This is a genomic window from Prochlorococcus sp. G4PB16 (assembly GCF_059772465.1).
In genome coordinates this window covers 1,286,948-1,344,618 of the sequence record NZ_CM186289.1, presented here as the reverse complement: position 1 = coordinate 1,344,618, position 57,671 = coordinate 1,286,948, and the positions used below count along the sequence as shown (strand labels likewise).

Below are 57,671 nucleotides of genomic sequence, written 5' to 3'. Positions count from 1 at the left end.
TGAAAGGCAATCAGGAAAATCGATTAAGCAGCCATGGGAATAAATTTTGGTTTTTCTGTAGTAATTTGATTTTAAAAATATTTGAATCAGCATTGATTATCTAAATAAGAAACTTCTCCAATAATTCTCTATATTTACTATGGATTATTGAATTTCCTTAAAGGAGACAACCATATGGGAAGAGCTAAAAAAGTTGTTTTGGCTTATTCGGGAGGAGTGGATACCAGTGTTTGTATTCCTTATTTGAAAAAGGAGTATGGAGTTGAGGATGTAATTGCTTTTGCAGCAGATCTAGGGCAGGGGGATGAACTTGATGAAATTAAAAAAAAGGCTATTTCTTTTGGTGCTTCTGAATCACTTGTTGGCAATTTAGTAAAACCTTTTATTGAAGATTTTGCTTTTCCAGCAATTAGATCTAATGCTTTGTATCAAGGTAAATATCCGCTTTCAACTGCATTAGCTCGGCCATTAATTGCAAAAAAACTTGTTCAAATTGCAAGGGAATTAAATGCTGATGGAGTAGCGCATGGGTGTACGGGTAAAGGCAATGATCAAGTTCGTTTTGACGTAACTATTGGAGCTTTAGCTCCTGATTTGAAATTGCTTACACCCGCTCGTGAATGGGGAATGAGTCGTGAAGAAACAATTGCTTATGGAGAAAAATATGGAATAGTCGCTCCTGTGAGTAAAAAAAATCCTTACTCTATTGATTTAAATCTTTTGGGTAGAAGTATAGAAGCTGGTCCTCTTGAAGATCCATTTGAAATGCCATCAGATGAAGTTTTTGGAATTACTTCTTCTATATCTGATGCACCTAATGAGCCCGAGATAGTGGAAATACTCTTTGAAAATGGTAATCCAGTGGCCATTGATGGTGAATTGATGGAGCCAGTATCTCTTATTAAGAAGGCCAATAGCCTTGCAGGAAAACATGGCTTTGGACGTTTGGATATTATTGAAGACAGAATAGTAGGAATTAAAAGTCGAGAAATTTATGAAACACCAGGATTGCTTTTACTAATTAGAGCTCATCAAGAAATAGAGAGTTTAACTTTACCTGCTGATTTATTAAATACTAAATTTAGACTTGAAAGACAATGGGCCGATTTGGTTTATCAAGGTTTCTGGTTTAGTCCCTTAAAAGAAGCTTTGGATGGATTTATAAATCATTCTCAAAAGCAAGTTAATGGAATTGTCAGAATAAGGCTCTTCAAGGGCAATGCGGATGTCATTGGCCGTAAGTCAAAAGACAATAGTTTATATATTTCAGATATGTCTACTTATGGAAGCGAGGATAAGTTCAATCATAAATCCGCAGAAGGATTTATTTATGTATGGGGTTTGCCAAGCCGAATTTGGTCATGGATTAACAAATAAAATAGTTAATTTTTAAATTTTCTATTTCTATTTCATAGAACTTATTCCTTAACCTCGTCTTTTTTTTCTTCTTCAGTGGCAGATTCAACTTTCTCTTCAGTGGCAGATTCAACTTTCTCTTCAGTGGCAGATTCAACTTTCTCTTCAGTGGGTTTTATGCTTTCCTTATCTGATTCAGATTTTTCAGGCTCACCATCACCATCTTTAGAAGTTGATTTTGGAGTTGGTAAAGGTCCATATTGTTTAACTGTTAGATAACGAATAACGTCTTCACTCAATCTCATGGCTTTCTCTAGCATTCCAATTTGTTGCCCATCCCCTTTATGGCTTAGTTGGACATAAATTCCCTCTTTATGTTTAGCAATGGGATAAGCAAGTCTTCTTTTCCCTCTCATTTGACTATCTAAAACCTCTGTACCTGACTTCTCAAGCATTTCACTATATTTTTTTAGATGGCTATTAACTTCCTCTTCCGGTATGTCCGGACGAAGAATGTACATAGTTTCGTAATAGGGTTTTTCAGACATAGAAATTTCCGACTAGGACTTTATGGCTCAAAAAGAGCGACGGACTTTTAATCTTATACTGAAGTGGTAACTTTTCACAATTGCATTTTTGTTGCTTGGCTGATTATGGGCAAATTCGGTTCATTTCCTTGTGTGCATGACCAAATACAATAAGTAATCATGGAAAAAAGACTTATTAATAAAGTACTTGATAATGTTCTTATAATTAAAGAGTTTCCAAAAGGACTAAGAAAAATTTCGAATATAAAACCAATTATGATTATCCCAATATTGATTAATAATGATTGAAGTGCATTGAATCGTAAAAAATAAGATACTTTATTATTTCTTACAAGTCCAATGAAAATAGCTAAAAACAATAATAAATTTCCAAAAGGTATTGATCGTTCTATTATTAGAATAGGAATAGAAGGTATTTTAATAATTTGAGTAACCGGATATTTAATATATATATGATTACCAAACATAAGAGAATCAGTCCATGGAATCATATATAGAAAAAATCCTAATATTTTTTCTCCTATTGAAGGCATAAGTAATTTTATTTTTTTCAGATTAAACCATTAAATGTTTTTTTGCAGATAATTTCATTGTCTCAACAGGCACGTTATTAAAACCACTCCAAAGCTTTATTGATAAAGCACCTTGCTCAACGAGCATATCAAGTCCATCAATTGTGAAACAATTTTTTTCTTGTCCGAGTTTTAACCAGTTTGTCGGTCTTGGGGTATAAATCAAGTCATACAAAATAGTTTTCTTAGATAAACTCTCCCAAATTTTATGACCAAGTGGAATATTTTCTACTTCATTTTTTTTGCTATTCATCCCTATTGGAGTGGTATTAACAATTAAATCAGCTTCTCCAATATGTTGCGTAATATTGAATTTAATATTATTAACACCTTCAATAAATATATTGCTATTTAAGAATAATTTTTTCATGCTATTCACAAAAAAATTTAATGAATTTTCATTGCGACCTATTATTGTTATTTTTTTAATATTTAAAGTGCTTAAACCCATAACTACTGCTCTTGCGCTTCCCCCGTAACCAATTACAACAACATGCTTATTTTTTAAATCTTGATTTTTTAATGGCATTAGGAACCCCTCTACATCAGTATTTGCTCCAATCCATTGATTATTTTTTTCGGGTATTAGTGTATTAACAGCTTGTATATCACTTGCAATTTTACTTAGTTTGCCACAAGCTTTTAAAGCTTCTTGTTTATGAGGGATAGTTATATTTAATCCTTTGCAGTTTGTGAGTCTTAAAGCTGATATAACTTTATTTAAATTTGTTCTATCGCAGGGCATTGCTACATAGCACCAGTCAAGTCCCATTTCTTCATATGCGGCGTTATGAATAATTGGTGAAAGAGAATGATTTACTGGTTGTCCAAGAAGTCCTACAAGATTAGTTTTTCCAGTGATAGTGATCATTTTATGCTTATGTTTGCTCAAGAGAGTTACGTGACTGTTCGGGAACCACGCCTCGCCTCAAATAGGTTTAACTAACGAGGATGTTACCTAAAGAAAGAATTTTTTTAGGAGCTACTAACTCATGGGGAAGGTTGTTGGAATCGATCTAGGTACTACCAATAGCTGTGTTGCTGTTATGGAAGGTGGTAAGCCTACTGTAATAGCAAATGCTGAAGGATTTAGAACAACTCCATCAGTGGTTGCTTATACAAAGAATCAGGACCAATTAGTTGGGCAAATTGCTAAACGTCAAGCGGTGATGAATCCAGAAAATACTTTTTACTCCTCAAAGAGATTTGTTGGTCGTCGAGTCGATGAGGTAAATGACGAATCCAAAGAAGTAAGCTATGGAGTGGAAAAAGCAGGTTCTAATGTTAAATTAAAATGCCCAATACTTGATAAGCAGTTTTCTCCTGAAGAAGTTAGTGCTCAAGTACTGAGAAAACTTTCTGAAGATGCTGGGAAATATTTGGGCGAATCAGTCACTCAAGCAGTCATTACTGTACCTGCATACTTTAATGATTCTCAACGCCAAGCTACTAAAGATGCAGGGAAGATTGCAGGCTTAGAAGTTCTCAGAATCATTAATGAGCCAACTGCTGCGGCCCTAGCATACGGATTAGATAAAAAAAGCAACGAAAGAATATTAGTCTTTGATTTGGGTGGCGGCACATTTGATGTATCTGTTTTAGAAGTTGGTGATGGAGTATTCGAAGTTCTTTCTACATCTGGTGACACTCATTTAGGTGGAGATGATTTTGATAGAGTTATTGTTGATCATTTGGCTTCTACTTTTAAAAGCAATGAAGGTATTGATCTACGCCAGGATAAACAAGCACTACAACGCTTAACTGAAGCGGCAGAAAAAGCGAAAATAGAACTCTCAAATGCCACTCAAAGTGAAATAAACCTCCCATTTATCACAGCTACGCCCGAAGGACCAAAGCACCTTGATTTAACTCTCACAAGGGGAAAGTTTGAGGAATTAGCTTCAAAGCTTATTGATCGTTGTAGGGTTCCTGTAGAACAAGCTTTAAAAGATGCAAAACTATCTACCGGTGAAATAGATGAGATTGTCATGGTTGGAGGTTCTACACGAATGCCAGCAGTCAAAGAGTTAGTTAAAAGAGTTACTACTAAAGATCCAAATCAAACTGTTAATCCTGATGAAGTAGTTGCTGTTGGAGCGGCTATTCAAGGCGGAGTTCTTGCTGGTGAAGTTAAAGATATTTTGCTACTTGATGTAACTCCTTTATCCCTCGGAGTTGAGACATTGGGTGGGGTTATGACAAAAATGATTTCAAGAAACACTACTGTTCCCACGAAAAAGGCAGAAACTTATTCAACTGCAGTTGATGGTCAAACAAATGTAGAGATTCATGTGTTACAAGGTGAACGCGAGATGGCTTCTGATAATAAAAGTTTGGGAACCTTTCGGTTAGATGGAATACCTCCAGCTCCTCGAGGTGTTCCTCAAATTGAAGTGACTTTTGATATAGATGCTAATGGAATACTTAGTGTCAACGCAAAAGATAAAGGTAGTGGTAAAGAGCAAAGTATTTCAATAACTGGTGCGTCTACTTTGTCTGACAACGAAGTTGATAAAATGGTCAAAGATGCAGAAATGAATGCTTCTGCTGATAAAGAAAAGCGTGAAAAAATTGATATAAAAAACCAAGCTGAAACACTTGTCTATCAAGCTGAAAAACAAATAGCTGAGCTTGGCGATAAAGTTGATGATGCAGCAAAAAGCAAAGTTGAAGAAAAACGCGTCAAGTTGAAAGAGGCCACTGAAAAAGATGATTATGAAAGTATGAAGCCTCTAGTTGAGGAACTGCAACAAGAATTGTATTCCTTAGGAGCTTCTGTATATCAACAAGCAAATGCTGCTTCACAAGCTGCTGATGATTCGAGCACTGAGAGTAAAACTGATGGAGATGATGTGATCGACGCTGATTTTACTGAATCAAAATAAATAAATATTTATTTAAAATTTAATATTTATTAGTTTCTATTTTAAGTCCAATCCATTCAGCACATGAAGGAGCTAATAAAATCCCATTTCTGTAGTGGCCTGTATTGATTAATAATCCAGGTTCTAATTCTTTTAATAATGGAGAAGCTTCATTCTTCGGTCTCGCTCTAATACCATGCCATTCATGGCATACTTTTGCTTGTTTCATCCATTTCGGGGCAGAGTTATTCATATTTAACATTTCGTTTTTATGAGATAAACTTGGCTTACTTCCATTTTCCACTGTTGCTCCAATAATGATATGATTTGGAAATTTATGTATAAAGTTTATAGATTGATAATTTACTATTGCAGGCCATTCATGCCAATTTGCAGTTTTATTTGCTAATTCTAATTCAATAACTTGTCCTAATATTGGTTCTAAAAGTATTTCATGACCTAATGGTTTTAATAGTTTTTCAGTATTCAATGCAGAACAAATGACGACATAATCTTGATTAATAGATTGATTATTTTCTAAATATACTTTCCATCTTTTATCATATGAATTGCTATTTTTTCTTATTTTAATAACATTATTTTCAATTTTATTTATCTTAATTTGGTCAAGACTTTCCATTAATGACTTTATTAAGTCTGTAGGGTTTAATCGACCGTCTTCATGAGATATTAATCCGCCTATTAATTTTGTCTCAAAGATAGAATTCCAGAAGTTTAAAGAATTTTTATCTAAAAGTTCAATTCCGTATATTTTTTTGTTTTTACTTAATTCAATCATTGATTGATATTCATTTTCAGAACTTGCTATTTTTATTAATGGTTTTTCAAATATCTTGTTTGACTTAGAATAGTTAATTTGAGTAAGCCATTCTTTCCATAAGCTCATACTTTTATTGCGTAGTAAAAAAGCTCTTCCTTTTGATCTTTTGTAGATATTTCCCATAAGAACACCTAAACTAGCTTGTGTTCCATTTTTTGGAGTTAAATTATTTATTTTTGAATTTACTGTTGGGTCGATTAAATTTACTTTATAATTCTTTTTTCCTAGATAGAAGGCAGTTGTAATTCCTGCTATACCACTACCAACAACTGAGATTTCTATTTGCTTTTTTTTTGCTTTTTGGCTATTCATTTGCATAGATACTATGAAATTTGCTTGTTAATTTTCAACGAGTGCTCTAAAAAAGAGATTAGTTTAGGGATATGGATGAAGTGAGCATTAAAACAGTCATCTTGCAGTTCATTTGCCCTGATAAACCTGGACTTGTAAGTGATTTGGCAAGTTGGATAGCTAGTAAAAACGGCAATATTAGACATGCTGATCACCATACAGATGAAGATGCAAAATTGTTTCTCAGTCGCATTGAGTGGGATTTAGATGGATTTCTGCTTGATAAAAATGAAATAAACTCCGAAGTAATTTTACTTGAGAAGAGATTGAATGGAAAAGCTGTATTGAGCTTCTCTGATGATTTTCCTAATGTTGCAATATTTGTTAGTAAGCAGAGTCATTGCTTAGTTGATCTTTTATGGAGAGTTAAGGCTGGAGAATTATGTATGAATGTTCCTTTAGTTATATCAAATCATTCAGATTTAGAGGAAATTTGCACAAGTTTTTCTATTCCTTTTAAGCTTATAGAAGTAGATAAAAATAATAAAGCAGAATCAGAAAGTAAGATTTTAGATTTACTAGTTGAGTATAAAATTGATCTAGGGGTTTTAGCTAAATATATGCAGATATTAAGTTGTTCATTTTTAGAGAAGTTTCCTTCTTTGATTAATATTCATCATTCTTTTCTTCCTGCCTTTAAAGGTGCTCAACCATATCATCAAGCTTGGGAAAGAGGAGTAAAGTTAATTGGTGCAACAGCGCATTATGTTACTAAGGATCTTGATGCGGGACCCATCATTGAACAGACTATATCTAATGTAAGTCATCGTGATGAAGTATCAGATTTAATAAGAAAGGGTAGAGATTTGGAGCGAGTAGCTTTAGCAAGAGCCTTAAGATTGCATTTAAAAAGACAAGTTATTGTTTATAGAGGTAGAACGGCTGTCTTTACATGATTAATAATGCTTATTTCTTTAATTTAAAAAATAATTTTTCAGAAAAAATTGGCTGGAGTTGTTTTCAGTTAGGTTTATTTTGTTTGCCTTCTAGTGCCTTAATTTCTTATCTATTTTTGCTTGTAGCTCTTTTTGACGGAAGTCTTAAAAGAAGGAATCTTTATTGGAGGGAGTATTGGAATTATCCGCTAGTGCTCATAACTTTTTTGATGATAATTGGTTGTATTCGTGCTCATACTGGTTGGTTAGCTTGGCTTGGTCTTTTTAATTGGTTGCCATTCTTTTGGTGCTTTTGGGGCTTGCAACCATATTTGTTAACTCCTGAAAGAAGAATAAAATGCGCTTTTTGTCTTGTATTAGGAAGCCTCCCTGTTTTGATCACGGGTTTTGGTCAGTTATGGTTTGGATGGGAGGGACCTTGGGAGATTTTTGATGGTTTAATAATTTGGTTTATTTCTCCAGGAGGAGAGCCTTTAGGCAGATTGTCTGGGTTGTTTGATTACGCGAATATTACTGCTGCATGGTTATCAGGCGTATGGCCATTTTGTTTGGCTTCCGTTTTGCATCCTTTTATCTTTGGTAGAAATCGAGTTATTCCTTTTGTTCTTTTAGTGGCCTTTGTTTCAGCAATGATTTTGACTGAATCTCGCAATGCATGGGGCGCAATTTTTTTAGGATTACCGCTAGTTCTTGGTTCAGCATCATGGAGTTGGTTAATACCTTTAATGCTTATTTTCTTTTTCCCAGTACTTATTGCTGTTTTACCAGTTTTTGATTTTGGAATTCAGCAATTTGCAAGAAGTATTGTGCCTGAATTTATTTGGATGAGATTAAGTGATATGCAGTTCATGGATACCAGACCTTTTGAAGCGACACGAATTGGTCAATGGAAAATAGCAGTTAATCTAATTTTTGAAAAACCATGGTTGGGATGGGGTGCAGCAGCTTTTTCAATTATTTATCCTTTAAGGACAGGGTTATCTCATGGCCACTCTCATAATTTGCCTTTAGAATTAGCCGTTAGCCATGGGGTAGTAGTGTCTTTATTGATTAACATATTTGTGTTTAGTTTATTATTAATTTCCTCCTGTCATAGAATATTTAATAATTCAAATGATCAAAAATATATTATAGTTGATCGAGCTTGGTTCACTTCTACTTTAATTCTTATTTGTTTTCATGCGACAGATATTCCAATATTTGATAGCAGAATAAATATTTTAGGTTGGATATTATTGATAGGTCTAAGATGTATGTTCTATAATTCTAGAAGCTATAATGATTCATTAAAAAAAATTTAAAAAATTTTATATTAATTCTTCTTCTTCAATTTTAATTTGTCTTTCATAAATTGAATGCTCATTAAATATTCTGGCAGTTAAAAAGCTAGCTATACATGTAATCAAGAGTGGTTTTAGTATTAAAAGATTTTTAGTTAATGCGAAGGCTAAAAACATTGCTGTTAATGGGGTTCTTGAGCATCCAGCTACGAATCCGCCCATTCCTGCAAAAATATATGTTGTTGGCACATGGCCTGTAAATGCTTCTACCCCAATACCGCTCGCTAACCCTATTGCTCCTCCTAGGGTGAGCATTGGATAAAATAAACCACCTGGAGCTCCAGAAGCGGCTGCTAAACCAGAAGCAAAAAATAAAACTAAAAATATACTTATTGCAAGCGTATAACTACTGCCTTCATTAACAATAATCTTTTGTAATCCTTCGATATTGTGAAAAGTTTCTGGAATTATTGAATACATTGAGCCAAGTAATAATCCGGACAAACTCATTCTTTGAATAATTTTATTTTTAAACCATTTGTTTCCTACCACTTGCATCTTTAAAACATATTTGCAATAGATTTCTGCTAACAATCCAAGTAAGATTCCTAAAACTATTAAATATAAAAAATCTATAGGAAAGAATTCGATTACTGGTGTATATGCTCTCTCTAATTGAAAACCTAAATTATTAACAAATCCACCAGCTTTTTGATCTAGTCCAATCGCTTGCAAAATATCAGCGCAACTATCAGCCCAGAATGTTGTCACTACTACTAGTAAGAGGACTACTGGTCTGGCTGAATTTAGAAGTTCTTCAATTGCATAGATAAAGCCTCCAATAGGTGCACTGAAAATTGCCGCAATTCCCGCTCCTCCTCCTGCTGCAACTATGACTCTGCGAAATGAAATAGGGGCTTTTAACCATTTTGCCATTTTCCAGGCAACAGATCCTCCCATTTGTACTGCTGGCCCTTCTGGGCCCAGTGGAAATCCACTGCCAATAGCAATGATTCCAGCAAATAGTTTTACGATCCCAACTCTTAATCCCATAGGGACTGGCTTGTGGCGAAGAAAAGCAATGATGTGACTTACTCCTGCTCCTTTTGCTGCAGGCGCAAAATTTTGAATGAGCGATCCTGAAATCAAGCCTCCTAATGCTCCTAATATTGGTAAAACTATCCATCTAGGCATGTGTGCAAGAAGATTTGATCGATAATCTTCTAATGCATGAATTCCAGTTTTAAACAATATTCCCGTTAATGCTGCTCCTAAGCCTGTAAGTATGAGAGCAAGAATTACATTAAGCCATTTCCTTTGAAGAAGTTTGTTTATGCTTTGACTTGATTTCTTTTGAACGGGATTTTGATTTTGACTTTTGATCATTTAACTGAATTTAGCTTTGTAAAATAGAGGCCTCTTCTTCTTTTGTGATTACACGGCCATCTTCGATAAAGTTTGGGATTTCATCAAAGTTTAAATATCTATATATTTCTTCAGTTAAAGGGGAAACTTTTTTGGAAGCTATTGCAAGATATTCATCAATTGTAGGTATATGACCCAACAACGCGCAAACAGCAGCCAGTTCTGCACTTCCTAAGAACACCTGGGCTCCTTTCCCTAATCTATTGTTGAAATTTCTTGTACTGGTTGAGAAAACAGTAGAATTATCTTCCACACGAGCTTGATTGCCCATGCATAGAGAACAACCAGGCATTTCCATTCGGCTACCAGCTTTTTCAAAGATTTCGTAGTATCCTTCTTTTTTCAAAATTTCCTCGTCCATTCGTGTTGGCGGACATACCCACAATCGTGCCGCTATATTTCCTTCTCCTTCGAGAATTTTTGCAGCGGCCCGATAATGACCAATATTAGTCATACATGAACCAATAAAAACTTCTTGAATGGGAGTGCCTGCGACTTCGCTTAAAAGTTTGACGTTATCAGGATCATTAGGACAAGCTAAAACAGGCTCTTTGAGTTCATTCAGGTTTATTTCGATGATTTCTGAATATTGAGCATTTGAGTCCGCTGATAGTAAATCTGGTTTTTTTAACCAATCTTCCATTTCTTTGATTCTTCTACTTATTGTTCTTGCGTCTTTATATCCCCTAGCAATCATATTTTTAAGTAAAACAATATTGCTTTTTAAATATTCACTGATTGTTGATTCAGAGAGTTGAATAGTACATCCAGCACAAGATCTTTCTGCACTTGCATCAGTCAACTCAAAGGCTTGTTCTAATTTTAGGTTTGGTAGACCTTCAATTTCTAATATTTTTCCATTAAACACGTTAACTTTGTTTGCTTTTGCGACCGTTAGAAGACCTTTTTGTATGGCCATCCAAGGAATGGCATTAACTACATCTCTTAAAGTGACGCCAGTTTGTAAAGACCCTTTAAAACGTACAAGAACTGACTCCGGCATATCTAAAGGCATGGAACCAATGGCCGCAGCAAATGCCACAACTCCCGAACCTCCTGGAAATGAGATGCCCAATGGGAATCTTGTATGACTATCGCCACCTGTTCCGACTGTGTCCGGCAAAAGCATCCTATTTAGCCAACTGTGAATAATTCCATCACCGGGTTTTAATGCTATGCCTCCCCTTTCAGCAAAAAAATCAGGGAGTTCTTTTTGAGTTTTGATATCAACAGGCTTGGGATATGCTGCCGTATGACAAAAACTCTGCATAACTAAATCAGCAGAAAATCCTAAACAGGCTAATTCTTTCATTTCATCTCTAGTCATTGGACCAGTAGTATCTTGACTACCAACTGTTGTCATTATTGGCTCACAACTTGCACCAGGGAGAACGCCTTCTAAACCGCAAGCTTTTCCAACTATTTTTTGAGCTTGTGTAAACCCATGATTTGATGCAGGTGGCTCACCAGGACGAATAAAAAGAGTAGAGGGAGGCAGTTTTAATTTTGTTCTAACTTTGTCTGTCAAAGCTCTTCCAATCATTAATGGAATTCGCCCACCTGCTCTTATTTCATCAGTAATAGTTTGTGGTTTTAAGTCAAATTTTGATAGAAGTTCTCCACTATTTGTCTCATTTTCACTTCTTCTAACTTCTCCTTTGTAAGGGAAAATAGTAATTATATCTCCTGTTTTGAGATTGCTTACATCGCATTCAATTGGAAGTGCACCTGAATCTTCTGCAGTATTGAAGAAAATAGGAGCAATTTTGCCTCCTATTACAACCCCACTTCCTCTTTTGTTTGGCACGTATGGTATGTCTTGTCCTGTATGCCAAAGGACAGAGTTTATTGCTGACTTTCTTGAGCTTCCTGTTCCAACGACATCGCCAACATATGCGATTGAATATCCTTTCTTTTTTAATTCTTTGATAGTGCTTAAACCATTTGGATCTCGAGTTTCTAGCATCGCTAGAGCATGTAAAGGAATATCTGGTCTAGTTGTGGCATGAGTTGCAGGAGAGAGGTCGTCAGTATTTGTTTCTCCTTCAACTTTAAACACTGTGACTGTTATTTCTTGAGCTAAAGGTTGTTTATTAGTGAACCATTCTCCATTCGCCCAGCTATTTATAACTTTTTTTGCATAAATATTATTTTTGGCTAATTCTAAAATGTCGTTTAAAGCATCATAAATTAAAAGAGTATTACTTAATGCATTACATGCTGAAGCTGCTAATTCTTTATTATTAGATTTTAGTATTTCAATTAATGCTGCTACATTATATCCCCCAATCATTGTACCCAAAAGTTCAGTTGCTTTTAAAGGACTTACTAACGGACTTTTTGACTCTTCTTGAGCAATTGAGCTCAGCCAAGTCGCTTTGACATAAGAAGCTTGATCAACTCCAGGAGGAATTCGATTAACAAGAAGATCAAGTAAGAAGTTTTGATCGAATTCTTTATCTGGTTTTTCTAATAACTCTGTTAAATCTTTAGTCTGTTTTGCATCTAAAGGCAGCGGAGGGATCCCTAACGCTTCTCTTTCTGCAACATGTGATAAGTAAGTTTTTAGCATTTTTAAATCTCAACAGAGAATGTATTTGAGTGAGGGCCTTTTGTTTTCATTGTTTACAACTGCATGTTTCTTGAACAAACATTCAGATAATGCACTTATTACCCCCCTATGACTGATACTTCTCTAATCTTATATCTATGATCACGCTTTAAATGTCCACCTCATCATATTTTTCAATGGTGGATAGCACCTCTGACCTTCATGTGGTCGAGACTCGTCCATTAATGTCACCAGCATTAATTCATAGAGATTTGCCTTTGGATAAGGCAGCATCTGGAGTTGTTTCTACCACTCGAACCAAGATTCAATCAATTCTTCATGGTAATGATCCAAGAATTTTGGTGATTGTTGGACCATGTTCGGTTCATGATGTTGATGCTGCTATTGAATATGCAAATCGTTTAGCCCCATTGAGAGAGAAATATAGTCAAAAGTTAGAGATTGTTATGCGTGTTTATTTTGAGAAACCACGTACAACTGTTGGTTGGAAAGGACTTATTAATGATCCTCATCTTGATAATTCTTACGATATCAATACTGGTTTAAGAAAGGCAAGAGGTCTATTACTTGATTTAGCCAAAAAAGGGATGCCCGCAGCAACTGAATTACTTGATCCAGTTGTTCCTCAATATATTGCTGATTTAATTAGTTGGACTGCGATTGGAGCAAGGACTACAGAGAGTCAGACTCATCGCGAAATGGCGTCTGGATTATCAATGCCGGTTGGTTATAAGAATGGTACTGATGGGACAGCAACGATAGCGATTAATGCAATGCAAGCGGCTTCCAAACCTCATCATTTTTTAGGAATTAATAATGATGGTCATGCTTCGATAGTTAGTACTACAGGTAATCCAGATGGTCATCTTGTTCTGAGAGGTGGTAAGAATGGAACTAATTATCATCTTGATGCAATTAATTTAATTGCAGATGAATTGGCACAATTTAAGATGCCTGAAAAAGTAATGGTTGATTGTAGTCATGGCAACTCAAATAAAGATTTTCGTAGACAATCAGAAGTTTTACGGGATGTTGCCTTACAGTTAAAAGGTGGATCCAAGAACGTAATGGGCGTAATGATTGAAAGTCATCTTGTTGAGGGTAATCAGAAATTAAATTCAGATTTGTCAAAACTCACCTATGGGCAAAGTGTTACAGATGCATGCATAAGCTTTTCTACAACTGAAGTTTTATTAGAGGAACTAGCTGAATCAGTTAAATAAATTAAGCTGCTTTCTTATATTCCTACTAACCATATCCCTATACAAGTTACTCCAATAGGAACAGTTAAATTGTCAATACCCCAAGGACTTATTTGTTCTAAAAAAGTTGCTATTAGCGAGATGACTATAATTTCTAGAGGCTGTAAGCCTAAATTATTGGTAGCAGAGATAGTTGAAGTCGTTATAGCTACTACTGATCCCATTGTTAATGTTCCAACAATTGATTTCGTTTGATCTAGTATTAACCATTTTGGGGAGTTAATAGACCTTCCGATTAAACCTGCTAATCCATCACCAAAAGCCATTGATAGTACTCCTATGGAAATAGAGGATGCATAGCGAGGCCAAAAAAGTAAAAGTAAAAGTGTGATACTGATACCATATGCAATTGTTCCAAAACTTTTTCTCTCGATATCCTCAATGGCAGGTAATAAACGATACTGATAATTAATACCTAAGGCTAGGGTTATGAATAATGCAGTTAAGAAAGCTATATTTTTTGGAATATCAAATAACCAGGCTAAAAGAATTACAGGTCCTGTTCCAATATGAATAATTTTTCTACTTAACTCTTCTTTTTTTGGAAAATATCTTTTACATAAAAATGCAATTAACAAAATTATAATTATCCATAACGCAATAACAAAAATAGCTATTTGAATAGGCAATGGTTAAGCAGCGTTTTGATGAGTAGTCATTACCCTCAATTTCAAAATGGCTTTTGCCTCAAGCTGTCTTACACGTTCTCTCGAAACATTTATTTGTCTTCCAATTTCAGCAAGAGTAAGTGGTTCTTCTCCATCGAGGCCAAAGCGAAGTCTCATAATTTTTTGCTCTCTCTCATTTAATTGAGATAACCATCCTCCAAGGTGTTCTTTTTGAATACTTCTATCCATTCCTTCCATGGGCTCATCAGAATTTGGATCTGGAATTAGTTCTCCAAGAGTACTTCGATCTTCTTCGCCTCTTGCATGAGCATCAAGAGACGCACATGGCGCGCTTTGCGACACTAAATCTTCAAGATCTTGAGGTTCAATTCCCATGGCGTTTGCCAATTCTAGTCGATTTGGTTGCCTACCAAATCGATGAGATAATTCACGCGATATGCGACGCATTTTTGAAAGTTTTTCGCTGATATGTATTGGCAGTCGAATAGTTCTAGCACTGTTATCAATGGCACGAGTCATACCTTGTCTTATCCACCAGTAGGCATAGGTTGAGAATTTATAACCCATTGCAGGATCAAATTTATCAACAGCTCTTTCTAATCCAATTGCACCTTCTTGAACTAAATCGAGTAATTCGAGACCTTGGTTTTGATATTTTTTTGCAACACTTACAACAAGTCTCAGATTTGCAGCCATCATTCGATCTCTTGCCCGCTTACCCATTTTTATTTTGTGTTTCTGGCGGCTGGAGCGTTCTTCAAGAGGAAGGCTCAACAAATCTTTCATTTGTTGCACATGATGAGCAAGCTCAATTTCTTCCGCAGGAGTAAGCAGTGGGACTCTTCCAATACTTGAGAGATAGAAACCTATTGCATCAGTAGCTAGACGATTACTTTGTCTTCTAGAACCTCGAGATTTTTGACTACTTACAATTGATGCAGATAGTTTTTGGCTTTTGCTTGCCGAAATAGATTTCCCTGATGAAACATCAGAAATTTCCTTGGCAGATTCCAGCGGGATCCCCATCACCCTGGCCTCTTGAAATTAGATTTATTAAGAAGTTAGCACTTATAAGGAGAAGTTGACTAATTGAAACGAAAAATTTATGACTTTTTGCCTAATTAGGTATAAAGCGCATCAAAAAAATAGATTAAATGTTTTGACAAAAGCTTTGAAATTTTTCAATTTTCTTCTTTTTTGTATAGCTTAATAATTTTTTCTTGAATATATTTATTCTTATCATTCACAATTTGATTTTTGGTGTAGCTACCATCACTTTGCATGTTCCAAGAGTCTTTACTTGTTTCTAAATAAGAATCTAATAAATGTTTAATTTCTTTTTTAATTTTATTGTCTTCAATAGGTGTAACTGCTTCAACTCTTCTATCTAAATTACGCCTCATCCAATCTGCACTACCAATAAATACTTCTGCATCTCCATCGTTATTAAACCAAAAGATTCTTGAATGCTCTAAGAATCTACCAATAATGCTTGTTACTTTTATATTTTCGCTAAAGCCTTTTTTCTGAGGATATAGGCAACACATTCCTCTAATTATAAGTTCAATTTTTACTCCTTCTTGTGATGCTATATAAAGTAGTTTTATAATTTCTGGATCCACTAGGGAATTCATCTTGGCTATTATCCTTGCCGATAAGCCATTTTTTGCGTAATTGATTTCTCTTTTTATTAGCTTTTCTATTCCATTTCTAAGAGTTACAGGTGCAACTAATAATTTTCTGTAGGATTGTTGTTTAGCAAATCCAGTAAGATAATTAAATAGTTCAATAAGATCTTGACCGAGCTCAGGTTGACAAGATAATAACCCAAAATCTGTATATGTTTTAGATGTTTTTGAATTATAATTGCCTGTCCCAATATGAAAGTATGTTCTTAATCTGTTTTTTTCTTTTCTTATGATTAAGGCGATTTTTGTATGAGTTTTCAGTCCAATGACTCCATATACAACATGAACTCCAGCCTGCTCTAATTGTTTTGCCCATTGGATATTATTATCTTCATCAAATCTTGCTTTTAGTTCAACGAGAGCCATTACTTGCTTGCCTTTCTCAGCAGCTCTTATAAGTGCATCAATAATTAAAGAGTCTTTGGCAATTCTATACAAGGTCATTTTAATTCCCATGACTTGCTTGTCTTCCGCAGCTTGATTAATAAGCTCCTCGACTGACGTCGAGAAAAGATTGTATGGGTGATGTACTAGTAAATCATTACGGCGAATAATGGAGAATATACTTTTAAAATTGCTTTTATTTCTAGGATCTACTTCTTCTTGTTCTCGCAATTGACTATTTTTGAGTGAATTATGAGTGATACCTTGATGCTCTTTAAATTTTAATTTTGGAAGATTAAAAGTTGTTAATTCTATTAATTCATCTAATGCTAGTAACCCTTCAATTTGGTATAAATTTTCTTTGTCAATATTCATTCCTTCTTGTAAAAGATCAAGAATTACTTTTGGCGTATTTGTAGAGACTTCTAGCCTAACTACTTCACCTCCTTTGCGACGTTTGCGTAACCCTTCTTCTAGCGCGCTCATTAAATCATCAGCTTCAATGTCTCGAAGCTCTAAATCAGCATCTCTTGTAACGCGAAAGAAAGAATATTCTTTAACACCCATTCCAGGGAAAAGCATGGATAGATTATTTGCAATGATTTGCTCAATGGCAATTCCTGTGTATTTTGTTGATTCATTATCATGTAGTTCAACTGGAATACTTATAAATCTAGAAATACTCTCCCCAGGAATTTTTATACGGGTAAATTGTTCTTTATCTGATTCACTATCTACGATAATTGCAGCTAAATTTAAACTAAGATTACTTATAAAAGGAAATGGATGAGATGGATCAACTGCCAAGGGGGTTAGTATAGGAAAAATTGCAGTTGTAAAATAATTATCTATCCAAACCTTTTGTCTTTCATTCAAATCTTTATATTCAAGTATGAATAAATTATTTTTCTTGAAGTCCTTTTCTATATATTGTCTTGTTTTATATTGCTGCGTTTTTAAAATAGGATCTAAATAATTTCGAATATCGACAAGTTGCTCTTCTGGAGATTTACCATCTTGGCTTCTTTTTGAGATTCCACCTTCTACTTGTGATATTAATGAAGCAACTCTAACCATAAAAAATTCGTCTAAATTATTGCTAAAGATTGAACTGAATTTAATTTTTTCTAGTAATGGCGTTTCCTCTTCTACAGCAAGTTCTAACACACGTTTATTAAAATCTATCCAACTTAGTTCACGATTTATATAAGTTTCATTATTGATTTTTGGACTAGTCATTTCTATAACCAATTTATTCAATTTCTAATTATTATTTTAATATCTTGATCAACTATCAGTCTAGGAGATTACTTTTTGCTTGTTATTACTACTGTTGCCTGAAATTAGAAACATAACAAATAGTAGAAGGAATATAGTCCCAAAGAATGGACTTCTCGGTCCAAAAAGATCATATGAGCGTCCTGCTGCTATTGCTCCAAGAAAAGTCCCTAGACTTTGTAATCCTTGCAGATTGCCTAATACTGCGCCTTGACCTATTGAGCTGAGTCTTCTCGAAATTAATGCTCTTAGGCTAGGAGTTACTAGTCCAGTTCCCATTGCAAGTATTGCGACGCCACTAAATACGAGAGGAATTGATGTCTCTATATTTGCGAGAGTTAAAAGAATACATCCTGCCATTACAAAGCCAATACCAGTAAACGTTAATTTCGATTCCCCAAATCTTTTCACAAGAGGACCGATGAGTCCTCCTTGGACAATCATCGCAATAACCCCAACTACAATAAAAGCAGCACTGCATAATTCAGGACTCCATCCAAATTTCTCCTTTAAATAAAGGACTAAAACAGCAGTGAAACCATTAAATGCCATAAAGAAGACAAAAAATGATAAGCAAAGTCTTCTAGCTAAGGGGTTTTTAAATACAATTAGTAGTTGACTAATTGGATTTAAATCTCTTTTTCTTGGTAATAGATTTCTTTTGTTTTTAGGAAGTGTTTCAGGTAAAAATAAAATTACAAAAATCAGATTAAATATTGCGAATCCGCTTGCGACCCATACAGGTAAAGTTACGCTAAATTTGGCTAGAGCTGTTCCTAATCCTGGTCCTAAAATAAAACCTAAACCAAAAGCTACTCCAATCAAACCAAAAGTTTTTGCGCGATTTTCGGGAGTTGAAATATCTGCAAGTATTGTAGTAGCGGTGGCGGCAGTACCTCCACTTATTCCATCAATTATTCTTGCTAGGAATAGCAAAGATAATGGTAAAATTGATGCCCATAAAGGTAAATAATTACCCCAATTCAAGCTTACAGTAATTGCAAATAAACATATTCCTATTACTGAACCTGATACACATGTGATCATTATTGGCTTACGACCAAAACGATCACTCATAGCACCAATCAATGGTGCTGCAGCAAACTGAGATATTGCATAAGTACCAGTTAGAAAACCAAGAGTCGTTGCGCTTGTAGTGAATTGTTCTAATAAAAAAGGTAATAAAGGTAAAACAATGGTTTCACCTAATCGATCATCTAGAAGTGTTATGAAAGCTCCTAAAAGGGTGGGAATCTTTAGCCTTCTCAAAGCAAATAGCTCATAATTTATTCACCCTCTCATACTGTCAGTGAATTTGACATCTTTAGGTAGACACAGTCTAAATCGATATTTGCGACCTTGTGAGAGTTCAGATGAAATGGCTTTGAGAGAAGTTTATGAAGATGCTATTCGAACTTGTGATAAAACCTTATATAACCAAAAACAGATTGATGCTTGGTCTTCCTTGGCTTATCTCCCTGGGATTTTAGATAAACCTCTTAAGGAAGGAGTTGGTTGGGTGAGTTGTGTTAATAAGACGATTGAAGCATTTGCTTTGAGATATCCAACTAATCGTTTGGCATTACTTTATTGTCGAGGGCGTTCGTCACGACAGGGTCACGCTACAGCTTTATTACATCAAATTGAGGAAGATACTCTTAAAGATAGACCTATAAATTTAAAAACAGAGGCAAGTTTATGTAGCTATCAATTGTTTTTACGTCATGGATGGACAATTATTGCTCCTGAGGAAATTCAAATAGGAGGTGTTCATTTTTTACGATATTTAATGGCAAAAACTTTGCATTGAATATCTTTTTAAAAGGTTTTCTTAGGAATCAATATTTGCTTGTCTCCAATTGATTAATTTTTCTAGGTGCTTTAAAGCAAATCCTGAATTGATTACTTCTTTTGCTTTATTAATTCCAACTTTAATATCAGAACATAAGCCTGCATAAAAAAAGTAAATACCCGCATTCCATTCTAGTGCTTTAATTAACGGGCCTTCGCCATTAAGAGCTTGGAAAGCAAATCTCTGCCAGTCTTCGATGTTGGTCCATTCAAGATCTTGTCCTGAATATTCAAAGTCTTTGGGATGAAAAACCGCTCTAGTTCCATTTTGATTTTTATACTGACCAATTGTTGATGAGCGACTTATTGAAAGATCGATCCCACCTTCAAGTCCTTTAACAGTAATTACGTTTTCTTCATCCATAAGCTCAAGTGTTTTCCAGTGCCTTTCTTCAGTTGGAGAATGAACATAGCCACTTATATGTAGATGCTTTCCTTGATGACATGTCCAGATTAATTCCATACTGGATAGCGGTGGTCGTTTACCTATTTGATCTCTATAAGGTATTAAATTTTCAGCTAGTGGGAAATGATCTGGCTGATGAATTAAAGCCAGTTCGTTATGGTTGAAAAAACTTTGTAGTTGAGAAATTGAAAGACCAGTTAAATTTAATCCTAGGGCTTGAAAGAGTTCGTTATGTGTAACGCCGTATTTCACAGGCATACGAGAACCACCATGCAAAATAACAGGCTGTTTTTGCGTTAGTAATAGTAAGGTTGTTAGAGGATATAGAGGTGCAGTTTTTTTTCGACCATCAAAAGGCATCCCAAAAAATATAGGTTGACGTTGATTACTGGGTGATTGAATTTTTGGTCCTAGTTCTATATAGGCATCAATCATCCCGGCTAATTCTTCCGGGATAGGACGTCTAATTCTATGTGCAATCATGAAACCACCAATTTGTGCTGCACTTGCTTCTTCTTTCAGCATCAATTTGATAGCTGCTTTAGTTTCTTCACGAGTTAGACTTTTTCCTGTAAATTGCCCACTTCCTATTTTTCTTAAATAAGTTTTAAATTCTTCGTATTTATATGACATTCGTGTGTTTGTTTTGAAAGGTTAGTTTTCTATGCAAGTTCGTTGCGTTGAGTATTTTTTTTAATTTTATCTAAATCTAAAACAAGATTATCGCTTTGATTGATCGGTCTCAATTGGTCTCAATTTTTTTTAGTATTATCTTCCATTTTCTTCAATGCTCCTAATTGTTTGATTTTTGAGCATTTTCCATACTTCTTGCACTGCAAATAGGTCTCGATGAAAAGTACTTTTAAATCTTTTTCTTCTTTGGGTCTTGATAGCATTCCAACGAAGACTCCCTCCTCAAATGAAACTATTAGTTCTGAAGCGTCTAAGGTTTGTCATGATTTGGCTTTTGGTGAGTTAACTGGAATTAGTAATACATTTACAGGTATTAGTGAAGGGTTGTCTTTGTTACCGAACAGAACTGATCTGAAGACTGATCATCATTTACATTTACTTGTGCATGGCTCTAAAGGTGGGGAAATTCATTCATCTCTCATTTCCACAATAGAACAATTAAAAAGATACAAGAATAGATCTGTTTCTATAGAGGCTTTGACTCAAGAAGTTCCACCTCAAGTTGAGATTGGTAAAAAATCAATGTTATTGGTTCCCCTGTTTTTGTTACCTGGCACTCATGTCTGTAATGATGTTCCAAAAATATTCAAACGTTTTCAGGACGATGGTAAAAATATTAAATTGTTTCCTTTTTTAGGTTCTTTTCACCCATGGCTATCATTAATAGGTGATTGGATAAGTAATCATAGTTCTTTTGATAAACCTGCATTGATTCATCATCCTGTTTTTTCAGAGACCTCTAGTGTTTTCGTGAAATCATTGGAAAATGTCTTAGACATTCCATTATATTCATGGTCCAGATGGAACCAAGAAATTTTGTATGGTGAAAAGAACTATTTTCCTGTTCCTTATTTTTTAACCCCAAATAAAAATGTCGAAATTGATAGTAAAGGAAAACAGCTCAAATCTTTGCTTGAAATTGAAATGATTCATCGAGGTCTTATAAATATCTTAGGAAACTTGCCATGACCACAGAACAGCTTGGTACTGTTTATCTGGTCGGAGCAGGGCCTGGCGACCCTGATTTGTTAACAGTTAAAGCACAAAGATTAATTAGGCAATGTGATGCTCTTGTATACGACTCTTTAGTTCCAGTTGAGTTGCTAAACTTAGTATCTGCAAAGTGCCAACTTCACTCAGTTGGTAAGAGACGTGGTCACCATTCAGTTCCTCAAAGAAAAACGAATCATATTCTTTTTGATTTAGCTAAGAGTTGTTCTTGCATAGTCCGATTAAAAGGAGGTGATCCATTCTTATTTGGTAGAGGTGCGGAAGAAGCTGCCTATCTTGCTAAAAAAGGTGTGCCAGTTCAAGTTGTACCCGGAGTTACATCTGGCATCGCTGCTCCAGCTTATTTAGGTATACCTATTACTCATAGGCTTGCTGGATCTTCAGTAACTTTTGTGACTGGACATGAAGGAATTGATAAAAAGCGTCCAGCAGTTGATTGGCGCTCTCTAGCTCAATCCAGTGATGGATTAGTCATATATATGGGTGTTTATAATTTAAAATTTATCTCCACAGAGTTAATTGCTGGGGGAATGAATCCAACCACACCTGCAGCAGTGATTCAGCAGGGAACTGTTGTTGGACAACGCTTTATAAAGTCATCATTAGAGACTCTTTTTGATCGAGTAGAAGCCGAAAATTTCATCTCTCCCTCTATCGTTGTAATAGGGTCTGTTGTTGATTTCCAAGTAGAGGCTTGTTCTCCTCCACCTGCTGATGTTACGTTCCCAATTCCAATCTAGTTAAAAGCGACAATCACTCTGCAGATTTCAATAGGTTTAGCCAAAAGTCTTTAGGGTTTGTTTTGACCCTCAACTTTTTTTTATTTATCTGTTTAATTGGCCGACAACTCAAACTATTAATTAAGAACCATTCATCATTATCTTGAGGTGTGGCCTCAATGATGTTCTCTTTTATTATATTTAAATCAATTCCTCGTTGACGCATTATGCCAGGTAGACAACCACTATTAGATGGTGGAGTCAACCAATTATTTTCTCTTTTTACTAATATATTTGCTGTAGTGGCGCAACATATTTCACCTTGAATATTTAATAATATTGCATCATTAAAGCCTGCATTTTTTGCCTCTATGCGCGCTTGAATCCCTTGGTTATAGGAAAATGTTTTACAATAACTCAATCGACTAAAAGAATTTCTTCTTTCAGCTTGGCTAATTACTGTAGATATAGATTTAAAATTTGGTTGACAAGAATCCATCTCCAACCAAAAATTATTATGGCTTGTCTGACTGATATCAATTCCACGTTGTTCAGATTCTCCTCTAGTCCAATTAATACGAATGACTCCATTGTTATTATTTAATTGTGCTCGATTAATGCCATCTTCAATGAGTGAAATCAACCATGCTTTTGATGGTGGTGAATTCATTTCTAAGATACTTGCACTTTTTTCCAATCTATTCAAATGCTCATCTAGAAGCTGTGGAATTCCATTTAAAATGAAAATCGTTTCAAAGATGCCATCCGCGAAGTTCAGCCCTCGATCATTAAGTGGGACTTTTAAATCTTTGAAGACTCCCCAGTGACCATTAATCCAGCCTAATTTTTTGCTTTTATTTTCAATCATGTTAATGCTTTTAAAAGTGGCATTAATTTCCAATTCATTTCTTCAGCTTCTTTTTTGCTATCTGAATCTGCAACAATTCCACATCCAGCATGAGCAGTGATTGAGGATTCTTTAATAATTAAAGATCGAATCAGAATATTGCTATCAAGTACGCCATCCCAATTAATATTTAGTATTGATCCACAATATGGACCTCTAGCTGATGGTTCAAGTTCATACAATCTTTTACAAGCTCTAAGCTTGGGTGCTCCTGTTATTGAACCACCTGGCCAGCAGGCTTCAAGCAAGTCAACCCAAGTTTTACTTGGATTGAGTTTACCTTTAACTACTGAAGTGAGATGATGAACTTGAGAATAGCTCTCTAAAACTAGTAGATGAGGAACATTGATTGAACCAGGCTTGCATACTCTTCCAAGATCATTTCTTAATAGATCTACAATCATTATGTTCTCGGCATGATCTTTTTGACTACATATAAGCTCTGCTGCCCAATCAGCATCCTTTTCTGGATCTCTATCTCTGGGTCTAGTTCCTTTGATTGGTCTTGTTTCTACCTCGCCACTTGGTAAGGCTTTTAGAAATCTTTCAGGTGAGGTTGATATAATAGCTTCTCCTTTTGCCATTTGATCTCCGATAATTACTCCAGCAAATGGAGCGGGAGAGCATTTTTTGAGTTTTGAATATATGTCTATTGGCCTCATGGACTCGGGTAGCAATGCTTGGCATGAAGTAGTTAAATTAGCCTGAAAAATATCACCGTTAGCAATCCATTTTTTGATCTCATCAACTCTTTCAGAATATTCTTGATTTGTTAACTTCCAGTCCCAGGAGTCTAGGGGGATACTATGCCTGCGTTCTGTTTGTTTTGTTGCTTCAGTACAAGTCTTGGAAAGCTTGTGATTAAAAGTACTCTTTAGAAAATTTTCCATAATCGACAGGCGCTTTTGATCTTGGCCTTCTAGCCATAGCTCTTTCTTTTGAAGATCAAATTTTAATATAGGGTCATGAGAGGCTATCCATAAAGTTGCCATAGAACTTGTTTGCCATGGATTTTGTGGCTCTGTCCAAGATGCTGCTTCATAACTCAGCCATCCAGTCCAATGTCCCGGTGGTAATTCGCGTAAAATTTTAAAAGGATTTGAATTCTTTTTTGAAATTCCTAATTCTCTAGAACAAAACTGCTTTAAAGGATTAATTCCCAAGGTAACCCATCGACCTAAATCACTCCCATCACCATCAAGCCATATAAATCCAGCCTCTCCCCATTCTTGAATCAATTTGTGAGCTACTAGCTCAGGTGATTCCCACTGACATAGTTGTCGTTTAATGTTATTCACTAGATATCTTGACTACATAGATCTTCGCGACCTATTTCTTTTAATGCTCTATCTCTAATACGACAACTATCACACTTACCACACGGTTGCTTTTCACCTTTATAGCAACTCCATGTTTTTTCTATAGGAATTTGTAAGCGTAATGCCTCTTTAAAAATTAAAGTTTTTTCCCAATTCAGTAGTGGAGCCCACAGTTTTATACCTTTCCCTTCACGCCCTACTCTGCTGGATAAGTTGGCTAATTCTTGATATGCCTCTAAATAATCCGGCCTACAGTCTGGATATCCAGAATAATCCATTGCATTAATGCCTAATGCTATTCGATTTGCACCACGAGCCTCTGCAAGACTTAAACCAATAGCAACAAAGATTGTATTTCTACCTGGAACGTAAGTGTTAGGAATGGTATTTTTTTGTATGCCTTTAGTGGGTATTTTTTGTGACGTATCGGTTAAGGAGGATCCACCCCAAGAAGATAAATCAATCTTGACTGTTATATGATCTTCAAGATTTAAATCTTTTGCTAAATCTGCTGCTGCTTGTAATTCTTTCAAATGTCGTTGGCCATAATCAAATGATAAACCAATTACTTTTTGCCCAGCTTCCATAGCGATACAAGCAGCTGTAGCTGAATCAATTCCTCCGGACAGTAATGCAATTGTTGTCTGTTTAATCATTATTTTTTTTTAATCCAATGAAGCAAAATCTCATTAATCTAGATGGTTAGAGTACACCTAGCCATTTGTGAGTTTGCATACTTAATCTCCAATCCGGATTATTTTTTACAAACTTGATTGCGAGTGTTTGCCCCTCTTCATTGTCCCATCCTGCTTGCAAAAATAATTGAGGTTTAATGTTTCCATTGTTTTTTATTAAAGTATTCATTTTTTTAGCAAAAAGTAAATCTTCAGCATTCTGTATAACAACTTTTAATTCTTGGCAAGCGAAGAGATTATCAAGGCGTGGAGGAGAATGCCGTTTAGGAGATAATGTTATCCAATCTGGGTTGCCACTTAATCTATCTACGCCACTGGTTTCGAGATGAATTGGAATAGATTTTTTCTCTGGGTTGAGTGTAGACTTTCTAATTTCTCTGCATAGATGATCTAAATTATGATGTAATGGCTCACCTCCAGTGATTACAACAAAAGCTGCACCTTCTTTTTGAGCTTTAGCTGTGTTAATTGATAAATCTATTAAACTTTTTTGTGGGTGAAGTTCGGAATTCCATGAATGTTTTGTATCACACCAAGGACATCCAACTTTACAACTAGCTAATCTAATGAAGTATGCGCTTCTACCAGCATGTTCTCCTTCTCCTTGTAGAGAATGAAAACATTCCACTACTGGTAGAGATGGTTCCATTTATTGCTGTTCTAGAGATTTTTTTTCAATAATTTTTGATTTTGGATTGAATGCCTCATTTGGTGAGGATGGTACGCGTAATTGTGCCGCTTGAATTAAGCCACTAAATAAAGGGTGTGGTTTCCCTGGCCTAGAGAGAAACTCTGGATGATATTGACATGCAATAAAAAAAGGATGATTTTTTAATTCTATTAGTTCTACCAAGCGACCATCAGGTGAAGTACCACTAATTACATAACCAGATTCCATTAGGAGAGTCCTATATGAATTATTGAATTCATAACGATGTCTATGCCTTTCGTAAACAACTTCTTCGTTATATAAACTTTGCCCTGTTGTGTTTGTTTGAAGTCTACAAGGATATACTCCTAATCTCATTGTTCCTCCTAGATCAACTATGTCTTGTTGTTCTGGCAGTAAATGAATTACAGGGTGTTTTGAATTTGGATTTAGTTCGGCACTAGATGCATCCTCTAAACCAGCTAAATTGCGAGCCCACTCAATGACAGCACATTGCATACCTAAGCAAAGTCCTAGAAAAGGGACTCTTTGCTCCCTTGCCCATCTGATAGCAGCTATTTTCCCATTTACGCCTCGGTTACCAAAACCTCCAGGAACGACAATTGCGTCCATTCCCTGAAGTAGTTTTTCTGCTCCCTCTGATTCGATGTTCTCCGCATTGATCCAGTGAAGATCTAAAGATGCATCTTGCGAGATACATGCATGACGTAATGCTTCAACTACTGATAAGTAGGCATCATTTAATTGTACATATTTACCAACTAATGCGACTTTGACAGAAGGACCTGGATTGCGCAATTTATGAACTAATTGTTCCCAGTCTTTTAAATCACTTTCATGATCATTCAGATCCAAGCAATCTAATACTTCTTTACAAAGTCCTTCATCTTTGAGAGCTAATGGTACTGAGTAAATACTGTCAGCATCAAGAGATGCTATAACCGCATCAGAGTTAACTCCACAGAAACCCCCTATTTTATTTTTTAAATCATCATTAATAGGCCTATCACTGCGACAAACTAAAATATCTGGCTGAATACCTATAGAACGTAATTCTTTGACAGAGTGCTGTGTTGGCTTGGTTTTAATTTCTCCAGAGGTACCAATGTAAGGCAATAATGTGACGTGAACATAAACAACATCGTTTCTTTTTACATCCCCTTTAAATTCTCTTATTGCCTCAAGAAAAGGTAGAGATTCGATATCTCCAACTGTTCCTCCAATTTCTGAAATTACTACATCTGCACCACTATTGTCTGCTACACGTTTAATTCTTTCGCGAATTTCACGAGTGATGTGGGGGATAACTTGAACTGTTCTTCCCTCATAGTCACCTCGTCTCTCTTTATTAATAACAGCTTGATAAATGGAGCCTGTCGTTACACTGTTTAGTCTTGACATCGCAGTATCGGTAAAGCGCTCATAATGCCCAAGGTCTAAATCAGTTTCAGCACCGTCTTCAGTTACAAAAACTTCTCCATGTTGAAAGGGGCTCATCGTCCCAGGATCAACATTTAGATATGGGTCAAGCTTCAAAATCGAAACACTGTACCCTTTCGACTTCAGTAGTCTGCCAAGACTTGCGGCAACAATTCCTTTGCCAATGCTTGAAACTACACCACCAGTGACGAAAACAAATTTTGCCATTTACTTTCCAATCATTCTTTAAGCTACCTTGATCCAGCTAAACGCCAAGGAATTTACATATTTTCTCTTTAGGATAATGTTTTTGCTGCTAATTTCTATCAATTTAATCAGGTTCGATCCAAGTCGAGGTTATATTGAGGTCTTCTAATTGTTTGTTTTCAACCGTTGCAGGGGCTTTAGCCATGGAACAACGAGCTTGTTGTGTTTTTGGGAAAGCAATAGTATCTCTAATTGAATCTTCATTGGCTAAAAGCATAACTATTCTGTCAAGTCCAAATGCAATTCCACCATGTGGAGGAGCACCCATTGAAAGTGCATCAATTAAAAAACCAAATTGCTCTTCTGCCTCATCACTAGATAGACCAATTACTTCAAGTACAGTTTTTTGAAGTTCCGAGTTGTGAATTCTTAAAGATCCTCCACCAATCTCTAGTCCATTGAGAACTAGATCATATGCTTGTGCATTTGCTCTGGGTAATTTGTCTTTCCATAAGTTTTTTGATTCACCAATATCCTCAGGCTTCGGAGCGCAGAAAGGATGATGAATGGCTTCCAGACGATTTTCATCAGAATTGAATTCAAACATAGGAAAATCAGTGACCCAAAGAAAATTCCATTGTGTTTTTAATCCGTTCTCGGAAATAATTTTTAGATCTTGAGCTATAAATTGACGAACTCTATCTAAGGTTCTATTAACAATATTTGTGGGTCCTGCACCAAAAAGGATTAAATCACCAGCTTTCGCTTGGGTTTTTGATAGGAGTTCTTTTATCTGTGAGGTAGTTAAATTTTCTTTTATGGCTCCAATAGTATCGACTTCTTCATTATCTCTAACTCTGATAAAGGCTAGCCCTCCAGCGCCAGCCTTTTGGGCTTCGCTAAAAATATCTCCACCTGGTTTTATTCTTACATTACTAATTAAATTATTTCCTTCCTCAATGGTGATGCATTTGACGCATCCACCAGAAGAAATAGCATTTGAAAAAACTTTAAATCCACTTTTAGAAAATAAATCACTTGTGTTAACAAGTTCCATTCCATATCGAGTATCAGGCCTGTCAGTTCCAAACCGATCCATAGCCTCTTGCCAAGTCATCCTTGGAAATGGAGTTGGGAGATCAATTCCTTTGATTTTTTTCCAGATGTTTACAATTAACCTCTCATTTAAATCAATTATTTCTGTTTCCTCCATAAAACTCATTTCAATATCTAATTGCGTAAATTCTGGTTGCCTGTCTGCGCGTAAATCTTCATCACGAAAACAGCGTGCAACTTGGTAGTAACGTTCAATGCCACCAACCATCAATAATTGTTTGAATAATTGTGGTGATTGCGGCAATGCAAAAAATTCGCCACCGCACACACGTGAGGGGACTAAGTAATCTCTTGCTCCTTCGGGAGTTGATCGAGTCAAAATAGGTGTTTCAACATCTATAAATCCTTCGTTTTCAAGAAAACTTCTAGCTGCTTTGACTGTGTTATGTCTCAATCGAAGATTTTTATTCATTCTCTCTCTTCTTAGATCCAAATATCTATGCCTCAGCCTGATTTCTTCTTTAACACTCTCTTCATCATGAATTGAAATTGAAAAGGGGAGTGTACTAGTAACAGCATTCAGAATTTTTATATTTTCAGCTAAGACTTCTACTTCACCAGTTGGGATTTTTGTATTAATAGCTTCTTCAGGTCTTGCTCTTACTAATCCATTGATTTGAAGAACAGTCTCATTTCTTAGACTTTCAGCGATGCTAAAAAGATTCTGACCTTGATCTGGATCAACTGTTATTTGAATTGTTCCAGAGCGGTCTCTTAGATCAATAAAAATTACTCCGCCATGATCCCTCCTGCGATCAACCCAACCACATAGTTGAATATTTGCGCCAATTGCGGAAGCTCGTAGTTCTCCACAAGTCTTATTGCGCATGAAATTCTCAATCATCATGAATAATGAGTTTCCCATAAAAACCGGCTTTTATGCACAAGACAGTTTTTACTTGCTCAAAAATCTTTTCTGTAGAAAGGTCTTTTGACGATGATTGCAGGATGTTTTTTCCCTCTAATTTCTACTTCTAATTGAGTATTTACTTTTGCAATTTCGCTAGGGACATAAGCAAGAGCTATAGGTTCTTTCAATGTTGGAGACCAAGTTCCGCTAGTTACTTGCCCAACAGCTTCGCTGTTGTATAAAACTGGATATCCTTTTCTTGCGATTCCTTTACCCTGCACCTTAATACCAACAAGTTTTTTTCGCGTTCCATCTTCGGCCTGTTTTTCTAGAGCTTTCCTACCTATAAAATCATTAGGCATTTCTAAATGAACTAACCAACCCAAACCAGCTTCAAATGGAGTTGTATCTAAGTTGATATCGTTGCCATATAAATGCATAGAAGCTTCTAATCGCAGTGTATCTCTTGCTCCTAGCCCGCAAGGAGTAACTCCTGATGCTACAAGGCTTTTCCAGATGGACTTTGCTGTTTCTGCCGAAGACAAAAACTCGAAACCTTCCTCTCCTGTATAACCAGTTCGTGCAATAAAAATTGATTCTTGTGAGTTGATTATATTGGGATTAGAAGTAATAGTTCTGTGACCAAAACGTGGCAAATCCGATAAAGGCTCTTGTAGAATTTTCTCAAATGTATGGATTGATTCTGGACCTTGGATGGCAATTAATGCGCCCTCTGGCATGAATTCGGATATTGTGATTTCCTTGTTAGAAAGATTTGAACTCAACCATTCGATGTCAGATTCTTTTCTCGCGGCATTAATTACTAGAACTATACTTTCTTCTTTTGTTTCTAAAATACCTTGATCATAAATGATTAGATCGTCTTGAATTCCTCCATTTTCTTTTAAAAAGACTGTATAACACGCTTCACCAGGTCCTATTCGAAAAACGTCTGAGGGAACTAAATTTTGTAATGCGCTCTTGATATTTTTACCTTTTAATTGGACAACACCCATGTGAGATATGTCGAACATTCCAACATTTTTTCTGACTGCATTGTGTTCGTCGATTAACCCCGAAAAACTAACAGGCATTTCCCAATTTGCAAAAGGGACCATTTTACCGCCTAAATTTTTGCATTCTTGATAAAGAGGGGTTTGCAGTAATTTCATTTTTTGTTGAACGCTAAAAGAAATTCACAATTAATAACGTGAACCTATCAGAATTTCTAAAACTAAATTTAATGCTTTGTGGCTCGATCCGGAAAGTTTTACTACTCTATGAGTCTTGGGTTAAGACTTGATGACTGCAAAAAGATCTTGTAGGAGCTGCAATCAGTGCGTTTCAAGTCATTTTGATTCATTCTCATGGTGCAAACTTAGAAAGATAAAAATACATTCTGAGATATCTTCATTTGTTTCTTGTGGTCATTGGATAAAAAAAGAACCTAGCTTCCAAAAGATTTCTGAAAAATTTGTTCATCAACAACTCGATTTTGGAAAGATATTAGTTGAGTGAGAATTTCAATTCAAATTTTCTAGGGTCATTTGTCTAACAACATAATTAATGAACGTATAACTTTTGCAGCAAGGATGCTACTAATACCATTGTTATCTAATTTGGGAGATAATTCGACTACATCAGCACCAATTAAGTTATGAGACTTAATCACATCTATTATTGCGGCAAAATCTCGCCAGAAATAGCCTCCTGGCTCAGGAGTTCCTGTTCCAGGCATTATGGATGGATCAAACCAATCTAAATCAAAAGTTAAATAGATTGGTGTCCCTTGAAAACTTTTTAGAGTTTCTTCTAAAGATTTTGCATTCTCTCCTAAAGTATGTTGAATTAATCTTTTAGTATTATTCATTTCAAGAAATTCTGATTTTGTGCCACTTCTTATTCCTATTTGAAAAATCTTTTTGCTTGGTAGTATTTCTAAACATCTTTTCATAGTACATGCATGACTAAATTTACTACCTAACCATTCATCTCTAAGGTCTGCATGAGCATCTAATTGAAGCATAATTAATTCAGGATAATTAGTAATTATTGATTGAATAACCCCAATTGTTATCGAATGTTCTCCACCAATAATAAGAGGCTTTAAATTATGTTTAATTAAGATATCTGTAGCATCTCTAATACAATCAAGTGTTAACTTTGCATTTCCAAGGGAAACATCTAAGGAACCTAAATCAGCAAAGTTTATATCCTCTAAATCCAAATTTAATTGCGGACAATATGTTTCAATTCCATAACTATCTTCCCTAATAGATGAAGGACCAAATCTTGCACCAGGTCTAAAGCAACAAGTTCCATCATAAGGAATTCCTAAAAGCGAAACTCTGCATTGATCGATGCCTCTTTGTGCACCCATAAATATTGCACCATCGTTATTGAATACTGATAGATCTTTGCGGTTGGGTTTGGTCATATTTTTGCTAGCTCTCTTTCGATGAATGCAGGAATAGCGTTGAATGCACCCTGTTGCCATCGCTCACTCCAAATTTGACAATTTTCGGAGATCTCTTCTACTCGACTTTTTTGGGGATGCATATATTTTGGCCTCTCCATAGATGCAAATGTCCAGCTCCATAACCCGCTTGGGTATATTGATACAGATCCATACATTGGATCTGCGTAGTCAAAAATTTCACGAAGAACTTTGACAATATTTATATGAATTTGCTGAAAAGATTCTGGCGATTCACTTTGTGTTGCCAAAACCCCTCCTGGTTTAAGGATACGTTTGCAATCTTTGAGAAAAGAATTGCTGAATAATTCTTTGGACGGTCCAATTGGATCTGAGCCATCAATAATAATCACATCATATGAATTCTCTTTTGTATGTTTTACCCAATCAATCCCATTCTTGATTTGTAAATTCAATCTTGAATCAGACCATGCATTTCCTCCAATGTTAGGTAAATACTTTTGACTTAATTCAATAACTCTGATATCGATTTCAACTAAATCGATAGACTTTACTTCTTTATATTTTAAACATTCTCTTGCACTACCCCCGTCACCTCCTCCGATAATTAAAATACTATCTATTTGTATCGGACTACACAAGGCAGGATGAATAAGACATTCGTGATAATACTTCTCAGATTTTTCTGCTGTCATCCAACAATCATCAAGCAATAGTGCTTTCCCGTATCTTATGCTTTCATATATGGTAATTTTTTGGAAAGGACTAGATTCTTCTACTATTAATTTTCCCTGTAGTCCATATCTAACACCTTGATGATACTCGTCAAGCCACTCTGTTCTTGTTTTTATTTTGTAATTCATAATTATAATATTAATGCTTGAGATTGATCTTCGCTAATTCCCAGTATTTTTCTAATTTCTTTTTTGATTGCGAATGTAATTCGCCATCTATATTTTCTTCTATATATGCTAATCGTTCTAGGAATCTTTTATTAGTTTTTGCTAGTCCTTCATCTATCGATATTTTATTCCATCTTGCAATATTTATCAATGTAAATAATACGTCTCCTATTTCCGCTTCAGCCTCCGAAGTATTTTCTTTTTTTAATGCATCTTTTAATTCTTCTAATTCTTCATATAATTTATCCCATATTTGATCAATCTTTTCCCATTCGAATCCGTTCTTTGAAGCTCTTTTGGAGATAATTAGTGCTGCTTTAGTAGAAGGCTGTGGTTTTATCTTTAGTTTTAATCGGTCACTAATCGGGGTTTTTGAATTAGTTAATTGTTTTTCATTATTCTTGATTTGTTCCCAAGATTCTTCTACTTCTTCGATACTAACTTTTACTTTATTTTTAAATACATGTGGATGCCTTCGAATGATTTTATCAGTGATTATGTCAAAGACGTCTGTGATATCAAATAAGTTTTGTTCTTTTGCTATTTGAGCATGCAAAATTATTTGTAGTAGGAGATCTCCAAGTTCTTCTTTTAATTCATCAGGATTTTCTTCTCGTATTGCGTGAGCAACTTCATAGGCTTCCTCTAGAACATGTGGGACTAACGAAAGATGAGTTTGCTTTAGGTCCCAAGGACAGCCATTGATTGGATCCCTGAGAGCTGAAACTACTTCAAGGAGTTTATTCATTTTATTTTCTGTATTTACTTGGCTTGTGTTTGTCATTTCTAGTTTTCTTGAGAGAGCTGTTACTAAGCTCAGAAACGATTTTTTTTGAATCGTTGATCTAATTATGATTAATTCTCAACAACAGAGCAGCCAGAGGTATAAAGTAAATGAATTAGTCAAAGGACTAAAAATTGTATGGGCGATTAGCTCAGCGGTAGAGCGCCTGCCTTACAAGCAGGATGTCCCTGGTTCGAACCCTGGATCGCCCATCAAAATTATTCTTTATTTATGCAAAATGGTCCTGGATTAAAAATTTCAGCAACAGCAGTTGCAGAGTTAAATAGGCAAGCTGCTTTTACTGGAACTCCTGGAGTTATGCATATTGATTTATTAGATGATAAGTGTGGAGAGGGCTGGAAATATATCAGAATTAGACCTGGAAAAAACGATGGTGTTCCTCTCGCCAGGGCTGATGGGATTACTTTGTATGCGCGCAAAGATCAAATTCTATTTTTTCAAGGTCTCAAGCTGAATTATTTTGGTGATCTAAGTGGAGGTGGATTTCTGATTAGCACACCAAAAGGGGCTGAACCTTCTCCATGTGGTTCAGGCTTTAGAAAACTGTCAAAAGTTCAATAATTTTAAAATAATAATTGAATTTATTCTTCTGGAAACAAGATCGAAGAGAGCTCCTCGGAATCAACTTCATAGACGCGAGCTAAACTTGTCTCAATTGCGCTAGTTACTTCACCTGGTAAGAATCTCATAGCATTTAAAGCATCATCTGATATTTCCTCTGTAAGTAACTTTTCTTTACTATTTAATTTTTCATCATTGATTACAGCGATTACCCAGCTTTGATATGCGTAAACAAGATCGGAGAATTCAAGTTCAGGGTCGTTCAGATCCATGACAAATAAACAGATAATGAACAATAAACACTAGTTTGGCTGTAGTTGGAGAAAATGTCTTCTATGGAACAAATATCTCGCATCTCTATTCAAGCAAAAGCCTTTGAGTTCGCATTGCTGGAATTAATTTATAGTAAGCGAGATAGCTTTCAGCCTTTGTGGAGCTTAGATAGCTGGGTTAAATTTTTAATTTGGTTAAGTTTAAATTGTGGGCTTTCTGGAGAAAAAGAAAGCCTAGAAATGTTTGCGGAAGCGATGGGTTCTCCTTTAACAAGTCGAATGAGAAAAATATTTTTTGAAAGAGCTTTAGAAGATTTGTCATTACATGTGATGGCTGATCCTGCAGAATCGCAAGTTTTGATTATGCCCATAGCTTTAGATAAGAGGATTAATGATATCGACGTATTTGAAGCCTTAGAAATGATCGGCTTAACTGACAAGGTTTCGTTATCTTCGGCTGAATGGGAAAGGCACGACTCAATAGTTTCGATTCCGTGGAACGTGAAAAGTGACATTTGAATTTAGGAAAAGCAAGAATGATGTAAAACTTTTGTTGGGAATGAGTAAATTAAATTAAACACATTTTTTTTCTGTGATAGAGCGGGCAAAAACTACAAAATTATCTGAAGCCTCAGGGCTTCCTAAAACATATGATCCAGTTGGTACTGAAAATCGCTGGCAGAGAGCTTGGGAAGAAAAAGGAGCTTTTAAACCTGATCCATCAGCTCCTGGAGACCCATTTTCCGTAGTTATTCCTCCTCCAAATGTCACAGGTAGTCTGCATATGGGGCACGCTTTTAATACTGCCTTAATCGATACTGTTGTCAGGTATAAGCGATTAAAAGGAAGTAATGTTCTTTGTCTTCCAGGAACAGACCATGCTTCAATTGCTGTTCAAACTATTCTCGAGAGACAACTTAAGGAAGAAGGCAAAAATCGTCGTGATCTTGGTAGAGCTGCCTTCTTAGAAAAAGCTTGGGAGTGGAAAGAAAAAAGTGGTGGAAGAATTGTTGCTCAATTAAAGCGTTTGGGATATTCCGTAGACTGGAGTAGAGAGAGATTTACATTGGATAAGGGCCTAAGTAAAGCTGTTTCCGAAGCATTTGTTCGTTTGCATGAGAAGGGATTGATATATCGAGGAGAATATTTAGTGAATTGGTGCCCTGCTTCTGGTTCGGCTGTGAGTGATTTAGAAGTTGAAATGAGAGAAGTAGATGGACATTTATGGCATTTCCGATATCCCTTAGTCACCTCATCCGTATCAGCTGCAAAACAAATAAGTCACTTAGAAGTAGCGACTACACGTCCGGAGACGATGCTTGGTGATGTCGCAGTTGCTGTGAACCCATCAGATGAAAGATATAAAGATCTCATAGGTGAGAAACTTACTTTGCCTCTAGTTGGCAGAATCATTCCAATTATTGGAGACTCTCATGTAGATAAAGATTTTGGAACTGGATGTGTCAAAGTCACTCCAGCTCATGATCCTAATGATTTTGAGATAGGTCAGAGACATGACCTACCTCAAATAACAGTCATGACTAAAAAAGGAACAATGAATCACAATTCAGGTCAATTTGAAGGTTTGGATCGTTTTGAAGCTCGTGAAGCTGTTGTTGATTCTTTAAAGGAGATTGGTCTTTTAACCAAAATAGAAGCTTATAAACATAGTGTGCCTTTCTCTGACAGAGGGAAAGTACCAGTGGAGCCATTGCTTTCAACTCAGTGGTTTGTCAAAATGGATCCATTAGCAAATAGTTGTTCTGAATTTTTTGAGAAAGGACAACCTAAATTTATTCCTAATAGATGGTCAAAAGTTTATCGAGATTGGTTAACTGATATCAGAGATTGGTGTATAAGTAGACAATTATGGTGGGGACATCGTATTCCGGCTTGGTTTGTGATTAGTCAAACAGATAATAAAGTGGTTAATGAAACACCATATATTGTCGCTCGAACAGAAGATGAAGCTCAGAAATTAGCGCGAGAACAATATGGAGATTCAGTCAAAATTGAGCAAGATGAAGATGTTCTAGATACGTGGTTTTCTAGTGGATTATGGCCTTTTTCTACATTAGGTTGGCCTGATGAAGCTCATCCTGATTTTCAACGTTGGTATCCAACAAATACTCTAGTTACTGGCTTTGACATTATTTTCTTTTGGGTAGCAAGAATGACAATGATGGCTGGAGTCTTTACAGAGAAGATGCCATTTTCTGACGTCTATATTCATGGACTTGTCAGAGATGAGCAAAATCGAAAGATGAGTAAAAGTGCAGGAAATGGTATCGATCCTCTATTACTAATAGAACGTTATGGAACTGATGCTTTGAGGTTTGCTCTTGTTCGGGAAGTTGCCGGCGCGGGGCAAGATATACGTATTGATTTTAATCGTAAAAATCAAACATCAGCAACGGTTGAGGCCTCTAGAAATTTTGCTAACAAGCTTTGGAATGCAACAAGATTTGCTCTTATCAATCTTGAGGATCAAGATTATGAAAATTTGGAGAAATATGATTTATCGAAGTTGCAATTATCAGATAAGTGGATTTTGTCCAGACTTTCTCGGGTCAATCGTGAAACTGCTAATAGATATGAAAACTATGCTTTGGGAGAGGCTGCTAAGGGATTGTATGAATTTGCTTGGAATGATTTTTGTGATTGGTATTTAGAACTAATTAAGCGTCGATTGAATAGTGCAGCAAATCTTTCTTCTGATGAATTATTAGATCAAAAAGTTGCGAAAAGCATCTTATACAAAGTTTTAAGTGATCTTTTGATTATGCTTCATCCTCTAATGCCTCATTTGACAGAGGAGCTTTGGCATGGATTAACAGGCTTAAATGAAGATCAATTTCTTGCTTTGCAGCCTTGGCCAAAATCAAATGAACAAGACTTGAATATTGATTTAGAGAGTTCTTTCTCTGATTTATTTGCATCTATCAGATTGATTCGCAATCTACGAGCAGTTGCTGGTTTGAAACCCTCTCAAAAAGTTCCTGTCATGTTGGTCTCTGGTAAGGAAGTCTTGCAAAACACTCTAAAAACATCAATCAATGATATTGCTGTTTTAACGAAGGCTAAGGAAGTCCAAATATTATCTCCAGAGCAAGCAAAATCATTACCTTCTATGAAAGCTTTAGCAGGCGTAAGTGGAGAACTAGAGGTGGTTCTTCCTATTGAAGGATTGATAGATATAGCTTCTTTACGATCAAGGCTTGAAAAAGATTTAAATAAAGCACAAAAAGAAATAGAAAGTCTCTCTAGACGTCTAGCAAATAAGAATTTTGTTGATAAAGCTCCCAAAGAGGTTGTTGAAGAATGCAGAGCAAACTTAACGGAGTCAGAAGCGCAAGTCCGCTTAGTCAAAGAGCGTCTAATGGGATTGGATTGAACTACCTAATTATGTCTTACAACTTAGAAACTCTTGTTAATAATTTTATTCCTTTTTTAAGCAGCCCTTTTGGGATTTTGGTTTTTGCTTTGGTTTATGTTTTTTGGGTGTCTTTTTTGTTGCCAGGCTCATGGCTTTCGATGTTGTCTGGCTTTCTTTATGGCACCTGGCTTGGAAGTTCGGTTGTATTTGTAGCTGCTTTTATTGGAGCTCATCTAACTTTTTATTTAGGGAGAAATATGTTAAAAGAATGGGCTCAAAAAAAGGTCTCAAATTTTCCAAAAGTTCAAATAATGGAGAGAGCTGTTCAACGCGAGGGTCTAAAAGTCATTCTTCTCACAAGACTTTCTCCTCTTTTTCCATTTGGCTTACTTAATTTTACATATGGCTTGAGTGAGGTAAAAGTTCGTGATTTTACTCTTGGAATGATTGGTATATTACCTGGCACAATTTTATATTGTAGCTTAGGGTCTTTAGCACTCAAAGTTTCAAATTTTGGAGAAGTACTCTCAGGAAGATCTGATATTAGTTCATTTATTTGGAGTTTAATTAGTATTTTATCAACTATATCAATTATTATTTTGGTTTTACGTTCAATAAGAAAAATAAATCAGGATTCTAAATCTTTAGATTAATCATCAGTTTTTAAATTCCAATCTTCAATCGCTGCAAATACGATGAACCAATAAAGTCTTATGCGATTAAATATACCTTTTTTAGAAGCTAACATCTCATACTTTGCGCGTCCACATTCTGTTTTAATTAAAGAAAAAATTTCATTCTTATCCATTTTTAAAATCCAATTATGTTTACAATAACAGCCTGAATTCATTTTCGTTAATTATTTTTACTCCGAGCTCTTTTGCTTTTTTTAACTTACTACCCGCTTTTTCTCCTGATAGTAAAAAATCAGTTTTTTTACTAATTGAAGAGCTGACTTTTCCTCCAGCACTTTCTATTAATTCTTTTGCTTCATCTCTTGTAAGCGAATTAAGTATTCCTGTTAAGACAAAAACCTTACTATCAAAAACATTTGATTGATTTGAATTGTATTTTGAATTTAAACTCTCTTTTAGAGAAAATCCAATTGCTTTTAATTCTTTAATTAAGGTTTGATTATTAGAATCATCAAACCATTTAATTATTGCATCTTTCATTTCATTTCCAAATCCATAAATATTGCATATATTCTCGGGTGACTCCTTTGCAATAGTATTAAGTTCTTCGATACTATGAAAGTTTTTCGAAAGAGATTTAGCATTCGCTTCCCCTATGTGTGGTATCCCTAAACCGTAGAGCTGTTTGTGCCAACTTTTGTTTTTAGACTCGTTAATTTCTGTTAGTAGATTATTAGCAGATTTTTCACCAAATCTTTCAAGTTCTAAAAGGGAATCAATCTCAAGTTTATATAAATCTGCGATGGACTTTACGTATTCTTCATTTACTAATTGATTAATAATTTTTTCACCTAATCCATCTATGTTCATTGACCCTTTGCTGACCCAATGTCGTAAAAGGCCTTTTAATTTTGCTGGGCATTTAGGATTAATACATTTTGTAATCGCTTCGCTCGGTTCTAGAACTAACTTCGAATTACATTCTGGACAGTTTTGAGGAAGTTGAACTAATTTTGCATCAACTTGTCTAAATTCTTTAATTACTCGAATAACTTCAGGAATAATCTCACCAGCTTTTCGAACAATTATCGTGTCTTCATAATGAAGATCTAAAGAGGCAAGTCTTTTTGCATTATGAAGAGTTGCACGATTCACAGATGTTCCTGCAAGCTCTATCGATTCAAACTCTGCTACAGGTGTAACAGCACCAGAGCGACCTACTTGGAAAATTAATTTTCTTAACTTAGTCGCTTTTTCTTCTGCTGGATATTTGACGGCGATGGCCCATCTTGGAGCTTTATTTGTTGCACCTAAGAGATTTTGTATTTCAAATTTATCTATTTTTACTACTATGCCATCAGTTGCATATGCTAAAAAATCTTTTTCAATTTCCCAATACTTATAATAGCCATTTGCTTCATTTAAGGTTTTTTTTATTTCATATGTAGTATTAATTTTAAAACCAATATTTTTTAAAAATTCAAGTGATTCAGATTGAGAATCTGGTTTTTTAAAACTCCTATCAGTTGGCTCCCAATTTTCTGGCAAATAAAGACTGTATGCGAAGAAATCAAGTTTTCTAGATGCAACTATTTTGGGATCTAATTGTCTTAATGTTCCTGCACAAGAATTTCTAGGATTTGCAAAGAGTGATTGATCAGTATTTTTTCTATCAATATTGAGTTTATTAAATATCTTATTGGGCATGAAAGCTTCGCCTCTAATTTCAATCCAAGAGGGTGGGTTTTTTAATAGTAAACGTAAAGGGATTGTAGAAATTGTTCTGATATTAGTTGTGATATCTTCTCCGGTTTTTCCATCTCCACGAGTTGCTGCTTTAGTTAAAACTCCATTTTCATATCTTATTGAAATAGCATTTCCATCAATTTTTAATTCACATATTAGTTCTGGATTATCAACTTCTTTGATATTTTTATTCTCTGAACTAATTAATTTTTTGATCCTTTTGTACCATGCTTCTAATTCATTTACATTAAAAGCATTATCTAGACTTAAAAGAGGAATATTATGCGCAACATTTTTGAATCCTTTAGAAGGAATACCTCCTACTCTTTGGGAAGGGCTATCATTAGTAATTAAAGATGGGTAGCTATTTTCAATTTCAATTAATTCTCGATATAGTTGATCATAAACAGAATCGTCTATCTCTGGTGAATCTAATACATAGTAGGAGTAATTTGCTTTATTAAGTAAAGCTCTAAGCTCTTTTGCACGTTCATTATGTTGATTCAAGTTTTTTGAATTCACTTGTCACATTTGGCTTCATTATTTACTGGCTTTGACAATACGATCTATTTGCCAGTTTTCGTTGATTTTAATAAAAGTGAAGTCCAGTGGCATTTCATTTTTCTTATCTTCTGATTTCAAACTTAGTGTCAGTATTATTTGATTGTCTTCTATCCTTGGGCGCCCTGACTTCAAATTTCTATATCGATTTAATTGCAAGCTACCCAAAAATTTAATGAAGTCTTGTCTATTGACATGTGATTTATAAGCTTTTGTCGTAAGTCTATAAGCTCCATCAATTCGCCCAGCTGCAATTTGATCAAAAAACTTTTTCACAAGTGGATTAATTCCTCTTGCACTTATGACGAGCTTAATTGCGTTAAAAGTCCAAAAAAGGAGAAGTGCGCCAACTCCAACCAAGAGAGCTTTTAATCCAATTGCTTTGATAAGAGCACTATCCATTTTTTAATTCCGTTTAATTTAAGATTCTGACTTATTAGCTATGAGATTAGCTTGTTTGTTATTGATAGTCAGACAGAATGTTATCGAAATAATAATGCTAATGAGTGCTCTGCATCAATGTCCTTAATACCTGTCTTACCATTATTTCTGAAATTAAACAGACAATATTTTCAGAACTCTTTGTTTGAGAAAGGAGTTCCCAAAGTTTCTGTTCGTTGGAGTGATGGTCGCATGCGCACTACGGCTGGGATCTATAGGAGTAAAACGAATTTCTTTGGGGTTAAAGCTAGTGAAATAATTCTGTCTAGACCAGTATTAGAGAATCTTCCTCAAAAGGCATTGATAAGTACGTTGTGCCATGAAATGATTCATGCCTGGATTGATCTTGTTCTCAAAGTTGAAGAGGCACATGGTCCTAATTTTCATAAACGTATGGCAGAGATCAATTCTGCTCAAACTGATTTTCAAGTAACTGTTCGTCATTCGTTTCCAGTATCAAAAAAAGATCCTAAATGGGTGGCAACTTGCCCCTCATGCAAAAAAAGCTTTAGTTACAGACGTATTGTTAAAGGCGCTGCCTGTCGCAGTTGTTGTAATAATTATTTTGGTGGTCGATGGGATCAAGAATGCGTCCTTGAATTTCAGCTTTTTCCTAGAGTACTTAAATAATTTTTTCTTTAAATGGCGTTTATTTGAAGTTTGAATAATTTCATTATTAAGGTGTTTCGCTAGTTGGTTTGAAAGGGTTAAATTTAAAAGATGAGCTCATATAAAAATCGTAATCAAATTCGTCAGCGATCTCGAGCACCACTTGATCGCAGAATGGAAAAATGGATACAAACTGGAAAACAGGTGGTAGATGGAGTTGCAGGTAATCGGCCTGGTCAAAGAAGGGGAGGATTGCAAAATAAAGAGATTTCAGCAAATTTCGACAAAGTTGGTCGTTGGATGGAAGACAAGATTGATTGGTTTTTTGAGGATGATGATGATTGGTTGGATAATGAAGACTTCAATGATGAACCGCTTCAAGAAAATACAAACAATACAAAAAGACCCTTAAGTGCAATTTCTTTAAGAGTTCCTAAAGCTTTACCACCTCAGATTGAATCAAGGAGAAATAATTCAGATGAAATGGATGAATGGCCAGATGATCAATCTTTCAAATTAAATAAGTGGGAAAGAAAAGATAATTCAGGTAAGCAAAACGCACTCGATTTAAATGATTCTTTTCGAGATGAAAGAACTCCTCAAAGAAGAAATATTCCAAGATCTAGTCGAAGAAAATACTAGTAATTTTTAAAAAGCCTTTCGTGGGATTGGGCCTAACCATTTTTCTAGCTTTGGGCTGAAAACTTCTCTAATTACAGTTAATTCTTTTTGTTGACGAAAAAATCGATAATGCCTACTCCAAAAAGGACCATCTTCATGAAATTCTGCTTTCAGCCAATTGGCATTAACTAATCCCAATCCGTCAACTTCTCTAAAAAGCTCTGAGCGTCCTTGGGTCAAGCTTTTCCAGATTGGTTGATCCTTATTTTGTAGATGCTTTTCTGCTTCTTGAAAATTCCACCAGCTTTCAGCCCATGCCAGGGTTAAGTCTCCACATGTAAGCCAAACTTGTCTTCGTATCAAAGGTGGCTCTAGTTCATTGACTTCTTCTGGAACTCCATTTTGATCATTATTTTCCTTTGCCATAGATATGACTTTTATGGCAACTTCATGCCCTGTTAAAAGTTTGAGATGCCTGGTTGGGCTGCCATCACCCAATAGCATTAATTGCCATGCTCCAGAGAGTTTATGATTCCCTTTCCCTGACAGAACACTTTCTTTCGAGGCTTTCCAAATCACTTCAGGGGAAGGTAATTGAGATTGATGTGAATTCACTTTTATCAGCTTGTTATTTGTAGTGGATCTTTTCTTTCAGCTTTTTTCATTTGCTCTATTTTTAACCATACAAGAAGTGCAGTGAGATCTGCTTTGCTTACACCAGGAAGTTGAGCAGCATGTCCAAGACTTTTGGGTTGAGAAATTGTTAATTTTTCTCTCGCTTCTTTAGATAGTGTTTCTATATTATTGTAATTTAAATTTTTTGGTAATAATTTTTTACTTTGCTGCTTTAATTGATTTATTTGGGCTTTTTGTCTTTCTAAATAACCAGTATATTTAATATCTATTTCAACTCCTTCTTCAACATCTAAAGGAATATTATTAGTTGCTAAATTATACTTAATTAAGTCTTTATAGTGAATATTTGTTCTTCTGAGGAAATTTGCTAATGTTATTGAACCTTTAATAGCTGTTCCAGTCGAGGAGTATATTTCTTTTGCACATTTATCATTTTCTTTAATGCGCTCTTTTTCTAATCTTGTTTTCTCTTGATCGATTAGTTTTTGCTTATCATTAAAAATTTTCCACCTTCTTTCATCAATCAATCCTAATTTGTAACCAAGTGGAGTTAAACGCCTATCTGCATTATCACCCCTTAAAATCAAACGATATTCACTTCTACTAGTTAATACTCTATATGGTTCTTTTAAATCTTTTGTAACTAAATCATCAATCATAGTCCCTATATAACTATTCTCTCTTTCGAAAATAATTCCTTCTGTATTGTTTACTAATCTTGCAGCATTTAAACCTGCTACTAAACCTTGTGCAGCAGCTTCTTCATATCCTGTTGTTCCATTTAGTTGCCCTGCACTAAATAAACCACTTATTCTTTTTGTTTCTAGTGTTGCTTCTAATTGTGTGGCTGGTAGGTAGTCATATTCAACTGCATAAGCAGGTCGAAGCATTACGCATTTTTGCAAGCCTGGCAGAGTCCTTAGAAGTTCTAATTGTAAGTTTTCGGGTAGTCCAGTTGAGAAACCTTGTACATACATTTCTGGAGTATCTCTACCTTCGGGTTCTAAGAAAATCTGGTGTGAATCTTTGTCAGCAAAACGTACAATTTTATCTTCAATTGATGGGCAATATCGTGGACCTTTACTATCAATAAAACCTCCATAAATAGGAGTTAAATGAAGATTATTTTTAATAAGTTGGTGAGTTTCGTTTGTTGTTCGCGTGATATGACAACTCATTTGTTCCCCACTTCTCCAAGAAAGAGGATCAAAAGAAAAGAATTTATCTGCAGCATCGCTCAATTGCTCATCTAAGGAGTCAAGATCAATAGTTCGTCTATCTACGCGGGCAGGGGTGCCTGTTTTTAAACGATCAGTAGTGAAGCCTAGCTTTTGTAATTCTTCAGTTAAGCCCTCAGAGGCCTGCTCTCCTGCTCGACCTGCACTCATGGATTGATTGCCAATCCAAATTCTGCCTCCTAAAAAGGTTCCTGTTGTAAGTACAACTGCTTTTGCATGAAAAACGCTTCCAAAATAGGTTTTAATTCCCTTTATAAATCCAATACTCTTTTGAATTTCTGCTGTGTTCCTTTTAATCTTATTGGGATAATGTTCAATTTCTAGCCCAGTAACCATTGCCTCTCTAATCTTTAAATTTGGCGTGTTTTGTAGGATTTTTAGCATTTCATGTGCATATAACCTTTTATCTGTTTGTGCTCTCAATGCTCGAACTGCTGGCCCTCTGCTTGCGTTTAAGACCCTTTTTTGAAGAGCAGTTAAATCGGCTAATTTCCCAATGATCCCTCCAAGGGCATCAACTTCATGAACTAATTGACTTTTAGCTGGTCCTCCTACTGCGGGGTTACATGGTTGCCATGCGATTCGATCTAAATTGAGTGTAAATAAAGCTGTATTTAATCCTAATCTTGCTGAAGTCAGAGCAGCTTCGCAGCCTGCATGACCTCCTCCTACAACAATTACGTCAAAACTTTCATTTGAAGATTGTTTAGTAATCATCAATTAATCATTTAGGAATTGAATTTTCGAATTATTAAGCAGCAAGATTTCTAAATCTAGTGAATTGGGGTTCAAACAGTAATTTAACTGTTCCAACAGGACCATTTCGGTGTTTTGTCACGATAACTTCTGTAATTCCTCTATCAGTAGTTTCTGGATTGTAATACTCATCCCTATAAATCATTAGAACTAAGTCTGCATCCTGTTCTATTGAGCCAGATTCACGCAGATCGCTAAGCATTGGTCTTTTATTGGTTCTTGATTCAACTCCTCTACTTAATTGAGATAAAGCGATTACAGGGACTTTTAGTTCTCTCGCCATACCCTTGAGACCTCGAGTAATCCTTGAAATTTCTTGAACTCGATTATCGGGCGAAGTACCTTCCATTAGTTGTAGATAATCAATCACAATTAGTCCCAGCTCTTTACCTTGTTCAGCAATTAGTCGACGACATAAGGACCTCATCTCAAGAACACTTGAATTTGGTTTGTCGTCAATGAAGATTGGTAATTGACCAAGTGTATTAATACCTTGACCAAGTAATGGCCATTCATCTTGTTGCAAACGTCCCGTTCTTAATCGACTGCTTTCAATACCTACCTCGCTTGATAGCAGTCTGTAAGTTAGTTGCTCTTTACTCATCTCAAGACTAAATACGCAAACAGGTAGGTCATGCAGTTGCGCTACGTTTTTAGCCAAATTAAGAACAATGGAAGTTTTTCCCATTGCTGGTCTTCCAGCCACAATTATTAGATCACTCCTTTGAAGTCCTTGTGTCATTGCATCCAGATCGTAAAAATTAACTGGTATCCCTGCCACTGATGTCCCAAGCGATCTACTTTCTATTTCATTGAAAGTACTTGTCAGAATCTCTGCAGTAGGTGTCAAACCTTTGGATGGTTTGTCTTGGCTAATAGCAAAGATTTTTTGCTCAGCTTGATCTATAGCCTCTTCCATTGGGAGGCTTTGATCAAAGCCTAATTTGATGACATCATTTCCAGATTTAATTAATTGTCTTCGCAGAAATTTATCGCTAATTAATTTAGCAACTTGTTCGATTGAAGCTGTAGATGTAACCCTCTCAACCAGTTCAACTAATCGGTTATTGCCTCCTACTTTTTCTAAAGAATTTGTATCGGCTAGCCAAGCGCTCATTGCAGTTAAATCTGTCGGCTTGCCTTGGCTATGAAGCATTAATGCTGTTCTATATATTTCTCTATGAGCAGATATGTAAAAAGCTTCAACTTGAAGTAAATCAGCTATTCGTCCTATCGCATCAGGATCCAATAAAATTCCACCAAGAACAGATTCTTCTGCCTCCAGATTTTGTGGAGGTATTTGGTCAGGTTGAGCTTCAAAACGAGGCTTATCAATTTTGGAATTATTAAAAGCTCCAAAGTCTCTACCTTGTTTTGAAAAATCCCCATTATTTGAAGAGGGGGTGCTTATCATTTATCGCTTGTTGGTCAAGGACACCTACTTTGGCTTGTTCAGACAAAGATGCAACTATTAGTAACTTGTAATTTCAAGATTTATTTCAGCATTTACTTCTTTATGAAGCTTAATTTGCACTTTATATTTTCCAACACCATGGATCTCAGGAAGAGATATGTCTCTACGATCGATATCTTTTTTGGTAGCTTCCTTTACAACTTCTGCTACATCTCCGTTTGTCACTGTTCCAAATAAGACTCCATCTTCTCCTACCTGTTTTTTGACAGTAAATCTTCCAATTGTTGTCAGAGCTGTTTGGAAGTCAATAGCTTCTTGTTTTTTAGCAGCTTCTTTTTCTGCTTGTTTTGCTCTTCTATGCTCAACTTGCTTTAAAACAGTTGGAGTAACTGGTAATGCTTTTTTATTGGGTAATAAAAAGTTTCTTGCAAAACCAGGAGCAACCTCAACAAGGTCACCATCATTACCAAGACTTTTTATGTCTTCATTTAGAACAACTTGAACTCTCTTAGCCATGGATCGAAGATGAATTAATACTATTTAGTTATTGTTCATAATATTACGACGCGATAGGGAGTCTAATTTTTTTGGCTAACCCAATTGCTTTCAAAAAACGTATATGCTGCCAAGTTATATCTATTTGATTTTTTTGAAGGCCATGCTTGGCTGAGTTAGGAAAAGCATGATGATTGTTGTGCCATCCTTCTCCAAATGTAAGCGCTGCCACCCATTTATTATTTTTGGAATTATCCCCACTTTCATATGCAATAGAACCCCAACAATGAGTTGCAGAATTAACTAGCCAAGTTATGTGATAAACAAAAACCAGTCTTAGAGGAATTCCCCATAGGACCATTGCCCATCCTCCAACACCAGCTGATTGGCCAATTAAATAAAGCGTCGCGCCTAGAGGTATTTGCAAAAGTAAAAAATTTTTATTTAAGAAGCGATAGTAAGGATCTTTGATTAAATCTCCAGAAAGTCTTGGAACGGCTTTCATGGCAGGTACATCTTCAAACATCCATCCCATATGACTCCACCAAAATCCTTTGTTACTGTCATGATGATCAGCTTCAGTATCGGAAAAAGTATGATGATGCCTATGAAGACCAACCCAATCAATTGGACCATGTTGGCAACTTAATGCTCCACAAGTTGCAAAAAATCGTTCAAGCCATTTTGGAACTTGAAAAGAACGATGTGAAAGAAGGCGGTGATAACCTGTAGTTACTCCCAAGCAAGCGGTTACCCAATATAAGAAAACAAATCCAGAGAATGCTAACCAGCTCCAAAATTGAGCTTGCAAAGTAAATATTGTTAGAGCGTGTATTGTCAGCATGAATATGACTGTTCCCCATCTTCTCCTGGCCCTTTGGTTATGAATTCTTCTTGGTACATGCCCTTGGAGCTTCTTCGATGCAGCCATCGCTTTATCAGCAGCAACTGGTTTTTTTAATGGAGCCGAAGCCTCGATTAAACTTGAAACCATTAGTAATCCGTTTACTTGATGTATATAATATACGATAAGGATCCTAACCAGGCCTATTTATCGATCTTGAGTGTGATTTGTGACCTCTAGTTTTCGTGACCAATTGGCAATAGGAAGAAGGGCAATGGCTCATCTAGTACATGTATGGCATGAGCGAAATGGCTGGTCTCATAAAGTTCTTCCTGCTTTGGCTGAATGCTTGGATTTAGGCAGGGTTCATAGCTCTCAAATCTCAAATCTTCGAAATGGAAAACTTGTATCTCCAAGTCCTGAAGTATTTTTTGCTTTGGGAAGAGTGAATCAAGTTCTTTCTCGAGGCTTAGAAAATATAGAAAGTCAAATATTAAGCGTTCATCCTGAGTTGCATAGGTCACTTCAAGAATCAGCTATGGCAGTTGAAGGAAATGACAATCATCCACTTTCTGCTGGTGATTTTTTTGAGATTTTTGTTGGTTTAGCTGCTCTGCCTTCCTCCTTTGATTGGTTTATTGAGGAATCTGAGGCACCTGTCCTTAGCGCTGCTTTGGCTGATTATTTATGTAAAGGAAGATCATGGAGAATGTGTAGAGAACAAGTCATGTCAGCTTATCCAGTAAGTAAAAAACAACGAAGAGAAAGATTTGAAGCAGTTATGGCTGGTTTAAAAGATTACACAGCAGAGGAACTTGATGGAGAATTGTTAGATTTATACGCAACAAATAAATTGTTAAATACAAATAATTTGCAAGGTGCTGATGCATTTTTGGAGAATCTTCGCCAAAGAGGATTATTACTTAAAGATCAAGAAAAATTAGAAATTATTTTTTCAGATTAATTTTATTAAACTCAGTTTATAATTAATTAAAAACTAATATGTTTAAAAACTCTGCAAAAAATTTTGTTGATAATATAGAAAAAAAATTAGATTTATCTATCAAAGAAAAGACTAATAGCATAACACTTAAATTAGAAAAAGTATTAAAAGCTTTTTCTAATTCTCATCTTAATGTACAACATTTTGCCTCTTTAACAGGATATGGACATGGGGATTTAGGAAGAGATATAATTGATAAAATTTTTGCAGATGTTCTACAAGCTGAAAAAGCAGCAGTAAGGCTTCAGTTCGTTAGTGGAACTCATGCTATTACATCATCATTGTTTGGTGTCTTAAGACCTGGAGATGATTTATTATCTGTTACTGGAAGACCCTATGAATCTCTTGAAGAAGTCATTGGATTGAGGGGTAATGGTCAAGGATCCTTGATTGAGTTTGGTATTAACTATGAAGAGATCTCTTTAAAAAATGATGGAAATATAGATTTTTTAGCTTTAGAAAAAGCTTTACATACGCCTAGAAAATTAATTTTTATACAACGTAGTTGTGGTTATACATGGCGTCCATCTGTGAGCATTGATGTTATTAAAGAGATTTGTTATTTATGTCATAAGCTTCAACCTAACTGTATTTGTTTTGTTGATAATTGCTATGGAGAATTTGTTGAAACTAAGGAACCAACCTCAGTTGGTGCAGATTTAATTGCAGGTTCTTTAATAAAAAATTTAGGGGGGACTATTGTTCCTACTGGTGGATATATTGCGGGAAAAGCTGATTTAGTTGATAAAGCATGTTGCCGCTTGACTGCCCCAGGTATTGGACCTGAGGGGGGTATTACTTTTGACTTAAATAGAACCATTTTACAAGGACTTTTTCTTGCACCTCAAATGGTTGCAGAGGCTCTAATTGGTGCTGAGATCATTTCTACTACGTTTAGCGAATTGGGCTTTCATGTTTTGCCAACCCCAGGTTCTATGCGAACTGATTTGATCCAAGTGGTAAGAATAGGCGATCCAGAAATTTTACAAATTATTTGTAGGTCTTTTCAGGAAAAATCACCCATCGGATCTTTTCTGGATCCAATACCTGCTTCAATGCCAGGTTATGAAAATAACTTAGTCATGGCTGGAGGAACTTTCGTAGATGGTAGTACGAGTGAATTTTCAGCTGATGCTCCTATGAAACCTCCATTTGATCTATTTATTCAAGGAGGAGCCCATCGCTCTCATGTCAAAATTGCTTTGATTCATGCATTATCAAACTTATTTCAGGCAGGATTCATCAACTTGCCCCAGAATGGTTAAGCGTTTTTCGTTTTGACGCAATGCCTTTTTCCTTCCCAGATCATTTTCGTTTCGCTGACAGTCATGAATATGCTTTTGCCGATGATGCATTAGTTCGAATTGGTATTAGTGAATTCGCTGTAGATCAGTTAGGAGATATCGTTTTTGTTGATCTACCAGAAGAAGGCACTTCAATAGCCAAAGGAGAGAGCTTTGGCTCAGTGGAATCTGTAAAGGCTGTAGAAGATATGTATGCACCAGTTAGCGGAGAAATTATTCATAGAAATAATTCTGTTTTGACAAGTCCAGAGGAGCTTCAAAATGATCCTCATGGTGAAGGATGGTTATTAATAATTCGTCCAGATAACCCTGATCAATTAAAAGAGCTTATGGATTCTGAAACTTATTCAAAGAAAATTGTTGCATAAAATTTTACCTAATGATTTTTTCTTACAACAAAACAGGAACTTTTTCTCTACAGTGGCCTTCACTCCAATAACTTAACTTGCTTGTGCTTGAAAACAAGCTCATGTCAAAAGCAGAATTAAAGGATTTTACTTTTAAGTCTCGCCATGTAGGTCCAACAAACGTAGATGAAGCTTTCATGCTTCGAGATCTTGGTTTTGAAAATTTGGAAGATTTCATATCTTCTGTAATTCCTAATGAAATCTTTGATCTAGAAAACAGCGGTGTTTCTATTTCATGTGGATGTGATCAAAATGAAGCATTAAAAGAAATTAATATAATTTCAAAGAAAAATATCGAAAACCGATCTTTGATTGGCCTGGGTTATCATTCGACAGTTATACCTCCAGTTATACAAAGAAATGTTTTAGAAAATCCTAATTGGTATACAGCTTATACTCCTTATCAAGCAGAAATATCCCAAGGTAGATTAGAAGCCTTATTTAATTTTCAGACTTTAATAAGTGAATTAACAGGTTTGCCAATATCTAATGCGTCTTTACTTGATGAAGCAACTGCAGCAGCTGAGGCAATAAGTTTGAGTTTAGCTGTTAGAAAAAATAAAAACACTAATAAATTTTTAGTAGATCAAGAAATTTTGCCTCAAACATTTGACGTATTAAAAACACGATGTGAACCACTAGGAATTGCACTTGAATTTTTTGATCATAAGAACTTTGAAATTGATAATAATGTCTTCGGGATACTTATTCAGTTACCTGGGAAAAATGGTCGTATTTGGGATCCAACATCAATAATTAATCAGGCGCACAAATTTGATGCAATTGTAACTATTGCAATTGATCCCTTGGCTCAGGTTTTGATTAAACCGATGGGAGAATTAGGTGCAGATATTGTTGTTGGAAGTGCACAAAGATTTGGAGTACCTATTGCATGTGGTGGACCACATGCAGCTTTTTTTGCAACTAAAGAAATATATAAAAGACAAATACCAGGGAGGATAGTAGGCCAATCAGTTGACGCAGATGGGAATCAATCTTTGAGGCTTGCACTTCAAACAAGAGAGCAACATATTAGAAGAGATAAAGCAACAAGTAACATCTGTACAGCTCAAGTTTTATTAGCTGTTCTTTCTTCTTTTTATGCAGTTCATCATGGTCCAGATGGTCTTCAGAAAATTGCAAATAGGATTCTTCAATATAGATCAGATTTTGAATATATTATAAGTAATTTAGAATACCCTCTAGATAGATATTCCGGGTTTGATAGTGTTGACGTATATTGTCCAGAAGCATCAAAAGTTATTCAGTCAGCTTATGAAGAAGGATATAACCTTAGAATCCTACCTATTGGATCAGATGTAGAAAATGCTAAGGGTTTTGGTGTGACTTTTGATGAATTAACCTGCGATCAGGAAATTTATAAACTGTATCAAATACTTGCACAAGTTAAAGGAAAAAATGTGAATGATATTTCTAAGGTTATTAGTGAAAATGAATCATTAATAGATATTCCACTTCGCCAAAAACCTTGGCTTGAACAATTGGTATTTAATCAATATCAAAGTGAGACCGATTTAATGAGATACATTCATTTTTTAGTTTCGAAAGATTTTTCTCTAGTTCAAGGAATGATTCCTCTAGGGAGTTGCACGATGAAATTGAATGCAGCTGCGGAACTTTTACCCATTGGATGGAGCCAGTTTTCTTCTATTCATCCTTTTGCGCCTCATGCTCAATTATCTGGATTTCAGGAAATAATTAATGATCTTGAAAGGTGGCTTTCTGCTTTAACTGGCTTTAAGGGAGTTTCTCTTCAGCCTAATGCAGGCTCCCAAGGAGAATTTGCTGGTTTGCTTGTCATACGTTCCTGGCATCATTCTCTTGGAGAGGGGCATAGAAATATTTGCTTAATTCCAACAAGTGCCCACGGCACCAATCCAGCTAGCGCAGTCATGTCTGGTTTTAAAGTTGTCTCTGTTAAATGTGATGAATATGGCAATGTAGATTTGGATGACTTAAGAAATAAATCAAAGATTCATTCAAAGAATTTGGCTGCATTGATGGTTACTTATCCTTCAACTCATGGAGTATTTGAGCCAAATATTCGTGAAATTTGCAAAGTCATTCATCAAGAGGGTGGTCAAGTCTATTTGGATGGCGCAAATATGAATGCTCAAGTAGGTATTTGCAGGCCTGGATCTTATGGTATTGATGTATGCCATTTAAATCTTCATAAAACTTTTGCCATTCCTCATGGCGGAGGAGGCCCAGGCGTAGGTCCTATAGCTGTTGCAAGCCATTTGCTTCCTTATCTTCCTGGACATTCAATTGTTCAGTGTGGAGGCGAAAAGGCTATTTCGGCAGTCTCTGCAGCTCCATTTGGCAGCGCTGGAATATTGCCGATTAGTTGGATGTACATTCGAATGATGGGCCAAGATGGCTTACGCAAAGCAAGTTCGATTGCAATCCTCTCTGCTAATTATGTAGCAAAACGACTTGATCCTTATTATCCAGTTTTATTTAAAGATCCCAATGGCTTGGTGGCTCATGAATGCATCTTAGATTTACGACCTCTAAAGAGTCAGTTAGGTATAGAAGTTGATGATGTTGCCAAGAGATTAATGGATTATGGATTTCATGCTCCCACAATTAGTTGGCCTGTCGCTGGAACTTTGATGGTTGAACCAACAGAAAGTGAAAGTTTGTCTGAATTAGATCGTTTTTGTGAGGCGATGATTGGAATACGAGAAGAAATTGAACAAATAAAATTAGGAAAGATTGATCCTATCAATAATCCTTTAAAACAAGCTCCACACACCTTAAAAATAGTTACATCCGATGATTGGGATAGACCTTATTCTCGTAAAGAAGCAGCTTATCCATTGCTTTACCAAGAAAAATATAAATTTTGGCCATCAGTTTCACGTATTAATAATGCTTATGGAGATAGGAATTTGATATGTAGTTGTCCTTCAGTTCAAGATTTAGAAGATATTAATTCTATTTAATACTGGTTAAAACTTGTTTTATTAGTTAAATTTCAAACGAAAACCAAATTATTGGTTATCTTTGGGCTGTTTTGCAATTTTTTCTATTAATCTTTGCCGCAGCTTTAAATTTTATATGGGGACCAAATGAGCAAAAAGACATCTTTTGATCTGGAAGATCAAAAGAAAAAGAAGGACGATTTGTCCTTGCCTTCTTTTTCTAATTGTTTTGAATCTGTTTTAAAAAAAGGAGAACTTTTAGAAGTTGCAGGAACAAATGTAGTCAGAGTTCCATTTGGGGTTCGACAACCCAAGAAACAAAGACCAGCCAAGCTTTCTACATGGGCAACTTTGGTCTTACCTTTACAATCGTTTGATTCCCCTACTCCACCTCCACATGCTGCGTAGAAATTAAGCAGCAATATTTGATTGTTTTTTAGTTAGTACGTCTTTGTAATAATTTCTTAATTGTTTAGTGGCTCCTGCCCATCCCCATCTCTCAGCTTCTGATCTAGCTGATTTTCTCATTGCCGTTCGTTCTACTTCGTTGCCCAATAATTTTTGCGTAGCATTTATTAAACTTATAGCCCCGTCATTTTCGCCATCAGGATTGTATAAACATCCATTCTCTCCATCTGCAATGATGTCTGGGATTCCACCTTTATTTGCTCCTACAACTGGGCATCCAGCAGCCATTGCTTCTAGAAGGACTAATCCAAGAGTTTCTGTACTTGATGGAAATAAGAAAGCATCACCAGAGGCATAAGCACTTGCCAATTCATTTCCACTTAAATATCCCACAAAGGTAGTAGAGGTTCCCTGGAAAATTTTTTCTAGTTGTTGTCTATATGGACCATCTCCAACCAGAGCTAAACGAGTGCTTGGTAGTGCTTCAAGTACAGGTTTTATTCTTTCAATTTGTTTTTCTGCTGAAAGTCTTCCAACGTAAATCAATAGAGATCCTTCATCGCTAAAATTTCCTAAAAGACGCTTTCTCATTTTTTCATCTCTTAGTTCTGGTTTGAAGATATCTGTATCAACTCCTCTTTGCCATAAAGCGGTATTTTGAATTCCTTTTTCTGAGAGTTCTTGAACCATTGCAGTAGAAGTACACAGATTTAGAGTTGCTTGATTATGAGCAGCTTTTAACAACTCCCATAAAAGCGGCTCTAACATACCCATTCCGTAGTGCTCTAAATATTTAGGTAAATGAGTGTGATAACTTGCTACAAGTGGAATATTGTTTGTTTTGGCTAGCCAAATTCCACCTAATCCCAGCACTGCAGGATTTACGACATGTATCAGGTCAGGTTTGAAATTTTCTAATTCATCTGAAACACCTGGCCCAGGAAGCCCTAATTTAAGTTCTGGATATAAGGGTAATGGCATCGCGGGGACACCAATAACTTTTGCACCCATATAACTTGATGGGCAGCCTTCTGGACAAAAAACGGTAACCTCATCTCCTGATTGAACTAAATTTTGAATTGTTTTAGTTAGACGCGTGACTATACCATCAACTTTGGGTAGGAAAGTTTCTGTAAAGAAAGCTATTTTCACTGAGCGTGTCGTTTCAAGATTTTGTTTTAGTTAGGTTTAGGATTTATTGATTGCTTTTGCTTGGGTTGATGTCCACGCAGATACACAAGGTATTCGTTTTAAATCACAGCGATTGGAGAATTTTTTCGCGACATCAACAACTTCTGCTAAAAGTCCATTATCAAGAGTTGTGGGATCTAATCCAAGCTCAATAAAACAACGATTATCAACTATTAAATCATTTTCTACGGCTTCGTTTCTTGGGTTTGGAAGGTAATTAATTTTTGCTCCAGTTAGAGAGGCTACTTTTTTAGCTAATTCCCCAACTTGGTGACTTTCCGTCATTTGGTTGAAAATCTTCACCCTTTCTCCTCTTTCTGGAGGGTTCTCAAGTGCTAACTGAACGCATTTTACTGAATCTTGAATATGAATAAAAGCTCTTGTTTGTCCACCAGTGCCATGGACTGTTAATGGATATCCAATAGCTGCTTGCATTAAAAATCTATTTAATACTGTTCCGTAATCACCGTCATAGTCAAATCGATTAGTCAGTCTTGGGTCACGGCTTGTGATATCAGTATTTGTTCCCCACACAATTCCTTGATGAAGATCAGTGATTCTGATCAGGTCATTTTTGTTGTAGTAAAGAAAGAGCAATTGATCAAGCGTTTTAGTCATGTGATAAACGCTTCCAGGGCTAGCTGGATGAAGGATCTCTTCTTCAAAACGACTGCCGTCTGGTTGAGGTACTTCTACTTTTAAGTAACCTTCAGGAATGGTCGCGCCTCTATGAGACCCATATCCGTAAACTCCCATTGTCCCAAGATGAACAATGTGAATATCTAATTGAGATTCAACAATTGCGGCAAGGAGATTATGAGTTCCATTGACATTGTTATCAACCGTGTATCTCTTAGTTGCGCTGCTTTTCATGGAATATGGAGCAGCTCGTTGTTCAGCAAAATGAATTATTGAATCAGGCTTTTCATCTATCAATAGATCTAAAAGCTTTTGATATTCAGAGGCAAGGTCTAAATGAATAAATCGAATAGGTCTTCCACCTATCTCAGACCAAGCTTTAATCCTTTCACCAATACTTGTAATTGGAGTTAAGGATTCAACTTCAAGGTCTATATCAATTTTTCGACGACTGAGATTATCCACGATGATTACATCATGACCCTTGTCAGCAAGATTTACTGCACAAGGCCATCCGCAGAAGCCGTCACCACCAAGAACGAAAACTTTCACCCTAAACTCCAAAGAAAGAGCAAATGCTCATATTATTCAAGCTACTACAAGGCTTTCACTTGATTGTTAAAGAATATGCAATGAGCCCAATTACAAGAATAACTCCAGCAAGGGTAAAAAGCCAAGAACCTTTGTTGCCACTGCTTTCTTTTGTAAGTATTTCAATTCTTGGTTCATCTGCAAAAACGTTTAGCCTGCCTTGACTTTCTCTAGTGACTGTCATGTTTTTTTGTTTATTAGCCTATTACGTTACTAATTTTTAACGAATTACTCTAATTATTTGAAATAACTCCATCTAATGGAGAACTCGGGTTGGCAAGTAGTTGTTCTTCGAGCCTTCCAGATAGATAAGCGTCTCTGCCAGCCTCAGTTGCCTTAGAGAAGGCTTCAGCCATCAAGATTGGGTTTTTAGCTAGAGCAATAGCACTATTTATTAGAACCCCATCCGCACCCATTTCCAATGCTTGAGCTGCTTCACTGGGAACTCCAATACCTGCATCAATAATTATTGGGATTCGAGCTTCTTCGATAATCATGGCAATGTTTGCTGCATTTCTTATACCTTGAGCAGATCCAATGGGAGAACCAAGCGGCATAACAGTTGCACATCCAATTTCTTCAAGTTGTTTTGCAATTAATGGATCAGAATTTATGTATGGCAGGACAGTAAATCCTTCTTTAACTAATTGTTCTGCTGCTTTTAAAGTTCCAATTGGGTCGGGTAATAAATATTTCTTGTCAGGAATGACCTCTAATTTCACAAAATTATTATTCTCTTGACCTGCTAACTTGGCTAACTCCCTGCCCAAGCGTGCTACTCGAATAGCCTCTTCAGCATTTGAGCACCCTGCTGTGTTTGGGAGCATCCATATGTTTTTCCAATCTATTGATTCCAATAATCCTTTGTGTCCATGGTCTAGGCCTTGAATTCTTCTTACTGCAACAGTAACTATTTCACATTTTGTATTTATCAGGCTTTCTTGCATGACTTCTAAGGATGAGTACTTACCAGTTCCAACAAGAAGCCGACTTTTGAATTCTTTATTTCCTATTTTGAGAAA

At 35.8% G+C, this 57,671-nt stretch carries 54 protein-coding genes and 1 tRNA gene (2 of these 55 running past the window's edge); 21 read left to right on the top strand and 34 right to left on the bottom strand.

Annotated elements, in window-relative coordinates; all coding sequences use genetic code 11:
* Both AC6EIZ_RS07715 and AC6EIZ_RS07710 read left to right on the top strand, forming a co-directional pair.
* Positions 1 to 43, top strand: the final stretch of a protein-coding gene (locus AC6EIZ_RS07715) for a hypothetical protein (RefSeq protein WP_498510184.1). 167 nt of this gene lie to the left of the window's left edge; 43 of the gene's 210 nt are visible here — the last part of the coding sequence; its start codon lies off the left edge, out of view; it ends in the stop codon at positions 41 to 43.
* A gap of 131 nt (positions 44 to 174) precedes the next feature.
* Positions 175 to 1,377, top strand: a complete 1,203-nt coding sequence (locus AC6EIZ_RS07710) for an argininosuccinate synthase (RefSeq protein ID WP_498513232.1) — start codon at positions 175 to 177, stop codon at positions 1,375 to 1,377.
* A 41-nt stretch (positions 1,378 to 1,418) separates the two neighbouring features.
* Here the strand turns inward: AC6EIZ_RS07710 and rpsF are convergent, their stop codons facing one another.
* The 3 genes from rpsF to AC6EIZ_RS07695 form a co-directional block, all read right to left on the bottom strand.
* Complete coding sequence (rpsF, locus tag AC6EIZ_RS07705; protein WP_498510182.1) at positions 1,419 to 1,904, bottom strand: 30S ribosomal protein S6; 486 nt, start codon at positions 1,902 to 1,904, stop codon at positions 1,419 to 1,421.
* A gap of 74 nt (positions 1,905 to 1,978) precedes the next feature.
* The gene (locus AC6EIZ_RS07700; protein WP_498510180.1) at positions 1,979 to 2,437 is read right to left on the bottom strand and encodes a Tic20 family protein; all 459 of its coding nucleotides are present in this window, start codon (positions 2,435 to 2,437) and stop codon (positions 1,979 to 1,981) included.
* Positions 2,438 to 2,459: 22 nt separating this feature from the next.
* Entirely contained in the window at positions 2,460 to 3,347 is an 888-nt protein-coding gene (locus tag AC6EIZ_RS07695) for a shikimate dehydrogenase (protein ID WP_498510178.1), read from the bottom strand.
* 121 nt (positions 3,348 to 3,468) lie between these two features.
* Here AC6EIZ_RS07695 and dnaK point away from each other — a divergent pair, with 121 nt between their 5' ends.
* Complete coding sequence (gene dnaK / locus AC6EIZ_RS07690; RefSeq protein ID WP_498510176.1) at positions 3,469 to 5,361, top strand: molecular chaperone DnaK; 1,893 nt, start codon at positions 3,469 to 3,471, stop codon at positions 5,359 to 5,361.
* A gap of 19 nt (positions 5,362 to 5,380) precedes the next feature.
* Here the strand turns inward: dnaK and AC6EIZ_RS07685 are convergent, their stop codons facing one another.
* The gene (locus tag AC6EIZ_RS07685) at positions 5,381 to 6,493 is read right to left on the bottom strand and encodes an NAD(P)/FAD-dependent oxidoreductase (protein WP_498510174.1); all 1,113 of its coding nucleotides are present in this window, start codon (positions 6,491 to 6,493) and stop codon (positions 5,381 to 5,383) included.
* 80 nt (positions 6,494 to 6,573) lie between these two features.
* Between AC6EIZ_RS07685 and purU the strand changes: the two genes are divergently transcribed.
* Complete coding sequence (gene purU / locus AC6EIZ_RS07680) at positions 6,574 to 7,428, top strand: formyltetrahydrofolate deformylase (RefSeq protein WP_498513230.1); 855 nt, start codon at positions 6,574 to 6,576, stop codon at positions 7,426 to 7,428.
* Entirely contained in the window at positions 7,425 to 8,729 is a 1,305-nt protein-coding gene (locus AC6EIZ_RS07675) for an O-antigen ligase family protein (protein ID WP_498510172.1), read from the top strand. Before purU ends, AC6EIZ_RS07675 begins: the two co-directional genes overlap by 4 nt.
* A gap of 6 nt (positions 8,730 to 8,735) precedes the next feature.
* Here AC6EIZ_RS07675 and AC6EIZ_RS07670 read toward each other — a convergent pair whose 3' ends face one another.
* Positions 8,736 to 10,094 (bottom strand): ClC family H(+)/Cl(-) exchange transporter, encoded by a 1,359-nt coding sequence (locus AC6EIZ_RS07670; RefSeq protein ID WP_498510171.1) that lies wholly within the window; start codon positions 10,092 to 10,094, stop codon positions 8,736 to 8,738.
* Positions 10,095 to 10,104: 10 nt separating this feature from the next.
* Positions 10,105 to 12,705, bottom strand: a complete 2,601-nt coding sequence (gene acnB, locus AC6EIZ_RS07665; protein ID WP_498510169.1) for a bifunctional aconitate hydratase 2/2-methylisocitrate dehydratase — start codon at positions 12,703 to 12,705, stop codon at positions 10,105 to 10,107.
* A 152-nt stretch (positions 12,706 to 12,857) separates the two neighbouring features.
* On the opposite strand from acnB, the gene AC6EIZ_RS07660 reads away from it, so the two are divergent.
* Positions 12,858 to 13,928, top strand: a complete 1,071-nt coding sequence (locus AC6EIZ_RS07660) for a 3-deoxy-7-phosphoheptulonate synthase (RefSeq protein ID WP_498510167.1) — start codon at positions 12,858 to 12,860, stop codon at positions 13,926 to 13,928.
* Between the two features lie 14 nt (positions 13,929 to 13,942).
* Here AC6EIZ_RS07660 and AC6EIZ_RS07655 read toward each other — a convergent pair whose 3' ends face one another.
* The 4 genes from AC6EIZ_RS07655 to AC6EIZ_RS07640 all read right to left on the bottom strand — a co-directional run bounded on the left by AC6EIZ_RS07655 (position 13,943) and on the right by AC6EIZ_RS07640 (position 19,215).
* A complete protein-coding gene (locus AC6EIZ_RS07655) occupies positions 13,943 to 14,596 on the bottom strand; it encodes a diacylglycerol/polyprenol kinase family protein (RefSeq protein WP_498510165.1) in 654 nt (217 codons plus the stop codon).
* Between the two features lie 3 nt (positions 14,597 to 14,599).
* Entirely contained in the window at positions 14,600 to 15,622 is a 1,023-nt protein-coding gene (locus AC6EIZ_RS07650) for an RpoD/SigA family RNA polymerase sigma factor (RefSeq protein WP_498510163.1), read from the bottom strand.
* A 155-nt stretch (positions 15,623 to 15,777) separates the two neighbouring features.
* Positions 15,778 to 17,907, bottom strand: a complete 2,130-nt coding sequence (gene ppk1 / locus AC6EIZ_RS07645; protein ID WP_498510162.1) for a polyphosphate kinase 1 — start codon at positions 17,905 to 17,907, stop codon at positions 15,778 to 15,780.
* A 60-nt stretch (positions 17,908 to 17,967) separates the two neighbouring features.
* Complete coding sequence (locus AC6EIZ_RS07640) at positions 17,968 to 19,215, bottom strand: MFS transporter (RefSeq protein ID WP_498510160.1); 1,248 nt, start codon at positions 19,213 to 19,215, stop codon at positions 17,968 to 17,970.
* Positions 19,216 to 19,324: 109 nt separating this feature from the next.
* Here AC6EIZ_RS07640 and AC6EIZ_RS07635 point away from each other — a divergent pair, with 109 nt between their 5' ends.
* A complete protein-coding gene (locus AC6EIZ_RS07635; RefSeq protein ID WP_498513228.1) occupies positions 19,325 to 19,756 on the top strand; it encodes a GNAT family N-acetyltransferase in 432 nt (143 codons plus the stop codon).
* Between the two features lie 21 nt (positions 19,757 to 19,777).
* Here the strand turns inward: AC6EIZ_RS07635 and AC6EIZ_RS07630 are convergent, their stop codons facing one another.
* Positions 19,778 to 20,836: an anthranilate phosphoribosyltransferase family protein gene (locus AC6EIZ_RS07630; RefSeq protein WP_498510158.1), complete on the bottom strand. Its 1,059-nt coding sequence runs from the start codon at positions 20,834 to 20,836 to the stop codon at positions 19,778 to 19,780.
* A gap of 216 nt (positions 20,837 to 21,052) precedes the next feature.
* Here AC6EIZ_RS07630 and AC6EIZ_RS07625 point away from each other — a divergent pair, with 216 nt between their 5' ends.
* Both AC6EIZ_RS07625 and cobA read left to right on the top strand, forming a co-directional pair.
* Entirely contained in the window at positions 21,053 to 21,865 is an 813-nt protein-coding gene (locus AC6EIZ_RS07625) for a CbiX/SirB N-terminal domain-containing protein (protein WP_498510157.1), read from the top strand.
* On the top strand, positions 21,862 to 22,647 hold the full coding sequence (gene cobA, locus AC6EIZ_RS07620; RefSeq protein WP_498510155.1) for a uroporphyrinogen-III C-methyltransferase: 786 nt from the start codon (positions 21,862 to 21,864) through the stop codon (positions 22,645 to 22,647). The genes AC6EIZ_RS07625 and cobA overlap by 4 nt, the downstream gene beginning before the upstream one ends.
* A gap of 13 nt (positions 22,648 to 22,660) precedes the next feature.
* Here the strand turns inward: cobA and AC6EIZ_RS07615 are convergent, their stop codons facing one another.
* The 10 genes from AC6EIZ_RS07615 to mazG all read right to left on the bottom strand — a co-directional run bounded on the left by AC6EIZ_RS07615 (position 22,661) and on the right by mazG (position 33,932).
* The gene (locus AC6EIZ_RS07615; RefSeq protein WP_498510153.1) at positions 22,661 to 23,494 is read right to left on the bottom strand and encodes an aminotransferase class IV; all 834 of its coding nucleotides are present in this window, start codon (positions 23,492 to 23,494) and stop codon (positions 22,661 to 22,663) included.
* Positions 23,491 to 24,831 carry an anthranilate synthase component I family protein gene (locus AC6EIZ_RS07610; RefSeq protein ID WP_498510151.1) on the bottom strand — a complete coding sequence of 447 codons (1,341 nt, stop codon included), beginning with the start codon at positions 24,829 to 24,831 and terminating at the stop codon, positions 23,491 to 23,493. Before AC6EIZ_RS07610 ends, AC6EIZ_RS07615 begins: the two co-directional genes overlap by 4 nt.
* The gene (gene queC / locus AC6EIZ_RS07605) at positions 24,831 to 25,508 is read right to left on the bottom strand and encodes a 7-cyano-7-deazaguanine synthase QueC (protein WP_498510149.1); all 678 of its coding nucleotides are present in this window, start codon (positions 25,506 to 25,508) and stop codon (positions 24,831 to 24,833) included. The genes AC6EIZ_RS07610 and queC overlap by 1 nt, the downstream gene beginning before the upstream one ends.
* Positions 25,509 to 25,554: 46 nt before the next feature.
* Positions 25,555 to 26,196 (bottom strand): 7-carboxy-7-deazaguanine synthase QueE, encoded by a 642-nt coding sequence (locus tag AC6EIZ_RS07600; protein WP_498510147.1) that lies wholly within the window; start codon positions 26,194 to 26,196, stop codon positions 25,555 to 25,557.
* The gene (gene pyrG, locus AC6EIZ_RS07595) at positions 26,197 to 27,864 is read right to left on the bottom strand and encodes a CTP synthase (protein WP_498510145.1); all 1,668 of its coding nucleotides are present in this window, start codon (positions 27,862 to 27,864) and stop codon (positions 26,197 to 26,199) included.
* A gap of 103 nt (positions 27,865 to 27,967) precedes the next feature.
* Positions 27,968 to 29,788, bottom strand: coding sequence for an aspartate--tRNA ligase (aspS, locus tag AC6EIZ_RS07590; protein WP_498513226.1), 1,821 nt, complete (start codon positions 29,786 to 29,788; stop codon positions 27,968 to 27,970).
* A gap of 74 nt (positions 29,789 to 29,862) precedes the next feature.
* Positions 29,863 to 30,981: a glycine cleavage system aminomethyltransferase GcvT gene (gene gcvT / locus AC6EIZ_RS07585; protein ID WP_498510143.1), complete on the bottom strand. Its 1,119-nt coding sequence runs from the start codon at positions 30,979 to 30,981 to the stop codon at positions 29,863 to 29,865.
* 371 nt (positions 30,982 to 31,352) lie between these two features.
* On the bottom strand, positions 31,353 to 32,246 hold the full coding sequence (speB, locus tag AC6EIZ_RS07580; RefSeq protein ID WP_498510141.1) for an agmatinase: 894 nt from the start codon (positions 32,244 to 32,246) through the stop codon (positions 31,353 to 31,355).
* Positions 32,243 to 33,109 carry a polyamine aminopropyltransferase gene (speE, locus tag AC6EIZ_RS07575; RefSeq protein ID WP_498510139.1) on the bottom strand — a complete coding sequence of 289 codons (867 nt, stop codon included), beginning with the start codon at positions 33,107 to 33,109 and terminating at the stop codon, positions 32,243 to 32,245. The genes speB and speE overlap by 4 nt, the downstream gene beginning before the upstream one ends.
* A gap of 10 nt (positions 33,110 to 33,119) precedes the next feature.
* Positions 33,120 to 33,932 carry a nucleoside triphosphate pyrophosphohydrolase gene (mazG, locus tag AC6EIZ_RS07570; RefSeq protein WP_498510137.1) on the bottom strand — a complete coding sequence of 271 codons (813 nt, stop codon included), beginning with the start codon at positions 33,930 to 33,932 and terminating at the stop codon, positions 33,120 to 33,122.
* Between the two features lie 140 nt (positions 33,933 to 34,072).
* Between mazG and AC6EIZ_RS07565 the strand changes: the two genes are divergently transcribed.
* Together AC6EIZ_RS07565 and AC6EIZ_RS07560 are read left to right on the top strand one after the other, a co-directional pair.
* Positions 34,073 to 34,144, top strand: a tRNA-Val gene (locus tag AC6EIZ_RS07565).
* Positions 34,145 to 34,163: 19 nt separating this feature from the next.
* Positions 34,164 to 34,514 carry an AIR synthase gene (locus tag AC6EIZ_RS07560; RefSeq protein ID WP_498510135.1) on the top strand — a complete coding sequence of 117 codons (351 nt, stop codon included), beginning with the start codon at positions 34,164 to 34,166 and terminating at the stop codon, positions 34,512 to 34,514.
* A 20-nt stretch (positions 34,515 to 34,534) separates the two neighbouring features.
* On the opposite strand, the gene AC6EIZ_RS07555 is transcribed toward AC6EIZ_RS07560, so the two are convergent.
* Positions 34,535 to 34,786, bottom strand: a complete 252-nt coding sequence (locus tag AC6EIZ_RS07555; protein WP_498510133.1) for a hypothetical protein — start codon at positions 34,784 to 34,786, stop codon at positions 34,535 to 34,537.
* A gap of 63 nt (positions 34,787 to 34,849) precedes the next feature.
* Between AC6EIZ_RS07555 and AC6EIZ_RS07550 the strand changes: the two genes are divergently transcribed.
* The 3 genes from AC6EIZ_RS07550 to AC6EIZ_RS07540 all read left to right on the top strand — a co-directional run bounded on the left by AC6EIZ_RS07550 (position 34,850) and on the right by AC6EIZ_RS07540 (position 38,815).
* Positions 34,850 to 35,305, top strand: coding sequence for a protein phosphatase (locus tag AC6EIZ_RS07550; protein WP_498510131.1), 456 nt, complete (start codon positions 34,850 to 34,852; stop codon positions 35,303 to 35,305).
* Positions 35,306 to 35,378: 73 nt separating this feature from the next.
* Positions 35,379 to 38,180 carry a valine--tRNA ligase gene (locus tag AC6EIZ_RS07545; RefSeq protein ID WP_498510129.1) on the top strand — a complete coding sequence of 934 codons (2,802 nt, stop codon included), beginning with the start codon at positions 35,379 to 35,381 and terminating at the stop codon, positions 38,178 to 38,180.
* Positions 38,108 to 38,815: a TVP38/TMEM64 family protein gene (locus AC6EIZ_RS07540; protein WP_498510127.1), complete on the top strand. Its 708-nt coding sequence runs from the start codon at positions 38,108 to 38,110 to the stop codon at positions 38,813 to 38,815. The genes AC6EIZ_RS07545 and AC6EIZ_RS07540 overlap by 73 nt, the downstream gene beginning before the upstream one ends.
* Here AC6EIZ_RS07540 and AC6EIZ_RS07535 read toward each other — a convergent pair.
* From AC6EIZ_RS07535 to AC6EIZ_RS07525, 3 genes are read right to left on the bottom strand one after another with little or no spacing between them, the layout of a single operon-like run.
* On the bottom strand, positions 38,812 to 38,970 hold the full coding sequence (locus AC6EIZ_RS07535) for a hypothetical protein (RefSeq protein ID WP_498510125.1): 159 nt from the start codon (positions 38,968 to 38,970) through the stop codon (positions 38,812 to 38,814). The two genes, AC6EIZ_RS07540 and AC6EIZ_RS07535, sit on opposite strands and share 4 nt — an antisense overlap.
* A gap of 19 nt (positions 38,971 to 38,989) precedes the next feature.
* Complete coding sequence (gene ligA / locus AC6EIZ_RS07530; protein WP_498513224.1) at positions 38,990 to 41,050, bottom strand: NAD-dependent DNA ligase LigA; 2,061 nt, start codon at positions 41,048 to 41,050, stop codon at positions 38,990 to 38,992.
* 33 nt (positions 41,051 to 41,083) lie between these two features.
* On the bottom strand, positions 41,084 to 41,506 hold the full coding sequence (locus AC6EIZ_RS07525) for a hypothetical protein (protein WP_498510123.1): 423 nt from the start codon (positions 41,504 to 41,506) through the stop codon (positions 41,084 to 41,086).
* A gap of 117 nt (positions 41,507 to 41,623) precedes the next feature.
* Between AC6EIZ_RS07525 and AC6EIZ_RS07520 the strand changes: the two genes are divergently transcribed.
* Positions 41,624 to 42,175: a SprT family zinc-dependent metalloprotease gene (locus AC6EIZ_RS07520; protein WP_498510121.1), complete on the top strand. Its 552-nt coding sequence runs from the start codon at positions 41,624 to 41,626 to the stop codon at positions 42,173 to 42,175.
* 90 nt (positions 42,176 to 42,265) lie between these two features.
* Positions 42,266 to 42,796 (top strand): RNA helicase, encoded by a 531-nt coding sequence (locus AC6EIZ_RS07515; protein WP_498510120.1) that lies wholly within the window; start codon positions 42,266 to 42,268, stop codon positions 42,794 to 42,796.
* Positions 42,797 to 42,802: 6 nt separating this feature from the next.
* Here the strand turns inward: AC6EIZ_RS07515 and AC6EIZ_RS07510 are convergent, their stop codons facing one another.
* The 5 genes from AC6EIZ_RS07510 to AC6EIZ_RS07490 are packed head-to-tail and all read right to left on the bottom strand — an operon-like array spanning position 42,803 to position 48,308.
* Positions 42,803 to 43,390, bottom strand: coding sequence for a chorismate lyase (locus AC6EIZ_RS07510; RefSeq protein WP_498510118.1), 588 nt, complete (start codon positions 43,388 to 43,390; stop codon positions 42,803 to 42,805).
* 5 nt (positions 43,391 to 43,395) lie between these two features.
* Entirely contained in the window at positions 43,396 to 45,366 is a 1,971-nt protein-coding gene (gene mnmG / locus AC6EIZ_RS07505) for a tRNA uridine-5-carboxymethylaminomethyl(34) synthesis enzyme MnmG (RefSeq protein ID WP_498510116.1), read from the bottom strand.
* A gap of 34 nt (positions 45,367 to 45,400) precedes the next feature.
* Positions 45,401 to 46,819: a replicative DNA helicase gene (gene dnaB, locus AC6EIZ_RS07500; RefSeq protein WP_498510114.1), complete on the bottom strand. Its 1,419-nt coding sequence runs from the start codon at positions 46,817 to 46,819 to the stop codon at positions 45,401 to 45,403.
* Positions 46,820 to 46,876: 57 nt separating this feature from the next.
* Entirely contained in the window at positions 46,877 to 47,335 is a 459-nt protein-coding gene (rplI, locus tag AC6EIZ_RS07495; protein WP_498510112.1) for a 50S ribosomal protein L9, read from the bottom strand.
* 43 nt (positions 47,336 to 47,378) lie between these two features.
* The gene (locus AC6EIZ_RS07490) at positions 47,379 to 48,308 is read right to left on the bottom strand and encodes an acyl-CoA desaturase (protein ID WP_498510110.1); all 930 of its coding nucleotides are present in this window, start codon (positions 48,306 to 48,308) and stop codon (positions 47,379 to 47,381) included.
* Positions 48,309 to 48,387: 79 nt separating this feature from the next.
* Here AC6EIZ_RS07490 and AC6EIZ_RS07485 point away from each other — a divergent pair, with 79 nt between their 5' ends.
* From AC6EIZ_RS07485 to AC6EIZ_RS07465, 5 genes are all read left to right on the top strand, one after another.
* Positions 48,388 to 49,122, top strand: coding sequence for a DUF8644 domain-containing protein (locus AC6EIZ_RS07485; protein WP_498510108.1), 735 nt, complete (start codon positions 48,388 to 48,390; stop codon positions 49,120 to 49,122).
* A 38-nt stretch (positions 49,123 to 49,160) separates the two neighbouring features.
* Positions 49,161 to 50,426: a methionine gamma-lyase family protein gene (locus AC6EIZ_RS07480; protein WP_498510106.1), complete on the top strand. Its 1,266-nt coding sequence runs from the start codon at positions 49,161 to 49,163 to the stop codon at positions 50,424 to 50,426.
* Positions 50,427 to 50,446: 20 nt separating this feature from the next.
* Positions 50,447 to 50,833 carry a glycine cleavage system protein GcvH gene (gcvH, locus tag AC6EIZ_RS07475; RefSeq protein WP_498510104.1) on the top strand — a complete coding sequence of 129 codons (387 nt, stop codon included), beginning with the start codon at positions 50,447 to 50,449 and terminating at the stop codon, positions 50,831 to 50,833.
* 101 nt (positions 50,834 to 50,934) lie between these two features.
* The gene (gene gcvP, locus AC6EIZ_RS07470) at positions 50,935 to 53,841 is read left to right on the top strand and encodes an aminomethyl-transferring glycine dehydrogenase (protein ID WP_498510103.1); all 2,907 of its coding nucleotides are present in this window, start codon (positions 50,935 to 50,937) and stop codon (positions 53,839 to 53,841) included.
* 126 nt (positions 53,842 to 53,967) lie between these two features.
* Positions 53,968 to 54,228, top strand: a complete 261-nt coding sequence (locus AC6EIZ_RS07465; protein ID WP_498510101.1) for a hypothetical protein — start codon at positions 53,968 to 53,970, stop codon at positions 54,226 to 54,228.
* 3 nt (positions 54,229 to 54,231) lie between these two features.
* Here the strand turns inward: AC6EIZ_RS07465 and AC6EIZ_RS07460 are convergent, their stop codons facing one another.
* The 4 genes in view from AC6EIZ_RS07460 to AC6EIZ_RS07445 are tightly spaced (at most 55 nt apart) and all read right to left on the bottom strand, a layout consistent with a single transcriptional unit that may run on beyond the window.
* A complete protein-coding gene (locus AC6EIZ_RS07460) occupies positions 54,232 to 55,380 on the bottom strand; it encodes a glycosyltransferase family 4 protein (protein ID WP_498510099.1) in 1,149 nt (382 codons plus the stop codon).
* Between the two features lie 36 nt (positions 55,381 to 55,416).
* Positions 55,417 to 56,610: an NAD-dependent epimerase/dehydratase family protein gene (locus AC6EIZ_RS07455; RefSeq protein WP_498510097.1), complete on the bottom strand. Its 1,194-nt coding sequence runs from the start codon at positions 56,608 to 56,610 to the stop codon at positions 55,417 to 55,419.
* A gap of 55 nt (positions 56,611 to 56,665) precedes the next feature.
* Positions 56,666 to 56,833, bottom strand: coding sequence for a high light inducible protein (locus AC6EIZ_RS07450; RefSeq protein WP_498510095.1), 168 nt, complete (start codon positions 56,831 to 56,833; stop codon positions 56,666 to 56,668).
* 49 nt (positions 56,834 to 56,882) lie between these two features.
* Positions 56,883 to 57,671 carry the 3' portion of a thiazole synthase gene (locus AC6EIZ_RS07445; protein ID WP_498510093.1) on the bottom strand. The gene runs 18 nt beyond the window's last position, so 789 of the gene's 807 nt are visible here — the last part of the coding sequence; its start codon lies off the right edge, out of view; the stop codon is at positions 56,883 to 56,885.

What these genes read in the sequence shown, in the direction of transcription:
- AC6EIZ_RS07535 (WP_498510125.1), bottom strand. Translation starts at nt 38,970, where the DNA reads ATGGATAAGAATGAAATTTTTTCTTTAATTAAAACAGAATGTGGACGC.
- AC6EIZ_RS07625 (WP_498510157.1), top strand. Translation starts at nt 21,053, where the DNA reads ATGAAAAGTACTTTTAAATCTTTTTCTTCTTTGGGTCTTGATAGCATT.
- AC6EIZ_RS07515 (WP_498510120.1), top strand. Translation starts at nt 42,266, where the DNA reads ATGAGCTCATATAAAAATCGTAATCAAATTCGTCAGCGATCTCGAGCA.
- AC6EIZ_RS07560 (WP_498510135.1), top strand. Translation starts at nt 34,164, where the DNA reads ATGCAAAATGGTCCTGGATTAAAAATTTCAGCAACAGCAGTTGCAGAG.
- AC6EIZ_RS07635 (WP_498513228.1), top strand. Translation starts at nt 19,325, where the DNA reads ATGGCTTTGAGAGAAGTTTATGAAGATGCTATTCGAACTTGTGATAAA.
- AC6EIZ_RS07630 (WP_498510158.1), bottom strand. Translation starts at nt 20,836, where the DNA reads ATGTCATATAAATACGAAGAATTTAAAACTTATTTAAGAAAAATAGGA.
- AC6EIZ_RS07695 (WP_498510178.1), bottom strand. Translation starts at nt 3,347, where the DNA reads ATGATCACTATCACTGGAAAAACTAATCTTGTAGGACTTCTTGGACAA.
- mnmG (WP_498510116.1), bottom strand. Translation starts at nt 45,366, where the DNA reads ATGATTACTAAACAATCTTCAAATGAAAGTTTTGACGTAATTGTTGTA.
- speB (WP_498510141.1), bottom strand. Translation starts at nt 32,246, where the DNA reads ATGACCAAACCCAACCGCAAAGATCTATCAGTATTCAATAACGATGGT.
- AC6EIZ_RS07525 (WP_498510123.1), bottom strand. Translation starts at nt 41,506, where the DNA reads ATGGATAGTGCTCTTATCAAAGCAATTGGATTAAAAGCTCTCTTGGTT.
- gcvP (WP_498510103.1), top strand. Translation starts at nt 50,935, where the DNA reads ATGTCAAAAGCAGAATTAAAGGATTTTACTTTTAAGTCTCGCCATGTA.
- AC6EIZ_RS07710 (WP_498513232.1), top strand. Translation starts at nt 175, where the DNA reads ATGGGAAGAGCTAAAAAAGTTGTTTTGGCTTATTCGGGAGGAGTGGAT.
- AC6EIZ_RS07675 (WP_498510172.1), top strand. Translation starts at nt 7,425, where the DNA reads ATGATTAATAATGCTTATTTCTTTAATTTAAAAAATAATTTTTCAGAA.
- queC (WP_498510149.1), bottom strand. Translation starts at nt 25,508, where the DNA reads ATGATTAAACAGACAACAATTGCATTACTGTCCGGAGGAATTGATTCA.
- AC6EIZ_RS07685 (WP_498510174.1), bottom strand. Translation starts at nt 6,493, where the DNA reads ATGAATAGCCAAAAAGCAAAAAAAAAGCAAATAGAAATCTCAGTTGTT.
- rpsF (WP_498510182.1), bottom strand. Translation starts at nt 1,904, where the DNA reads ATGTCTGAAAAACCCTATTACGAAACTATGTACATTCTTCGTCCGGAC.
- AC6EIZ_RS07670 (WP_498510171.1), bottom strand. Translation starts at nt 10,094, where the DNA reads ATGATCAAAAGTCAAAATCAAAATCCCGTTCAAAAGAAATCAAGTCAA.
- cobA (WP_498510155.1), top strand. Translation starts at nt 21,862, where the DNA reads ATGACCACAGAACAGCTTGGTACTGTTTATCTGGTCGGAGCAGGGCCT.
- pyrG (WP_498510145.1), bottom strand. Translation starts at nt 27,864, where the DNA reads ATGGCAAAATTTGTTTTCGTCACTGGTGGTGTAGTTTCAAGCATTGGC.
- acnB (WP_498510169.1), bottom strand. Translation starts at nt 12,705, where the DNA reads ATGCTAAAAACTTACTTATCACATGTTGCAGAAAGAGAAGCGTTAGGG.
- AC6EIZ_RS07480 (WP_498510106.1), top strand. Translation starts at nt 49,161, where the DNA reads ATGTTTAAAAACTCTGCAAAAAATTTTGTTGATAATATAGAAAAAAAA.
- AC6EIZ_RS07660 (WP_498510167.1), top strand. Translation starts at nt 12,858, where the DNA reads ATGTCCACCTCATCATATTTTTCAATGGTGGATAGCACCTCTGACCTT.
- speE (WP_498510139.1), bottom strand. Translation starts at nt 33,109, where the DNA reads ATGAATTACAAAATAAAAACAAGAACAGAGTGGCTTGACGAGTATCAT.
- dnaB (WP_498510114.1), bottom strand. Translation starts at nt 46,819, where the DNA reads ATGATAAGCACCCCCTCTTCAAATAATGGGGATTTTTCAAAACAAGGT.
- AC6EIZ_RS07540 (WP_498510127.1), top strand. Translation starts at nt 38,108, where the DNA reads ATGCAGAGCAAACTTAACGGAGTCAGAAGCGCAAGTCCGCTTAGTCAA.
- AC6EIZ_RS07520 (WP_498510121.1), top strand. Translation starts at nt 41,624, where the DNA reads ATGTCCTTAATACCTGTCTTACCATTATTTCTGAAATTAAACAGACAA.
- AC6EIZ_RS07465 (WP_498510101.1), top strand. Translation starts at nt 53,968, where the DNA reads ATGAGCAAAAAGACATCTTTTGATCTGGAAGATCAAAAGAAAAAGAAG.
- mazG (WP_498510137.1), bottom strand. Translation starts at nt 33,932, where the DNA reads ATGACAAACACAAGCCAAGTAAATACAGAAAATAAAATGAATAAACTC.
- AC6EIZ_RS07615 (WP_498510153.1), bottom strand. Translation starts at nt 23,494, where the DNA reads ATGATTGAAAATAAAAGCAAAAAATTAGGCTGGATTAATGGTCACTGG.
- ppk1 (WP_498510162.1), bottom strand. Translation starts at nt 17,907, where the DNA reads ATGACTAGTCCAAAAATCAATAATGAAACTTATATAAATCGTGAACTA.
- AC6EIZ_RS07700 (WP_498510180.1), bottom strand. Translation starts at nt 2,437, where the DNA reads ATGCCTTCAATAGGAGAAAAAATATTAGGATTTTTTCTATATATGATT.
- dnaK (WP_498510176.1), top strand. Translation starts at nt 3,469, where the DNA reads ATGGGGAAGGTTGTTGGAATCGATCTAGGTACTACCAATAGCTGTGTT.
- AC6EIZ_RS07600 (WP_498510147.1), bottom strand. Translation starts at nt 26,196, where the DNA reads ATGGAACCATCTCTACCAGTAGTGGAATGTTTTCATTCTCTACAAGGA.
- AC6EIZ_RS07490 (WP_498510110.1), bottom strand. Translation starts at nt 48,308, where the DNA reads ATGGTTTCAAGTTTAATCGAGGCTTCGGCTCCATTAAAAAAACCAGTT.
- AC6EIZ_RS07450 (WP_498510095.1), bottom strand. Translation starts at nt 56,833, where the DNA reads ATGACAGTCACTAGAGAAAGTCAAGGCAGGCTAAACGTTTTTGCAGAT.
- rplI (WP_498510112.1), bottom strand. Translation starts at nt 47,335, where the DNA reads ATGGCTAAGAGAGTTCAAGTTGTTCTAAATGAAGACATAAAAAGTCTT.
- AC6EIZ_RS07550 (WP_498510131.1), top strand. Translation starts at nt 34,850, where the DNA reads ATGGAACAAATATCTCGCATCTCTATTCAAGCAAAAGCCTTTGAGTTC.
- aspS (WP_498513226.1), bottom strand. Translation starts at nt 29,788, where the DNA reads ATGCGCAATAAGACTTGTGGAGAACTACGAGCTTCCGCAATTGGCGCA.
- gcvT (WP_498510143.1), bottom strand. Translation starts at nt 30,981, where the DNA reads ATGAAATTACTGCAAACCCCTCTTTATCAAGAATGCAAAAATTTAGGC.
- gcvH (WP_498510104.1), top strand. Translation starts at nt 50,447, where the DNA reads ATGCCTTTTTCCTTCCCAGATCATTTTCGTTTCGCTGACAGTCATGAA.
- AC6EIZ_RS07555 (WP_498510133.1), bottom strand. Translation starts at nt 34,786, where the DNA reads ATGGATCTGAACGACCCTGAACTTGAATTCTCCGATCTTGTTTACGCA.
- AC6EIZ_RS07650 (WP_498510163.1), bottom strand. Translation starts at nt 15,622, where the DNA reads ATGGGGATCCCGCTGGAATCTGCCAAGGAAATTTCTGATGTTTCATCA.